Below are 57,671 nucleotides of genomic sequence, written 5' to 3'. Positions count from 1 at the left end.
ACGATATAAAGCGGCCGGTCCTTGGCTTCATCGTAGATTCGGCCGATATACTCCCCAATCATGCCTAACATAAAGAGGATGATCCCGCTAAAGAATAGCTGAATGACAATTAATGAACTCCAGCCGGTGATGGTGCTGTTTGTAAAAAGCTTTAAATATAAAACTAGAAACATCGAAATGAAGCCAATAGCTGAAAGGGCAATACCTGCCACGCTGGCTAGCTTTAAAGGTTTGTAAGAAAAAGATGTGATCCCATCCATCGAGAGCTTGAGCATCTTTTTGAGAGGATACTTTGTTTCTCCTGCCAACCGCTCATCTCGAACATATTCTACCGCAATCTGTTTGAAGCCAACCCAGCTCACTAATCCGCGGACAAATGGGTTTTTCTCGCGTATTTTTCTCATTTCATGACACACTTTACGATCCATCAATCTAAAGTCGCCGGTGTCAATAGGAATATCTACTTCGGTGATTTGACGTAGCACTCGGTAGAAAAGGGAAGCCGTGTACTTTTTGAAAGCTGTTTCACCTTTTCGTTGCGTGCGGACTGCGTATACGACCTCATAGCCTTCCTTCCATTTTTCAATCATGTCTAAAATCAATTCAGGTGGATCTTGTAAATCCGCATCAATCACTACGACAGCTTCTCCCTTTGCATAATCCATTCCCGCTGTAATGGCAATTTGATGCCCAAAGTTACGAGAAAAATCAATAAGTCTCACATGCGGATCGGTCTGGCAGTACCCTTTAATCAGTTCAGCTGTTCGATCTATACTGCCGTCATTGACGAAGAGAAGCTCATATGCTTCTCCCGTCGAATCCATGACGGTCTTGAGGCGCTGATACGATTCATGGATCACAAGTTCTTCATTATACACTGGGACTACAACAGAGTATTGTATGTTCTTTTCCATCAGTCATCGTTCCTCCCTTTTAATAGATGAATTAATCAACGGATAGTTCATAAAGAGTACCGCTCTCCATTCCGCCCATTCGTCCATTTGACTGATCATTTTGTTTTGATTGTTGGCTGTCTGTTTGCTGATTCGTTTTGGATGTAGAGCTGTTCTGCCATTTAGAAGCAGATACTTCTTTGCCATTTTTTTGAATCCAAGTGAGAATGTCAGAGCTGCCGCCTCTCATACCAGAAAGATAGAAGTATTTGATTTTACCGTCTTTAACGAGCTGTTTGAATTCATTAAGCGTGAGAATGTTATCAGATCCACTAAATCCACCTAATGCCATAACAGCTTTTCCTGTTTTAATAATGTAAGGCGAAGCAGTGGTTGCATCTGTTGTCCCGAATAGGAATTCTTCTCCCGTATTGTTTTTCTCAAGATAGCTGATCAGCTTTTCATTGACTTGTGAACTCATGCTGCCACTTGAAGTTGCAAGCTGAGGACCAGCCTCTGGCAGCATACTGTTTCCTCCGTAAAGAAGAGGTGTGCTTGCCCAGTATAGGGGTGCGATCAGCATCCCAAGGATGGCAATGAGAGACATGAATTGTTTTAGTTTTTCTTTCCCTTTTATCAAAAGAAGAGAAAGGATCGTTCCAATACCAATGATACCGACTGCAATGCTTAATCCAAGACCGATGGTGCTTGTAAATGTGGATAGGATAAAGATTTCAAATGCGGTTGTGACGAATATCGCAGTTGGCAGTAGCCATTTTTTAAAGCCAGTTCCCGTTTGAAACAATTGAGTCATAGACACCCATCCGGCTCCTGCTAATACAGCAATTGGCGGTGCCAGCATGATTAAATAATAGTGATGGAAAAATCCTGCTACACTGAAAAATGCAGCAACAGGTATAAGCCAAGCTAACCAAAATAGTGTTTCTTTTTGTTTTGTATTGAGCCGTCTTCTTTCAAAGGCTGTCGAGAAGAAGAGACCAATCGCACCAAAGAGCGCAAATGGAAGCAGCCAGCTGATTTGATCGGACAGTTCAGATTGGAACAGACGTAATGGCCCTTTTGTTCCTGTTCCAAACATGCCAGAACCATTTCCCATTTTTCCGCCCCCGCCATTTGGCGGTCCATCACCATTAGCGCCTGAAGGCATATCAGGTGGTGTTGTGCCGTTTGCATTGCTTGGTGGTCCTTGCATTGAAGGCTGTTCCTGACTGGATGATTGGTTTGAACTGTCTGAGTTGTTTTGAGTTCCATTTGATGGCGGCTGAGGCATGGTGGATGAATTATTGTCATTTTGCTGATCACCCTGCTGTGAAGGTGGCTGTCCCTCACCCTGATTTGTGCCGCCTCCTCCGCCAGACTGTTGACCAGTCAACCGCTGCAGACCATTGTAACCAAAGGCTAATTCTAGTGCTGAGTTCGATTGACTTGATCCCATATAAGGACGATTGTCTTTGGAAGTGAGATCAACCGCTATAGACCATGAAGCAGATACACCTAAAAGAACAATCATTGAAATCATCAGCGATAACAACTTTTTCTTCCATGTCGTTCGATAGGCAATGATGTAAAACAGGACGAGAGCCGGTACAATCATATACGCTTGTAGCATTTTTGTATTAAAACCGACACCGATCATTGCAAAAGAAGCAATCGCCCAAAGCACTTTCTGCTGTTTCACAGCCTTGAACATCATGGCTGTTGCGAGTAAAAGAATAAAGACGAGTAAGCTGTCAATGTTATTTGTACGAGATACAGCAACTGCGATTGGTGTACACGCCATAATAAGCGCTGACAGTCTTGCAGCAGCCTGGCCAAATGTAGGTTTAACTAGGCGGTAGATTAAATAAACAGATCCAATGCCAGCTAAAGCTTGGGGTAAGATCACACTCCAGCCATGCAGGCCGAAAATTTTGGCACTGATCGTTTGCAGCCAGAAGGCGAGCGGTGGTTTATCAACCGTGACATAACCTGAGGGATCGAACGAAGCAAAGAAGAAATTATGCCAGCTTTGCATCATACTTGTGACCGCCGCTGTATAATAAGCGTTCACCGTATCGTCGTTCCAAATGTTATAAATGTTTAAAATGGCAGATAAAATCAATATGAAAAATAAATAAAGATCAAATTTCTGAAAGCGTCTAATCAAAAGCTTGTCACTCCTTTTTCTTAACTTGAAAAAAGTGTAACAAGCAAATATGAATAAATTGTTAATAAAAAAAGGCCAATTCTTTATTTTTCTGTTGAATAAAAACAGCTCTAGAAAAGAGCTGTTTTGTTTAAGATGTCATCTTATTTTATGAGGAGACAGGCGGAGTTTCAGTGGTCTCTGCACTTGGTAATTGTATAATAGCGGTCGTACCTAGGCCTTGTTCAGATTGAAGAACGAACGTGCCACGATGTTTTTTTATAATTTGATAAACAATGGCTAGTCCAAGACCAGAGCCGCCATCTTTTCTTGTGCGGGCTTTATTCACTCGATAAAAACGCTCAGAAACATGAGGGAGATCTCCTTTTGGAATTCCGCTGCCTTCATCTGTAATTCTCAATTCAGCAGTTTGTTGGTGAACGAATAATTCAATCGAAATCGATTTTCCTGAAGGCGTGTAATGGATGGCATTGTCCAATAAATTACGAACGACTTGCTCAAGTCGATCGCTATCACCATAAATAATACAATCCTCTTCGAGTTCGCGGTTGAACGAGATTCTCTTTTGACTAGCAATGAATGTCATTTGATCAAGAACATCATGAATAAGCTGCGCAAAGACGATCGGCTCCATCGTTAGTGGGTAAGATTCCCCCTCTAACTGTGCGAGATCAAGAAGGTCATGTACGAGCCGGCTTAATCGTGTGGATTCGTCTTGAATAATCTGCATGCCTTTCTTTTGATCAATAATGCCTTCTTCAATTCCTTCAGCATAGCCTTTCATATAACTTAAAGGCGTTCTCAGTTCGTGGGAGACATTGGCAAGGAACTCTCTGCGATGCTGTTCAACTTTTTCTAAGGTAGAGGACAGTTTATTAAAGGAACGGCTCAGCTGATTTAACTCATCCCCTTTTTTGGTCACAGCCATGCGTTTTGAAAAATCACCAGATTCCATTTCCATTGCAATTTCTTTCATTTGATTGATCGTCCTTACGACTTTATTAGAACTTTTATATCCAATAAAGAAAATCAAAAGCAGGATAATTAAAATAGAGATGCCAAGTGTTAATCGAATTTGAACAAACGGTTCATACACATCAGATAAAGGCATAGAGAGGAAAATGGTTCCTGATAAATCATTTTTGTTTGAGAACACAGGGATGGCAATTCCGAGAATATCTTGATGAAACTGGGGGTGTTCTCTAATTAACACAACTGTTTTCCCCTGAAGAAGCTTTTGGCGTTCTTTAAACGTAATGAGGTTATCGTTTGTATTCGTATCGAAAGGAATACCGCTTGAAAGCTCCATAGGATCATCAGTAAAAATAACACTTGCCTGACTTGAGTCATTTGCCCACTTCATTCTGTCAGTAAAATATGTGTCTTTCCCGTGTTTGTGATAGATTTCTGCCAGCTTCTTTCCTTGTAAACTTAAAGAGTCAATCTGTTTATCTATATATAAGTGCTGGTATAAGTAATAAGTCAGGGCAAGAGCTGAGGCAGCAACGATGCCTATAACGGAAAGGATTAAGAAAAGCACTTTCCTTTTAATAGATAATGGCTTCATTTGTCCTCCTCAAACTTATAGCCGACACCCCAAACGGTCTTAATATACCGTTCCGCTTCCTTTAATTTCAGTCTTAGTGTTTTAATATGTGTATCGACTGTTCTTAAAGAGCCACTAGGTGAGTGTGATTCCCACAATTTTTGATAGAGCTGTTCACGGGAAAAGACTTGGCCTTGATTGAGCAGAAGAAACATAAGTAAATCAAATTCTCTTCTTGTTAAATTGATGGGCTCTTGCTTGAGATAGACTTGTCTGCCATCTTGATCGATCTCCAAGTCACCAATCATGATTCGACTGCGCTTTAAAGAAAGACCTCTAATTCGTCTTAATGTCGTTTCAATTCTAGCTGCAAGCTCACGTAGACTAAAAGGCTTCATGATGTAGTCGTCTGCTCCAATTTCCAGCCCCTTAATGCGATCCTCTTCATAACTTCTAGCTGTTAAAAATAAAATGGGGATTTGAGAGGTTTGCCTAATGCGCTGGCAGACTTCGAATCCATCCATATCTGGCATCATAATATCCAATACAACAAGGTCAATGGCCTCTTTTTCAAGCTGATGTAAGGCGCCCGTGCCATTATTTGCAGTTATCACGTGAAAGCCTTGTCTCTGCAAAAAGGATCCGATTAACTCAAGCATATCTAATTCATCATCTACTATTAAAATATTCATCTGTTCTTTCATTTCTTTTCCTCCAACATGATAGCATAAGGTCCTGCTGGGATGTTCAGTCGGTTCTTCAACATAAATGTATGTTTGTCGATGACGGATACTGAATTGTCATCTAAGTTACTGACATATATAGATGAGGAATCAGCAGTGATATAATTCGGATTTTGACCGGTCTCAACAGAGGAAAGCAGTTTGTTTTTCTCGGTATTTACTTTATATAGTGTATGGTCTCCATGACATAATACATATAAAGTAGAAGAGTTTTTTTCTGAAAAAAATGCGACTGGCATAACACCTAGTTTGATTTCTCGCTGTTTTTTACCTGTTTTAGGGTCGTAAGCAAAAATGCTCTTATTTAATGTGCCCGGTTTACCGTGTCCTCCAACCCAAATGGAATGCCCATCAAAATGAATGCCAGATGGCCGTTCTAGGACGGAAATCGTTCGTATCTTTTTTTTCTTTTCAATATCAATGACTGAAACAGAATGACTTTTTGCATTTAAAACAAACAACGTTCCAGAAGAAGACAACGCCATAGAAGAGGGTAATGTCCCGGTCTTCACAGTTGCTTTAATTTTCTTGTGCACTGTATCGATAAAATAAACGACATTTTTCTCTGAATCGGTCACAAGTAAAGTGTTGGTATCCGCATCATACGCAAGTGAAGTCAGACCTTTATTCACATTCATATAGTCCGCTGCTGTTCCTTTTTTTAAATTGATTTCTATAAGAGATTGTCCTTCCTTACTTGATGCAATGATCACGTCTTTGTTGATGTGAACAAGATCAGTGAGAGGATGTTTTAAATCAACGGAAGAGACAATTTTATTTTTTTGTAAATCAACGATTGAAAAGGAGGCTTTTTTTAGTTGAGAAATGACAGCAATTGATTGAGAGCTGCCAGGGGGCGTAAATTGCTGGTCTTTTCCGCAGCCTGCTAGGAAAAATAGTAGAGCTGGCAAGCATATTAAAAAATATTTCACTCGTTTCATCCTTCTGCTCCTTTGGTGCTCTATTTTCAAAAAGCATAACACAAAAATTGTGAAAAAAAATCGAAGTTATGAATGCTGGAAGATATGAAAAGAAGTTTTTAGGTGGGGAAGTAGAGGTAAATGAAAGCTGAAATTTCTTTTTCGTCTATTTATATGACATTTTTTCATGAGTAAAAGATCATTTTCACAGTTTGATCATTGTATCCATAATCGGTTACAGTAACAAATAATCATAGCTCCCCCGCCCTAAATAGAGCGAAGGGAGTCATTAAGCAGAGTGTTCAGATGAATGAGAAGTGGGTTTCGTTTTTAGACGATGAGAGAGGAGGAAACCAAGAATACCTGCGCCCATTAATATGATAAATAAAGATTGAAAACCACTTAATATACCAATTAAAGTAGATGAAATGATACTTCCGAAATATCTAAAGGTAGAAAAAATCCCAGATGCAGAGCCGGATAAACTCTGATCAACAGATGTTAAAGAAGCCATCTGCATGCTAGTCATGCCAATACCTGATGAGATCCCCCCAGCGACTAATGTGATGATAAGGAGTGGTAAATTTGGGTAGCTGCTTAGTGTGATCAGCATAACACCTGATAAAGTAAGACAGAGAAATGAAAATCGAATCATTTTTTTGGCACCTTTTATTGGATGGAGCTTTGCCCCGAGTAATCCACTAATAGACATACAGAGTGAAAAGATCGAAAGGAAAATCCCGCTTTGTGTATGAGAAAGCGCGAGTTTTTGCTCCATAAACAGCGGCATAATGAGAAGAATCGCGTACATCACAAAATTACTAAGCATGATAGAAAGGTTAGCGTTCGTAAAGGTACTGTTTTTAAATAATGTCAAATCAATGATGGGATTTGTAACTTTCCGTACGTGTTTGAAAAATAAAGGAATGGAAATGACCGCTAGAACGCCATAGATCATGTATTCGTTTAATAATTGGCTTTTAGTAAACAAAATGAGTGTGGCGATCCCGATTGTTAAGTATAACGAACCGATGATATCTACATTGGCTTGTAAACGCGTATGTTTCATCTTCGGAATCATAAAAACGCCTGTCACAAGTGTGAGAATCAAAAATGGTATATTCACTAGGAAAATGGAATGCCAGTCAAAGCTCTGAATGAGAATAGAGCCGATAAAAGGTCCAAGTGCGGCACCAATTCCCGCTCCAAAACCGAAAAAACCCATAGTTTTAGAAAGCTTTTCATGTGATACTGTTGCTCGAATTAAAGCAATGCTGTTCGGTGTTAATATAGCTCCGCCTGCCGCTTGAATTGATCGGAAGCTAATAAGAAAAGCAAGATTAGGTGCGAAAGCACATCCAATGGAGCCAATCAAAAAGAGTATCACACCGGCTAAATACATGCTGCGGTGGCCGTATATATCTCCCAGCTTACCCGCAATAGGTTGAGTGACTGCCATGACAATTAGATAAATCGTGACCACCCAAGTAATGTTTGATATGGATTGATCGTAATAAGTTGATATGGATGATAGAGCGACTGCGATCATGGTTGAATTGACTGGAACTAAAATAGCTCCAAGCAGCAAAGAATAAATGATCAAGTTCTCTTTTTTAAGATTCAATGTGTTTACCACCTTTGTAAAAAAGAAGAATTTCACCCAATTAAGTGGGGGAAATTCCTCTCATGAAAATGTGTGTGCATGTCTCAATAAAGTCTTCTTTTTGTGTTAAAACAAGCTGAATGTCTTGCTCTAGCTGTTGAATGAAAAAGCCAAAATACGTGCTAATAAATATATCAGCATAGATGTCTTCTTTTCCTTCTAATACACGATGCTGAGCACTCATTTTTTTGAAATAATGAATCAGCATGTCTCTCAATTCTTGAGGATAAATTTTTTCATGGTCTGTTAAATCTTTAAACATAGCGGGTTCTCTCATGCTGATATAGATAAATTCTTTTTTTGAAGTCAAATCTTCAAGGAAATAGCTACCGAGAAATTTTAAATCGGTGTATAAATCGTCTTTAAATTCAGCTTCAAGGGTTTTGGTCGGTGTTGATTTCATTTTCATAATGGCAGCAATCACGCCGCGTTTGTTTTTAAAGTTACGAAAAATTGTCGCTTCACTTACATTCGCTTTTGTCGCAATTTCTTTTGTCGTTGTTTTTTGATAGCCCTTTTCAGACAATAATTCCATTGTTGCGCGAATGATCCGCTGATTTGTTGATTTTAACAAGCATACTCACCTCAGGTTATGAATGTGTTTGCAACAAAGTAAGTATACCGATAAAATCTGTGACCGCCAATATGATCCAAACAGTGACGACTATGCCCGTGAATGCTGATTTAATAACTGGATACGCCCATTGGCTCCATCTACTGTCACGAGGTCACCAGATTTTAGTTTTTCAGTTGCGATCCGTGTACCTAAGACAGCAGGTATCATATATTCTCTAGCGATAATAGCGGAATGGGACAAAATGCCGCCAGAATCGGTGATGACTGCTTTTGCGTCTCTAAATAAGCTGGTCCATAAAGGTGTCGTTGTTTTACAAACTAAAATGTCATCTTTCTCAAATTGTGAAAATTCATCAGCAGATGTAATGACTCTGACTCTTCCGGAAGTAATGCCGCTAGATGCACCAATTCCATAGATTGCATCGTCTGTGTTGTTTTCATTTTCCCTTAGCGAACCGAGCATTCTTTCTACTTGCTGCAATTCAGCTTCAGAAGGCGTTCCTGTATAAGCTGGTGGTTGGATGGATTCATTTTCCTTCATTTCAATTTTTCTTTGCTGAATGATCGAATCGTATGTGGTCGAAGTTGTGAGCGCATTGAGTACTTCATCATCGTAAAGATACCAAAGGTCTTCTTGATGAGGGATCGCTCCTTTTTGAACAAGAAGTTCACCAATTTTTAAGAGATAGAGTCTCGCTTTTGCATCTAACATGGCATCAATGTAAAAGTGATGATCATCTCGAATATTGGCTGCATGGAGTGCAAAATGATAAAGTTCCTCAAATTTTGTTTTAAACGCTTCATCTGTCACTTGACTGATAAACTGTTCATACGTTTCTTGCCTTTTGATCACGGCTTGTGCAAATTCTTCATCAAAATCAGATTGATACCGAATGTTGTTTCTAATGATGTCCAAGACAAATTCAGGATTTTCCACCCATGTTTCCTCTGTGAAATCATGGCTTTTAACAGACCGCCAACCATAGACTTGGAGAAAAGCTTCTACGTCGGAAATGAAGTTTTTTCCTTTATCTGTGTGATTGAGGGCAAATAATAGTTCAGCATTCGTTGAATGATCTTTAAATGCCTGAAGAAGCTCGGAATCTTGAAGAACGTCTTTTGCCAAGTGAGATAGCTTTTGATCTGTTTCAAGAGACTTGTTCATCACACCTATCATCATTTCATGCAGCAGAACGACTTGTGTTTGATCCCCAGTATATGTGACAAGCATGTCTTCAATGATCGCTGATAGAATGACTTGAGGTATGACAATATCAAAATGGTCGTCATACGCTCTTAGATAAATCTCCTTTAATTCTTGAAAGCCATTAATGGCTTCCTCAATTGTTAGCGGTTGAGTGATTTGCTGATCAAGTTTTTCGTATAATGGGAACAAGTTTTGCTTTAAAATGCGATACATTCTTTCGCTTAAACGAGGAAACATTTCGAATAGGCTCTCGTCAAAAACTGGTTCCTCTGACGCTTCTGGCATAGACGGTGAAGAATACAAATGACCTCTATAAAGCTTGATATCTTTAATATTAAGGTCTGGTACTTGATACTTCTCTCCGTTTTTCTTCATCCCGTTTTTTAAAGCAGGTATGATCAAACTTGAAAAAAGAGGACTTGTGGGTCCAGGCATATGATCGTCCATTGAGATCCAGAAGTCTTGCAGCTCTTCAGGTTTCATTTGAAAGGCTGCACCTGAGGAGCCATTTGCTGTATTGGAAAAAGAAGCAGTAATCGGTCTTGCTTGAAGTAAATAAAAAGTACCATCTGACATGCCGAATTCGATATCTACTCCATGTCCATAAAGTTCTTCTACTTGTTTTGTCATTTTCGTGATTTGGATCAATTGATCATCTCGAAGACAAAATTGGCCAGCCATCTCCTCACCTACGGGTTGTTCAACGACGCCCTCTTGACAGGGGACAATTTGCACTTCTTTTGTTCCTAGTGATTTTTCAATAGAGTACGTTTCTTTGTTTACAATAAATGTATCTGGCGTCACAAGGCCGGAGACGATGGCTTCTCCTAGTCCATAGCTTGCAGTCATCATGACTTCGTTTGTTTTTCCTGATACAGGATTCTCACTAAAGATGACACCAGAGATGTCAGAATGGATCAATCCTTGTACAACAACAGCCATGAGCGGCATCTCTTCCTCGTTCTCAATCATTTCTTCCTTATATTCTGCGACTCTTGCTGCGAAGTAAGACGACCAACATTCTTTGACGGCTTGCAAGAATTCTTCATTTGTTTTGATATTTAAATAGGTCTCGTATTGACCTGCAAAGGAGGCGCCTTCGAGATCTTCCGCAACAGAAGAGGATCGCACTGCAACGGATGGATATGTTTTCAACAATGATTGAAAGGATGAAAGTAATTCTGTCTCCATTTGTGAAGGAAACGAAGCTTCTGTGATTTTTCGGGCAAGGTTTTGATCAGTTGGATGGAAATTGTGATATGAAAGAAAGCTTGCAAAGCTGTTCGTTTTAATAATAAATCCATCTGGAACTGGCAGTCCGTGATTGTTTAATTTAATTAAATTCACGCCTTTTGCCCCTGCGAGTGATGCGGATTCTTCAGCCGCATGAAATAATACTGAATACATGGGAATGCCCCCTTATCCAAATAGCCAATGGTTTCATTTGTCTCTTTTTATTTTTTAAAATGATAGTGCGCACTATCATTTTCATCATAGAATTTATTGGATGTAACTGTCAAAGACGTAAAGACCTATCTTTAGAAAGGGGACGTTTTCACTAATTTTCCTCCTCATCTATATCAAAAGTCTTCAACCGAGAAGAAAAAAGCTGAAATTGAAAACTGTGAATTGTTCATTATGCCAATCTTTACTATAATCAAGGGAGTAGACCATGTAGAGGGAGGGTTTTTGTGATTACAAAAGCCATATTTGCACTTGTTTTTCCTTTCTTGCTCGTTATTTTATTTTCAAAGGTTACTTATAATCATTACGTTGGCATTGCATTAACAGCAGCGCTTTTATTTGCTTCGTATATGAAAGGCTATACAGAAACCTACTTTATCGTAGGATTAGATATTATTTCTTTAGTGGCCGGGGCATTGTTTATGGCCAAAAAAGAAGTCGAAAAAAGAGAGAAGGCTGAAAAACATCATTGATGTGATCCCTCTTGATGAAAAGAAAATATTTTTGATTGCAGGAGCTGTGCTTACGATTCTAGTGAGTGCAGCTTTCTTTTTTGTGGTTTTTCTGCTGATCGAATATCTCGCTCCAAAATGTTCCATACTGAAAGGAAGGTTTCTTTAGAGGGTTATGAGCCACGGCAGAGAGGGTATGGTTGTATTGGAAATAAAAATCAAGTCAGACACGAACTTTAGTTCGTATTTTTGTGTTCTTTTATGATAATATATTCATTAGATAGATTTCGTAACGAAACGGAGGCTTTGATGTGAGTGACCGCTTTGAATTAGTTTCTAACTATCAGCCCCAAGGGGATCAGCCAAAAGCCATTGAAAAGCTTGTGGAGGGCATCCATCAGGGGAAACAGCATCAAACGCTGTTAGGTGCTACAGGTACGGGAAAGACCTTTACTGTATCCAACCTGATCAAAGAAGTGAACAAACCAACACTTGTCATTGCGCATAACAAGACACTTGCCGGACAATTATACAGCGAGTTTAAGGAATTCTTTCCGAATAATGCTGTTGAATATTTTGTGAGTTATTATGATTATTACCAGCCTGAGGCGTACGTGCCTCAAACTGATACATTTATTGAAAAGGATGCCAGCATTAATGATGAGATCGATAAGCTAAGGCACTCCGCCACATCCTCATTATTTGAGCGAAGAGATGTCATCATCATTGCCAGTGTGTCCTGTATTTATGGCTTAGGTTCTCCTGAAGAATACAGAGAGCTTGTGCTGTCTTTACGAACTGAAATGGAAATTGAACGCAATCAACTGCTGCGTAAGCTTGTGGATATTCAGTATTCTCGTAATGATATAGATTTTCAGCGCGGAACCTTCAGAGTTCGAGGAGACGTCGTTGAAATTTTTCCTGCTTCACGAGATGAGCATTGTATCAGAGTGGAGTTTTTCGGTGATGAAATTGAACGTATTCGTGAAGTAGATGCTCTCACTGGAGAAATTCTCGGTGATCGTGACCACGTTGCTATTTTCCCAGCATCTCACTTCGTCACAAGAGAAGAAAAGATGGAAAAAGCGATTATTAATATTGAAAAAGAGCTTGAGCAACAGTTGGAAAAGCTTCGTGAAAACGGAAAACTGCTTGAAGCACAGCGTCTTGAGCAGCGGACAAGGTATGACCTTGAGATGATGAGAGAGATGGGCTTTTGTTCAGGGATTGAGAACTACTCAAGACATCTCACCTTACGTCCGCCCGGTTCAACACCTTACACATTGCTTGATTATTTTCCGGATGATTTTATGATTGTTGTCGATGAGTCACACGTGACCATCCCGCAAATTCGCGCCATGTACAATGGGGACCAGGCAAGAAAACAAGTGCTTGTTGATCACGGATTCCGTCTGCCGTCAGCACTTGATAATAGACCACTCACATTTGATGAGTTTGAAAAGCACATTAACCATATTGTGCATGTATCCGCAACACCTGGCCCATACGAGCTTGAGAAAACGCCAGAGGTTGTGGAACAAATTATTCGTCCAACCGGTTTGCTTGACCCAATCATTGAAGTCCGTCCGATTGAAGGACAAATCGATGACTTAATTGGGGAAATTCATGCAAGGGTTGAGAAAAATGAGCGTGTGCTTGTGACGACTTTAACGAAGAAAATGTCTGAGGATCTGACAGATTATCTGAAAGAAATCGGAATCAAGGTCAATTATCTGCACTCAGAAATTAAGACACTAGAGCGGATTGAGATTATTCGTGATTTACGTCTAGGAAAATATGATGTGCTTGTTGGGATCAACCTTCTTCGAGAAGGTTTGGATATTCCAGAGGTGTCGCTCGTGGCGATTTTAGATGCGGATAAAGAAGGCTTTTTACGTTCAGAAAGATCCCTCATCCAGACGATTGGCCGTGCTGCAAGAAATGCAGAAGGCCGGGTTATTATGTATGCAGACAATATGACGAAATCAATGGACATTGCTATACAAGAAACAAAGCGGAGACGTGAGCAGCAAGAAGCGTATAATGAGAAATTTGGTATCACTCCGCAAACGATCCATAAGAAGATTCGAGATGTGATCAAGGCAACAAAAGTACATGAGGATTCAGAAGAATACGAAACAAAAGCAGCACCAAAGTTGTCAAAAATGAGCAAAAAAGAACGAGAAAAAGTGATCGAAAACGTCGAGATGGAAATGAAAGATGCAGCAAAAGCGCTTGATTTTGAAAAAGCAGCAGAATTAAGAGATCTATTGCTAGAGCTAAAAGCGGAAGGATGAATGCCAGATGGCTATGGAACGAATAGAGGTGAAAGGGGCAAGAGCCCACAACCTTAAAAATATTGATGTCAATATCCCGCGCGATCAGCTAGTGGTCATTACGGGTTTATCTGGTTCGGGAAAATCGTCGCTTGCCTTCGATACCATTTATGCAGAAGGTCAGCGCAGGTATGTTGAATCACTGTCAGCCTATGCACGTCAATTTCTCGGTCAAATGGACAAACCAGATGTAGATGCGATTGAAGGGCTTTCTCCAGCGATTAGTATTGACCAGAAAACGACAAGCAGAAACCCTCGATCAACCGTTGGGACTGTTACAGAAATTTATGATTACTTGCGTCTATTATATGCTCGAGTCGGAAAACCGATTTGTCCTATTCATGGGATCGAAATTACATCACAGACGATTGAGCAAATGACAGACCGTATTTTAGAGTATCCAGAACGAACGAAACTACAAGTGCTTGCGCCGATCGTATCTGGACGTAAGGGAACACACGTGAAAGTACTTGATCAAATTCGGAAGCAGGGCTACGTTCGAGTCAGAGTTGATGGCGAGATGGAGGACCTGTCAGAAGAGATCGAGCTTGAAAAGAATAAAAAGCATTCCATTGAAGTGGTGATTGATCGAATTGTCGTGAAAGAAGGCGTGGCTGCACGGTTGTCTGATTCTCTTGAAACGGCACTCCGACTTGGTGAAGGTCGTGTGATGATCGATGTGATTGGACAAGAGGAGCTGTTATTTAGTGAGCATCATGCTTGTCCGCACTGCGGATTCTCTATTGGGGAACTTGAGCCGAGAATGTTCTCGTTTAATAGCCCTTTCGGTGCCTGCTCAAGCTGTGATGGGCTTGGTTCTAAACTAGAAGTAGATCCAGAGCTTGTGATTCCGAATAAGGATTTGACTTTACGTCAGCATGCCATTGCCCCATGGGAGCCTCAAAGCTCACAATATTACCCGCAGCTTCTTGAGGCGGTATGTACACACTATGGAATTGACATGGATATTCCAGTAAAAGATATTCCGGCGCATTTATTTGATAAAATTTTATATGGCAGCGGCTCTGAGCTGATTTATTTTAAATATGAAAATGATTTTGGCCAGGTCCGTGAAAATGAAATCGAGTTTGAAGGTGTGCTTCGTAACATTGAACGGCGCTACAAGGAAACGAGCTCCGATTATATCCGGGAGCAAATGGAAAAATATATGGCCAATCAGCCATGTCCGACCTGTAAAGGATATCGCCTGAAAAAAGAAACACTTGCGGTTCTCATCAATGGCAAACATATCGGAGAAATGACCGATTTGTCTGTATCTGATGCCCTTGATTTCTATGAGAAAATTGAGTTATCTGAGAAAGATTTGCAGATTGCCCAGCTCATTTTACGTGAAATCAAAGAGCGCTTATCCTTCTTAAATAATGTCGGATTAGATTATTTGACATTAAGCCGGTCTGCTGGCACATTATCAGGCGGGGAGGCGCAGCGGATTCGTTTGGCGACACAAATTGGATCAAGACTGACAGGCGTTCTTTATATTTTAGATGAACCATCGATTGGTCTACACCAACGGGATAATGACCGGTTGATTGGGACATTGAAAAACATGCGTGATATCGGAAACACACTGATTGTCGTAGAACATGATGAAGATACGATGCTTGCCGCTGATTATCTCATTGATATTGGACCAGGTGCAGGGGTTCATGGAGGAGAAGTGATTTCAGCTGGAACACCAGAAGAAGTCATGAAAGACCCAAAATCGTTGACTGGACAATATTTATCTGGTGAGAAATTCATCCCGCTTCCGATTGAGAGACGAAAGCCTGACGGCCGATTCATTGAAATTAAAGGGGCAAAAGAAAACAATCTTAAAAACGTGAATGCGAAGTTTCCTTTAGGTGTCTTTACTGCTGTGACAGGTGTGTCAGGATCAGGGAAAAGTACACTTGTGAATGAAATTTTATTGAAATCCCTTGCCCAAAAACTGCACAGAGCAAAAGCGAAGCCAGGACAGCACAAAGAAATCAAAGGAATGGATCACTTAGACAAAGTCATTGATATTGATCAATCTCCAATTGGCCGTACACCAAGATCCAATCCTGCTACGTATACAGGTGTATTTGATGACGTGCGGGATGTCTTTGCGCAAACCAATGAAGCGAAGGTACGAGGCTATAAAAAAGGGCGATTCAGCTTTAACGTGAAAGGTGGACGCTGCGAAGCGTGTCGTGGAGATGGCATTATTAAAATTGAAATGCACTTTTTACCTGATGTATATGTGCCTTGTGAAGTGTGTCACGGGAAACGTTATAACCGCGAGACGTTAGAGGTCACGTATAAAGGGAAAAATATTTCCGATGTGCTTGAAATGACGGTAGAGGACGCACTTCAATTTTTCGAGAATATCCCGAAAATTAAGCGGAAGCTGCAAACGATCTTTGATGTTGGATTAGGATACATTACACTTGGGCAGCCTGCCACGACATTGTCTGGTGGAGAGGCGCAGCGTGTGAAATTGGCATCTGAGCTTCACCGCCGTTCAAACGGAAGATCTTTGTATATTTTAGACGAACCGACAACCGGTCTTCATGTGGATGATATTGCTAGGTTGTTAAAAGTGCTCCAGCGCTTGGTCGAAAACGGGGATACGGTATTGGTCATTGAGCACAACCTTGATATTATTAAGGCAGCCGATTACCTTGTTGATCTAGGACCAGAAGGCGGTGCTGGTGGAGGAACGATTATTGCTTCAGGAACACCTGAACACATTGCTAAAGAAGAAGCTTCTTACACCGGTCGATACCTAAAACCGATTTTAGAGCGTGATCGTGAGCGAATGAAACAGTTAGTCAAAGAAACAGAAAGTGTGACATCCTCATAAAGAAAAACCCCTCCGAAAGAGGGGTTTTCCTTTTATTGCACATCTTCCTTTGGCATTAAGTTACTGAGGTGCGTTAAATCCTTTAAAATATGAGTGCTGCTACTATCGAGCAGTACTTTTAAATAACGGATATCACCATACTTCGGATGAGACGGATGAATGGCCTCTAGCTCCTTGATCATATCGCTGTTCATGCTTTTCTGTTTCTGTATAAGGTCTAAAAGCGTTTGTGCCGTGTGGTTAGCATTATGATGATCTGTCAAAATAATTACCCCCTATAATGATAATCACCATCTTTTCAACATATTTTAAAGGGTAATCCATGAAGAATCTACACTTAGGTGCAAAAAGAAATAATTTGTGTCTAAGGTCATATGTAAATCGAATGAGTTTGAAACTTTTTATACGCCATAAACGTATGAGTTAGAAAGGAATTTTCATCATGAAGGAGCGAATATATATGAACAGAGATCAGTCGATCATTGCATCTATTTGTTATTTTAGTGTATTTTTCATGCCGTTTATTGTACCGATCGTGGCATATTTTGTAGTGAATCAAAAGGAAACGAAACGGCATTCGCTGCGTGCATTGTGGTCACATGTTTTGCCAGTCGCAGCGTGTGTGCTGCTGGTTTTTGGAGCTATCCCCTTTTTATTGACGACACAGGCAAGCGACTCACTCGTTCCAGTGTTCACCGTACTTATCTTGTCCTTTTTAGTCGCCATTGGCTTTTTGATCTCTGTCATTTGGAATATCATTCAAGGTATTAAAGTGCTTCAATCCATCAAATCGTAGGAGGGCTTTGTATGAATGAAAAAGAACGCATTTTAAAATTAGTAGAAGACGGGACATTATCTGCAAAAGAAGCGATTACGCTGCTTGAAAAACTAGAAGAAAATCAGTCCATTTCACTAGAAAAACCAACGGCTGATCATACCTTTCATGAAGAAAAAGCTGGCACAGAGAATAAAGGAACTGGTACTGAAAACCTCGGTGCAAAGCTGTTTGGATGGTTAGATTCGGCGGTGAAAAAGGTCAAAGATGTAGATCTTGATTTGAACTTTGGACAGTCCGTCGACGTTGAACACATTTTTCAATTCAAAGACGCGGCACTGTCTCATTTAGATATTCAATTGGCAAACGGCAGTCTCAATTTGATGCCTTGGGATGATGGGGATGTTCGGGCAGAGTGTCATGCGAAAATTTACCGTGCAGAGGATGGAGAGCAGGCAAGACAGCAATTTCTTCAACATCTGGATTGCGGGCTTGAAGGGGACAAATTTTTTATCCGAACTGAAAAGAAGACCATGAAGGTCAATGTCACCCTGTATGTACCACGTATTCAATACGATAAAATCAAAGTCAAACTGTTTAATGGACCGATTCGCGGGGAAAAGCTAAAGACAAAAGAACTGGCTGCAAAAACAACAAATGGCGTCGTCTCTTTTGCCTCTTTACAAGCAGAAAAAGTCGGAATTGAAACAGCAAATGGACAAATCAAACTGGCTGATCACGAGTGTGGTATGATTGAAGTAGAAACCATTAATGGGCTCATTGACCTGCGCGGGAAAAGTGAATCAATTGATGCACAGAGCTTCAATGGGAACATTGCTGTTCAGCTGTCAGATGAGAAATGCCGTTCGATCTATGCAAAAACGACAACAGGCAGTGTGGACGTTCAGATTCCGCGTGCTTGTGCAGTGACTGCGGAGCTGAAAAGCAATCTCGGATCAATCTCTCATGAGCTGCTTGATGCAAATATGATTAAAGAGAAAAATGAAACGTTGCAAAAAGAGAAAATGATCAAAGCCAATCAACAGGCGGAGCACAATATATCCATTTTTGCAGAAACAAAAACAGGCTCAATCCAAGTAAAGCACCAATCAGACAAGGAGTGATTCTACATGAAGAAGCTTTATCGTTCAGCGACAGATAAAAAAATAGCGGGTGTTGTCGGTGGACTTGCTGAATACTTAAGTGTCGATGCATCCCTGCTTCGTATTTTAACGGTGATCATCGGATTTATGACAGCATTTATGCCGATCTTCTTGATCTACTTCATCTGGTATTTTGTTGTTCCGGAAGAAGGCACTAACTAAATGCTTAGATGGATCGTTAGTATTTTCGTCAATGCATTACTTTTAATCGTCATTGCTGGATATTTTGATTCAGGCATTCTGCCAGGCCTTGGTAGTGTGTATATTGAAGGCTTTGGCGCAGCGATTGTAGCAAGTATTATTTTGTCCTTGCTCAATATTTTAGTGAAGCCGTTTTTGATCATTTTAACGCTGCCAGTGACAGTACTTTCACTAGGATTGTTCCTCTTTGTCATTAATGCCATCACACTGATGATGACCTCAAGCTTTATGGGAGATAGTTTTAACATTGATGGGTTTGGAACGGCCATTTGGATGGCTGTCATTTTATCCATTTTCCATCTGCTCATACAGAAAGGAATCGTGGAACCGTTAGCGAAAAAAAGCTAACGGTTTTTTTGTGTGAATTTATATCGTTTCCCCGTTCCATCTGTCATAAAAACCGTCTTCAGGAGACACAATATCCGAAGGGAGGCGGTGCACGATGGTGAATGTGAGCAGACAAATCATTCTTTTGCTTTTTTTGAGCATTCTTTTTTGTTTCAGTCAGCCTGCTTCAGCAGGATCTTTGACACAAACACAAGTGAACATACGAAATAAGCCCTTTTCACCTTTTATCTTTGATCAATTTCAAGTAGATGTCCGTCCGGTTCAAGGAAAAAAACGTGATCTTCAATTTCGGGCATCTATTAGTCAGTCAGAGCAAATTTTGTCTGCAAACTTGTACTATAAACAGAGTGATGAGCTAGGATATCGATTGATCCCAATGGAACGATTGCCGGGGATGAAACCAGAATTCACAGCGAAAATCCCGACAGATCAATTGTGGAATCCAACAGTTCATTACTATACAGAATTCCTGACGCAGAAGTCTGTCATCAAAACAACCGAACAAGCAGTTCACTTAAACGGATTTGAAGAGGATCTCTCACAAATTCCTGAGCTATTGATGACAGAAATCGTCGTGAATTCAAAAAACCGCAAAGGCAAGGATGCTTTTGAATTCATCGAGGTGTATAACACAACTCATGCACCCATTTCACTTCGACATTACCAGCTTCGCTATCGCAATCCATCACAAGGCGTGGAGATGGATGATATATATTCATTTCACACAAGTACTATCACCATTTCTCCTGGAAAGCCGTACGTATTTTGGCTTAGAAAAAAAGGGCAGGAGCATTTAACGGTAGCGGACTTTAATGCGATGTACAAAAGCCATTTAAAAGAGGGCGAGCAACTATCGGTCATTGAGAGTAAAGGATTGTCCAATTCTAAATCCCGCCTTGTTTCTATCACAACAAATATAGGAGAAGAGGTATCGTCGGCATCCTATCGTTTAAAGCCTTCATTGTTTAGCGAGCACAGATCGTTACTGTTCAAGTATCCAATGGATGGTACGACACAAATGAAGCTGATCTCGAAAGTGGAGGAAGAGCCAACACCCGGAAAAGTGTTAAAAGCACAAATTCCAACTGAAAAAAAAGAAATATCACAAGATGTTCATAAACCTGTGATCGAAGATATGACAGACAATCAACCGATAAAACCAACTGAAGGCATTGAAATGAGAGCAGATGTGCAGGATGATCAGTCCGTCAAAACGGTCAAATTGCGATATCGAACCAATCGTCATGAAGATTTTAAAGAGGTGCTGCTTCAAAAGGATCATAATGATCGGCTGTTTCACTATATTATTTATTCACCTGAGCTCATCGGTAAAGATCGATTGGAATATCAGATTGAAGCGTCTGACGGCGAAAATCAAGCAATGACAATGAAAAAAACAATTGATGTGGAACAAGTAAGCAAAGCTCACGGCCTTCGATTGAATGTAGAAGAAGGAGATACGGTTTCTGGCGTATTTCACTTAAAAGCAACAGCAGATCAGAAAAAAAGCATAAAATTAATGATAGATGGAAAACCGATTCGACAAGTATTCCCTGCACTTGAAGCAGATCCATATCTTGCATTTGATGTCAAAGGGACAAATTTATATTTTAAGAATGGTGTGTCTATAGGTAAGCACTTACTTTCCATTTTTGATGATTCGACAAAAGTGTATCGCACCTATACGATACCAATACCAGAAAAACACTTAGAAAAGGCAGGTCCACAAACGATATCATTCCATGCTGGGACGAAGTCATCGCCGTTTGACCGATTTCCTGGAGAAAATCACGATGATTTTGAATTGAAAAATGTCCAGATGATTTTATCGAATGGAACTCAAATTCTGCCTCTAAATGCGAGCCAGCATGAGGAATGGAAAATGGGCGACGGTGGCAGCGCTAAGAAGGTAAGAGCATTTCAGTTTCAAATCCCGAAGCAGGCATATGCTTCAAGCTATATTCAGTGGGATACAAGAAGGCTGAAAGAAGGAGTACATGTTGTTCAGGCTAAAACCGCAGACGAATCTCAATCTGTACGTGTGAAAGTCGATAACACGGGTCCGAAAATCAAGAGTAATATACAGGCAAATGACCAATATAAAGGCGTCTTTACGTTAAAGGCAAAGGTGACGGATCGTTGGAGTGACATAGCGGAGATGAAGGCGTTTTTAGATGGAAAACCGATCTCTTTGCCTTATCAAACGTCCTCTAGCGAATTAGAACCTGGAGAACACACATTGAAGATAAAAGCAAAAGATGCCGCTGGAAACAAATCAACTTTGAAAAAGGTTTTTAAGACGGTACATGAACACCCTGAAACGCCAGAGAGAGTGTCAGATAGGACAAAAAAGGAATCATCTAAGCAAACAGTGCTAACCAATGATCCTACTAATGATCAGTTAGATTACTCCTTTTACCGTGCCTATCAATATACATCGCTGCATCCGTCCATGAAGATTTTCAAATATGCAGCGGAAACAGAGCCGCCAAAACATTTAAATGAAACAGGGGAAATGATTTTTTCTAATCGAGAAAGAAATCGCATTGCATTTGCTGATGGTAAATCAGTGGAAACGAAAGATCTACAGCATTTTCCTTATCATCGCTTTCAAATCAAGGTTCATCACGATGTACGTGAAAAGGATGTTGTCGAGGCTGTATGGAAAGGAAGCTCATTATCAGGGAGAAAGGTAACGATGTACGCTTGGAATCATCAGCAAGAAAAGTGGGATAAAATCACTCATCACTTTGCCAAGGATGAAAAGGAATTTTACCTGAAAGGGCTGCTGTCAGTCAGACAGTATATGAAAAATCAAACGTTTGATTTGCTTGTACAAGATGAGATCAGTCAGACGTTAAAGCCTTATAAGATGGTGTGGATGTCTGATACTCAATATTATGCCAGAAGTTATCCTCATATCTTCAAAAAAATGGTCGAGTGGATCAGAGATCAAAGGGACCCATTGAATATTCAATATGTGTTCCATACAGGTGATATTGTGGATGATTCAAAGGATAAGCAATGGAATCGTGCCGATACATTTATGCGTGTGTTAGATCAGCATCAGATTCCTTACGGTGTATTAGCTGGTAATCATGATGTCAGACACAAAGACGGCCATTATAGGGAATATGGGAGATACTTTGGAGCGAAACGCTTTGAAGACAAGCCATATTACGGTGAATCCTATCAAAACAATCGAGGTCATTATGATCTTATCTCTGCTGGTGGCAATGATTATATGATGGTGTATATGGGCTGGGGGATCAAGCAAAATGAGATTGACTGGTTAAATCGAGTCATTTCTGAACATCCAGATCGCATTGTCATTTTAAATTTCCATGAGTATTTGTTAGTGAGCGGCAATCGAAGCCCAATTGGAGATTTGATCTTCCATCAAGTGGTAAAGCGTCACCCGAATATTGTCGCAGTATTTAGTGGCCACTACCACGGAGCCAGTCGAAAAGTAGATGAGATTGACGATGATCATGATGGAAAAGTGGACAGAAAAGTATATCAAATCCTTGCAGATTACCAGTCAGGTCCTGAAGGCGGTCAAGGTTTTATGCGGCTGATCACTGCGGATCAAGAAAAAAATAAGCTTCATTTCACCACATACTCACCTTACTTGAATCAAGAACATTTTTATGATCCAAAAACGTATGGAGATCAAGATGAATTTTCAATTGATGTCGATTTAACACCAAAAATGAAATCCGTTAAAACCAATTATTTTGAATTGAATGTCTACACAAACGTTCTTCTTGGAGAAGTCAAAGGTGTGAAAAGTGGTAAAAAAGCAACCTTTGAATGGAAAGGGTTAAAGCCAAATCAAGAATATTATTGGTACACTGTCGCAAAAGACCGTTTCGAAGGGAAAGCGATTTCGCCTATATGGAAAATCCATACAAAAAATGATGATCAATCAACATTTCTTAGGAAATAAAAAACTGTGCTTTCAGGAGCACAGTTTTATCTTTCCATTGTGTGAGTGAGCTTGTATCGATCCCCTCTATAAACGGACATGACATACTCGAATGGAAGGTCATTTTGAAAATAAGTTGTTCTTGCAATGGAGAGAACAGGGTCCCCTAATGAAATAGACAGCACGTTAGCTTCTTCCTTTGAAGCAACATTGGCTTCAAGCTCCTGCTTGGCATGGGCAATGGTTAGACCTGTGTTCGCTTCTATATATTCATATAAAGATCCAGTTAAATGGTCCTTTGTGAGCTCGCCAGCAAATTTTTCAGGAATATAACTCGTTTCAATAGCCATTGGTTCATCGTTTGCAAGGCGGATTCGTTTTAATTCATAGACATCTTCACTGTTCGACAGCTGTAATGATTGCAGCAAGTGCTCTGGGCATGCGACTTTTTTGAAATCAATCAACTGACTTGAAGCTTTGAGCCCACGTTGACGCATATCTTCTGTAAAGCTTGTTAAGCCTTGAAGCGGTTGTTCAAACTTCTTTCGGCTAACAAATGTTCCTTTTCCTTTTTGCCGGTATAAATATCCTTCGTTCACAAGGTTCGATAAGGCTTGTCTGACAGTCATTCGGCTAATACCAAAGCGTTCGGCATATTCTCTTTCAGAAGGAATGAGTGTATCAGGTGCTAACGTTCCATCCTCAATCTGCTTTTTTAAGTTCTCCATAATCTGATGGTACATGGGGATAGGTGACTGCTTATCAATAAACATGTGAAAATCCTCTCGTGTTTAGCGTAGTGAACCAGCTTCTCGATCAATAAAAATCGTCACATCTTCATGAAGTTTCAGAGCAGATGCAGGGAAGTCTGGGTGAATCTCTGTTCGTTCTAAATATTGTATCACGTCCGCTTTTGATTTTCCTGATGCGAGAAGGAGAATTTTTTTACTTGAAAGAATGCTTGCAATTCCCATTGTAATGGCATGTGTAGGTACCTCATCTATAGAAGAAAAGTACCTTGCATTGGCTTGGCGAGTGTGTTCATCTAATTGGACGACATGCGTCTTTGAGTCAAAGGGAGTACCAGGTTCATTAAAACCGATATGTCCATTTTGTCCGATACCAAGTAGCTGAAGATCAATGCCCCCTAAATCTTCAATGAGCTGATCATACCTTAAGCACTCTTCTTCCAAGTGAGAAGCAGCACCATTGGGGAGGAAATATTGATCTGATGGGAGATCAATATGGTCAAATAAATGACGCTTCATGTAAGTCATATAACTATTTTCATGATTTTGATCAATTCCCACGTACTCATCCAGATTCACTGTTCTTGCTTGTTTGAAAGACAATTGTTCTGTTTGATGCAACTGAATTAACTCTTTATAAGTGTCAATTGGTGTACCGCCAGTTGCCAGACCGAGAACCGCATCTGTTTTTGATTTAATGGTACGTGCAATGAAAGCAGCAGCTGCTTTTCCTAATTGATCTTTATCTGCAAATTCGATGATGTTCATCAGTGTGTGGCCTCCTTTTTTTCATAAACGATTTGTCCATGGCAGATCGTCATCATGAGTTCGCCAGCTTCATCCCAAATGACCAAGTCTGCCAGTTTTCCAACTTCGATCGAACCGAGCTGATGATCGATCCCGAGCTGAGTGGCTGCATTTGTTGAGGTCATTTGAGCAATTTCTGTCCATCCACATTGTGTGATCTGTCTCATACGTTTGACCCCATCTTTCATTTGTAAAATCGATCCTGCAAGTGTTCCATCTGCCAGCAATGCTTTTTCACCGCTGACTGTCACAGTCTGCCCACCAAATTCGTAGGTTCCCTCTCCAAGTCCTTTTGCACGCATTGAGTCTGTAATCATGATCAAACGTTCACTACCCTTTGCCAAATACGCAAGCTTTACGGAAAGAGGATGAGAATGAATGCCATCTGTAATCAGCTCAGTCAAAAGCTTTTCGTTTGTAAGCGCAGCCCCTGCAACATTTGGCTCACGATGCTGAAATGAACTCATCGCATTATAAAGATGCGTGACATGACGCGCGCCGTGCTTTGCTGCTAGTTCAATCATGTCATGAGGAGCATTTGTATGTCCAATAGAAGGAATGATATTTTTTTCTTTTAGCAGGGAAAGAAATGCAAATTCAGTATCTTCCTCAGGAGCAAAAGTCACAATTCGAATCAGCTGATCTGATGCACTCAGCCATTTCTCAAAAAGAGGAAGGTTAGCCTGTGTAATCCATTGAGCAGGCTGCGCTCCAGCTTTATCTTTAGAAATAAAAGGACCTTCTAGATGAATGCCTAAACATTGTGCCTGACTTCCAGCCTGCTTTTTATTATAGGGTCTCCACTGTGCGACATTTTTAAGTGCTTGCTCAATCTCTTGATGATTTTGTGTAATGGTTGTTGCTAAAAAGCTTGTCGTTCCTTCTGCGGGTAAGTGATCAGCAAGTGTATTCATGGCTTCTGGTGTCGCATCCATCATATCTGCACCATATCCCCCATGGATGTGAATATCAATCATTCCGGGGAGTAAATAAAAGTTTTCCCGGGAAATATATACTTTTTCATAATTTCCTGTCGGCGGTGATGTTGAAATATAGTCGATCTTGCCATCGCGTAAACCGACAAAACCGTTTTCAATGATTTCTGTCTTTGTCACAATATGAATATTGGAGAGCAATAAAGAACTGCTCATGATTGTGCCCCCTTATTCTCGTCGTTAGATTCAGTTTACCTTTTTTAAGTATAGTTGTCTATACCAGTAAATGTGATGAAACAGGATCAGGATAAAATACTATTTTGGGTTCATCATTGAAAGTGATAAAATAGAGCTGTATTTCTGAAACGCCTGCGATAAAAGGAGGAAGAAGCGTGCCGAAAGTTCGTACGAAGGACATAATGGAACAATTTCATCTTGAACTGGTAAGTGGGGAGGAAGGGATTAATCGTCCCATTACAATCAGTGATCTTTCCAGACCAGGTATTGAAATGGCTGGATATTTTACATATTACCCAAAAGAAAGAGTTCAACTTTTAGGGAAGACAGAGCTTTCTTTTTTTGAACAGCTCCCAGAACGCGAACGAAAGCAGAGAATGATGTCTCTTTGTACAGATATTACCCCTGCCATCATTTTGTCACGAGATCGTGAAGTACCAAAGGAATTGATCGAAGCTTCAAACGAAAATGGAGTGCCGGTTTTACGCTCAAGCTTAAAAACGACAAGACTTTCGAGTCGATTAACGAACTTCTTAGAAAGCAAGCTTGCACCAACGACTGCGATTCATGGCGTACTCGTAGATGTATATGGTGTAGGTGTGCTGTTAATTGGAAAAAGTGGCGTAGGTAAAAGTGAAACGGCTTTAGAATTAGTGAAGAGAGGACACAGGCTGGTTGCAGACGATTGCGTGGAAATTAGGCAAGAGGATCAGGATACGTTAGTTGGAAGCGCACCAGAGCTGATTGAGCACCTTCTAGAAATCCGTGGATTAGGCATTATTAATGTGATGACCTTATTTGGAGCGGGCGCTGTCAGAAGCTATAAGAGAATTACGATTGTTATGAACCTTGAGCTTTGGGAACAAGGCAAACAGTATGACCGTTTAGGACTTGAAGAAGAAAAAATGCGGATCATCGATACAGATGTACCAAAACTGACCATCCCTGTACGTCCGGGACGAAATTTAGCGGTCATCATCGAGGTAGCTGCAATGAACTTCAGATTGAAACGAATGGGACATAATGCAGCGGAACAATTTACAAGTAAACTTGCCGATGTCATTGAAGACAATGGCCAGGATGAATAGGAGCTGTCTATATGAATGAAGCAATTCAACCAATTAATCCGATTGCTTTTCAGCTCGGACCTATTTCGGTTCATTGGTATGGTGTGATTATTGGGGTCGGAGCCCTGCTTGGACTCTGGCTCGCATTAAGGGAGTGTGAAAAAAGAGGCATCAATAAAGATATGTTTATTGATCTCATCTTATTTGCCATTCCTATCGCCATTATTTGTGCACGAATTTATTATGTATCCTTTGAATGGGATTATTATCAGCAGCACCCAAGTGAAATCATCAAGATTTGGAATGGCGGAATTGCCATACATGGTGGACTGATAGGAGCAGTGCTGACAGCGATTGTCTTTACTAAAGTGAGAAAGGTGTCCTTTTGGAAAATCGCCGATGTCGCAGCGCCTAGTATTTTACTAGGGCAAGCCATCGGGCGCTGGGGGAACTTTATTAATCAGGAAGCGCATGGTGAGGCTGTTTCAAGAGCCTTTTTAGAAAATTTGCACCTGCCTGAGTTTATTATTAATCAGATGTACATTGACGGGACCTACTATCACCCTACGTTCTTATATGAATCATTATGGAATATCGCAGGCGTTTTGATATTAATCTTATTACGTAGAACATCATTGCGTCGAGGCGAAATGTTCTTGTCTTATTTAATCTGGTATTCAATCGGTCGTTTCTTCATTGAAGGAATGAGAACAGACAGCTTAATGCTGACTGAGCATCTTCGAATTGCACAGATGATTTCAATTGCCATATTTGCAGTGGCTGTTTTGCTGATTGTGTTTAGAAGAATCAAGGGATATGCATCTATACCGTATAAAGAGAACAACTCATCAAATTAAGCAAGGGGGATAAGAGATGGGGGAGACATGGAAAAACGGCTTGAAAGCAGGGTTATCGACAACTTGGACACTTGGAAAAGTCATTTTTCCGGTTACCATTCTCGTTAGTATCTTGCAGCATACACCTGTGATGGATTGGATTATACAATTCATCCGTCCATTTATGGGTCTGTTTGGTCTTTCAGGGGAAGCGGCCATTCCGCTTGTTTTAGGAAATATGCTGAACTTGTATGCGGGTATTGCAGCCATCTTGACATTAGAGCTGCCTGTGAAGGAAGTGTTCATTTTAGCGGTCATGCTCTCCTTTTGTCACAACTTGATCATCGAATCAACAGTGGCGGCGAAGGTTGGGCTGCGGGTGTCTGTCATTTTGCTAGTCAGAATCAGTCTTGCCGTCGTGTCAGCAATTGTCATTCACCTCGTTTGGCAGGGAGGCGAGGAACCGGCGCAATATGGTTTGCTGACAGCTGCTCAGTCGGCTGATGTGCCTTCTAGCTGGTTTATGATCGTACTTCTTGCTTTACAGAAAGCTGTTCTTGGTGTGCTGCAGCTGGCTTGTATTGTCATTCCTCTCATGATCATCATTCAATTCATGAGAGACTTAGGGTGGCTCCATACGCTGTCTAAATGGCTGTCTCCTTTTACGAGAATGCTTGGAATGAAAGAAAATACGTCTATGACGATGGTGGCTGGTTTGACCATTGGTCTTGCCTACGGGGCAGGCGTCATGATGAAAGCAGTGGAAGAGGACGGTGTCAGCAAAAAGGATTTAACGCTTGCTTTCATTTTCCTTGTGGCGTGTCATGCGGTGGTTGAAGATACACTCATTTTCATTCCTTTAGGTATTCCAGTCTGGCCGCTTCTTCTTATTCGCCTTATTTCTGCTATTTTATTGACAGCTGCCATCAGCTATATTTGGCGGAGGCGGGAACATGCAGCTGTTAGAAAGGAAGCTATATGAACCAATCAACTATTAACACAGTGCTATTTGATTTAGATGGCACATTAATCAATACAAATGAATTAATTATTGCTTCATTTCAGCATACGCTTGATCATTATTACCCTGGTCAATACAGCCGTGAGGATATCCTTCATTTCATTGGTCCATCATTATTTGATACATTCTCTGCAATGGATCCGAATCTGACAGATGACATGATCCAGATGTATCGAACGTTTAATCATGAACAGCATGACCTGCTTGTGACGGAGTACGAGACGGTGTTAGACACGTTGAAAATCCTCCAGGATCGAGGGTTTAAGCTTGGTATTGTGACAACAAAAATACGTGATACGGTCTTAATGGGATTAAAGCTGACTGGATTGGAGCCATTTTTTGAGGTCATTGTCACACTTGATGATGTACAAAATGAAAAGCCGCATCCAGAACCAGTTCAACTGGCATTATCCAAGCTCGGCAGTGATCCGCATGAGGCGATCATGGTTGGTGATAATTATCACGACATTTTATCTGGTCAAGCGGCAGGGACGAAAACAGCAGGTGTTGCTTGGTCTATTAAGGGAGAAGAAGCCCTGTTAAAGCATCGCCCAGATTATATGCTGCAGAAAATGAGTGATCTCTTGGCGATTGTTGGAGCTGATTAAGTTGAGAAAAACAGATCGTTATCCTGTCAAAGGGGTCAATTCGCTTAGACAAGTCTATCGAACGGTCCCCTTTCTCAAGGTTGTGAAAAACTTTATCTTTATTCAACTGGCGCGTTATACGCCTTTTATGGGAATGAAAAATTGGATTTATCGCACCTTCCTTCGAATGAAAGTCGGGGAGGATACGGCGTTTGCTTTAATGGTGATGGTCGATCTCATGTTTCCTGAGAAAATCACTGTCGGCCGAAATAGTGTGATTGGTTATAACACAACCATTCTGTCCCATGAGTATTTGATTAAAGAGTATAGGCTTGGGGAAGTCTATATTGGTGATGAAGTGTTAATTGGAGCAAATTCAACGATTCTACCTGGAGTGACAATTGGTGATGGTGCGATTGTATCGGCGGGAACTCTTGTGAACAAAGATGTTCCGGCAGGCTCCTTTGTTGGAGGAAATCCAATGCGGATGATTTATACGAAAGAGGAAATGGAAGCACGTCAATCTTCGTCTGCTGAGTAGCTCGGCAGACTTTTTTGTTGACATTCTAACTTGGTGTAACTATAATGATTACAACAGAGGTGAGAAAACATGAAAATCAGCAGCAGATTTACTGTCGCTGTCCATATTCTGGCCTTGCTATCACTTGAAAAAGGTTCTTTACAGACATCGGAGGATATCGCAGGAAGTGTCAATACAAATCCAGTGGTGATTCGCCGTATCATGAGTAAGCTCAAAAAAGCAGGCCTAATCTCAACGAGTCTTGGCAAAGGCGGTTCTCAATTGAATCGCAGTGAAGATGACATGACACTGCTCGATGTGTATAAAGCGGTTGAAGTTGTGGATGAGGGAGAGTTGTTTCAAATTCATGAAAGCCCAAACCCTGACTGTCCGATCGGTGCAAATATTCAAGCTGTACTAGAATTAATTTTGTGCCGTGCTCAAAGTGCGATGGAACAAGTGCTTGCTGAGATCAAATTAAGTGAACTAACGCAGGTTTTAATCAAAAAAATTGGATGATCTATTCAATTTTTTTTACCTCTATTGTAACTATCGTGGTTACATCTTAAGTGATCAAAATAACAATATATTGTAGGAGGAATTTACATGAACATTGGAATCATTGGCGCAACAGGTAAAGCAGGACAACACATTTTAAAAGAAGCTCAATCGAGAGGGCACGAAGTAACGGCAATCGTTCGAGATGCACAAAAAGTGACCAATTCATCAGCAGCTGTTTTAGAAAAGGATGTTTTTCACTTAGAGGCAGGAGACGTCAAAGGTTTTGATGTGATCGTAAACGCATTTGGTGCGCCAGCAGGACAAGAGCACCTTCATGTAGAAGCAGGGAAAAAACTCATTCATCTCTTGAAAGAGACACCAGAAACGCGTTTAATCGTTGTGGGAGGTGCTGGAAGTTTATTTGTAGATGAGGCCAAAACAACTAGACTGATGGACACACCGGAGTTTCCAAAGGAATACTTTGCTACTGCTTCACACCAAGGAGAAAATTTAATAGATCTTCAAAAGACCGAAGGATTAAAATGGACATTTCTTAGTCCAGCTGCATTCTTTGATCCAGCAGGCAAACGTACAGGTGCTTATGTGAAAGGCAAAGACCATCTTATCGTCAATTCAAAGGGTGACAGCTATGTGAGTTATGCTGACTACGCCGTTGCGCTTGTCGATGAGATAGAACAAGCTGCTCATGTTGGAGAACGTTTTACTGTGGTTTCTGAAGCAGAATAAGAAAATAAAAACCCCGCTATTTAGCGGGGTTTTATGCTTTAATGATAATCGCCTGGCTGCCCATCTGTTTCCAAGAATCCTCAAACTGTTCACGATCTACTTTTTGATTCTTCTCTCCGTAAGGGTTATTTAAGTAGACATGATCTTTGTCATAGCCAGTGATGACGACGCTATGCATATTAAAGCTGATATCTATTTTCCCATTTGGTGTATTCCATGTTTCAATGTTATCTGTTTTGGCAAAGGTCGAAGTGGTAATGACCCAGACAGGATAACCTTTTTCAAGTGATTGATAGATGGCCTTTTTGACTGGCTTGCCGGTCAAGTCCACCGCTTGATTACCTGCATATTTTTTCGCAAGCTGATAAATGGGTTCGTGGTACACACCAAGACCTGGCCCATTCTCCATATCGCCTACAAACCCGTCATGAGGGTCTCCTTTTAAGCCATTCTCATAATTGAGCGGGACACGCTTAATCTCGTTTGCCAATGCGTTTTTCGTTATATGCTCATAGCCGCTGTAATGAAGAAGCATGGCTAAGCTCGTGACTTCGCATCCGTTATAAAGCTTTGGTGCATCCATTTGATTAAAGAGGATGACGTCCATGGCTTTTTTATTTCCTTTTAAACTAGAATGTGTTGTTTCTGTTTTTTTCGTAGAACGTGTTTCTTCTGCTGCTAGTGCGGTATCATTTTCTTTTTCTTTGGCTTCTTGCGGTGACGTTGTTTTCTTGACTTGGTCGAATTGTGAAATGTAAATAAAGCCGAAATAAACAAGACATGCGCACAACAAAGTTAAGATTAATGTCTGGATGAATTTCACTGTAATCTCCTGTGTTATTCAATATTTTTAAGTATTATAGCATGTTCCTAAAGCAAAGAGATCAAAAAGGATTAGGTGTCATTTGAATGTAATATATGAACAAATGATTAAGGAAAAAAAGGGGAAAATAAAAATGATTGATTTAATCACTTTATTTTGTTAGCATATTATCATATTAGCGAACTAAAGGATTCGGAATTTTTTGTTTTAATGTGTTGGAGGTGCGGAACATGTTCATGTTTGAAAAACCATATGGTATGCGAGATTCATTACCAGGATTGTATGAGACGAAGAAAAGAGTTAGGCATTCTTTAACAGAGGTCATGAATGGTTGGGGTTATCGTTTAATGGAAACGCCAACGCTTGAATTTTACGATACAGTCGGTGTTCAATCGGCGATTACAGATACGCAGCTGTTTAAGCTTCTTGATCAAAATGGTCAAACCCTTGTGCTTAGACCTGATATGACGGGACCAATTGCGAGAGTGGCGGCTTCAAAGCTTCACGAACAGGCGTATCCGCTTCGAGTCGGTTATGCAGCAAACGTGTTTCGGGCACAGGAAAGAGAAGGAGGAAGACCTTCTGAATTTGAGCAGGTTGGTATTGAATTGATCGGTGATGGTTCGATTAGTGCAGATGCTGAAGTCATAGCGCTTGTCGTGTTTGCATTAAAAAATGCTGGACTTCAATCCTTCAAAATTGCGATCGGGCATGTGGCTTTGGCTGAGACCTTGTTTTTAGATGTACTAGGGAATACAGAGCGGGCGAACGTATTGCGCCGATTTTTATATGAAAAGAATTATGTGGGATACAGGCAGCATGTTAAACAATTGCCGCTCTCATCCATCGATAAAACAAGGCTGCTCCAGCTTTTAGAGCTGCGCGGCGGTCAAGAAGTGACCCAGCAGGCTGAAGAAATTGTGGTGTCACAAGAGGGCAAAGAAGTGCTTGCGGAGTTAAAGGCGCTGTGGGAGACACTTGAAGATTACGGCTGTACAGAATATATCCGTTTGGATTTAAGCATGGTCAGTCATATGAGCTACTATACGGGGATTTTGTTTGAAGTATTTGCAGATCATGTTGGGTCTGTGATCGGAAGTGGAGGAAGGTATGATCAATTGCTTGCTCACTTTGATGCACCCGCACCCGCTACAGGCTTTGGACTTCGATTAGACCGTCTTCTTGAGGCGCTCGACGCAAAAGAAATAAATGAGCCCCAAGAGGCTGTGATTTTTAGTAAAGAACAGCGGCTTGAAGCATTTGATTTTGCAGAAAAAGAGCGGACAAAGGGCAAAAGGATTGTTCTCCAAGACTTAGCAGGTATTGAAAATATCGATGCCATGACCAAGGCATTTGAGCAAGTGACTTATTTTATCGGCGCTAGAAAGGAAGAGCAAAATGGGTAAAGTGTTGACAATGGCAATGCCAAAGGGGCGGATATTTGAAGAAGCAGCAGGGCTATTAAGACAGGCTGGATATCAGCTGCCGGAGGAATTCGAAGATTCAAGAAAATTAATCATTGATGTACCGGAAGAAAATCTCCGCTTTATTTTAGCGAAGCCAATGGATGTGACGACATATGTAGAGCACGGTGTAGCAGATGTGGGCATTGCAGGGAAAGACGTCATGCTTGAAGAAGCACGGGATGTGTACGAAGTGCTCGATTTAAACATTAGCAAATGTCATTTAGCTGTAGCGGGCTTGCCGGGAGCCAGCTGGGGCGGTGTCGCACCGCGTGTGGCCACAAAGTACCCAAATGTCGCTTCTTCTTATTTTAGAGAACAAGGTGAGCAGGTGGAGATCATTAAGCTAAATGGTTCCATTGAATTAGCACCGCTCATCGGACTTGCCGATCGAATTGTTGACATTGTCTCCACCGGTCAAACACTTAAGGAAAATGGACTTGTCGAAACGGAACATATTTGTGACATTACGTCACGTTTTATTGTCAATCCTGTGAGCTATCGAATGAAGGATGCGGTAATCGATGAAATGGCGCAGCGTCTGGCAAGAATCATCGAAGGAGAAGGGGAGGAAACATCATGAACATCACCTACATACAAGAAGGTGAGACAGACACTCTCTCACTCAAGCGTTCTCTAGATACAGGAACGGAAGAGCAGCGATTGGCTGTTCAGCGAATAATCGAAGAAGTGAGAAAAAATGGTGACGAAGCGGTACGGACTTTCACGAAGCAATTTGATGGTGTCTCTATTGAACAGCCACTTGTGACGGAGGATGAAAAGACAAAAGCCTACGAACGTTTGGACCCGGAGATGATCAAAATCATCCAAACGGCGATCCGGAATATTCGAACATACCACGAGCGTCAGCTAACCTCCTCTTGGTTTTATCACCAAAAGGACGGCTCAATTCTAGGTCAGAAAGTAACACCGCTCGATGCGGTCGGTGTATATGTCCCAGGCGGAACAGCCGCCTATCCATCATCTGTTTTAATGAATGTGATCCCGGCACTTGTAGCCGGCGTTGAGCGAATTGTTCTTGTGACACCGCCAGGAAAAGACGGTCGTCTGTCTGACGCTGTACTAGTAGCAGCGAAGGAGCTGGGCATTTCAGAAATGTACAAAATGGGTGGTGCTCAGGCGATAGCTGCTCTTGCATATGGAACGGACAGTATCCAGCCTGTTGATAAAATCACCGGTCCAGGAAACATTTATGTAGCACTTGCCAAACGGGAAGTATTTGGTCAAGTAGACATTGATATGATTGCGGGCCCAAGTGAAATTGCTGTTTTAGCAGATGAAACGGCAACCGCACATGAGGTGGCAGCTGATTTGCTTTCACAGGCAGAGCATGATGCATTGGCATCTAGTATTTTGGTGACACCATCTAAAGGATTGGCTGAAGCTGTGCAAGCAGAGGTGCAAGCGCAGCTGGACACTTTGCCAAGGAAATCAATAGCAGCACAATCTATTCAAGACTATGGCCATATTTACGTGACAGAATCCTTGGATCGTGCAGTTGATATCGTGAACCAGTTAGCCCCAGAGCATTTAGAAGTGCTGACGGCGTATCCAGCATCACTACTTGGTCAAATCAAGCATGCTGGAGCAATTTTCTTAGGGCGTTACAGCCCAGAGCCGGTAGGGGATTACTTCGCAGGACCGAACCATGTGCTGCCAACAAACGGGACAGCAAGATTCTCCAGTCCGCTTGGCGTCACGGATTTCCAAAAGAAAACGAGCATCATTTCATATAGCAAAGAAGCCTTTGAAACACATAGGGAAAGCATTGCGGCTTTTGCAAGATTAGAAGGGCTTGAAGCACATGCAAGATCGATTGAAGCGAGAAAGCGGGAGGAATCAGAATGAGACAGGCGGAAACAGCGAGACAGACAAATGAAACGAACATTTCGTTAGCGCTAGAGATTGATGGTGAAGGAAAAGCAGATATTCAAACAGATGTCCCTTTTATGACGCATATGCTCGACTTATTCACAAAGCATGGGCACTTTAACTTATCTGTAAATGCAAAAGGAGACACAGATGTCGATGATCACCACACAACAGAAGATATTGGCATCGTGCTTGGACAGATGTTTAAAGAAGCGCTCGGGGATAAAAAAGGAATTAAGCGCTACGGCTCTAGTTTTGTTCCAATGGATGAAACACTTGCCCAAGTCGTCGTTGATTTAAGCAATCGTCCTCATTTGGAAATGAGAGCTGATTTCCCGAGTCAGAAGGTCGGCACCTTTGATACGGAGCTGGTTCATGAGTTTCTTTGGAAATTTGCCCTTGAAGCACGAATCAATCTTCATGTGATCGTTCACTATGGAACCAATACCCACCATATGATTGAAGCCATTTTTAAAGCGATGGCACGCGCCTTAGATGAAGCAACAACCATTGATCCGCGTGTGAAAGGGATTCCGTCGACAAAGGGGATGCTCTAATGATTGGCGTCATTGACTATGGAATGGGAAATTTGTTTAGCGTATCAAAAGCACTGGAACGAGCAGGAGCGTCTTATATCGTGTCTTCTGAAGTAGAGGAGCTGAAAAAGGCAGATGCGTACATTTTGCCAGGCGTCGGTTCGTTTCGTGATGCGATGCAGCTGTTAAGACAGACAGGACTTGAGGCGTTTATCCACCAAGTCGTGCAGGAAGGAAAGCTGTTATTTGGCATTTGCCTTGGCATGCAGTTGTTGTTTGAAGAAAGTGAAGAAGCAGGTAAAACAAAAGGGTTAGGCCTTTTAAAAGGACGTGTCGTTCTTTTGAAGGATCGTGATCAGGATGGACAAAGGCTGAAGGTGCCTCATATGGGCTGGAATGAGCTCACATTTCATCAGCCGTCACCATTATTTGACGGTGTGCCGGAAGGGTTTGCATACTTTGTTCACTCTTATTATGTGAGCGGCATGAATCCAGAAGATCTATTGGCAAGTGCGCCCTATGGCGTTCAAGTACCTGCCATTGTTGGAAAGGGGAATGTGTTTGGAACGCAGTTTCACCCTGAAAAAAGCAGTACAACAGGAATGGCACTGCTGAAACAGTTTATTCAATTAGCAAACGAACAGAGGGTGAGCAAATGAGTGATTTTACATTATATCCAGCAATTGATATGAGAAATGGCAAATGTGTACGACTTGTGCAAGGAGACTATGACCAAGAAACCATTTATGGAGATTCACCGTTAGACATGGCGAGACGGTTTGCAAATGAAGGAGCGAAATGGATACATCTTGTTGATTTAGATGGCGCAAAAGCAGGAAAACGCGTGAATCACGAGCATGTGCTGGCGATTGCTTCCTCATTAGATGTGAATGTCCAAATTGGCGGCGGCATTCGTACAGAAGAAGATGTTGCATTTTATTTAAACAATGGCGTATCGAGAGTCATTCTTGGCAGTTCAGCGGTGTCAAACCCGGTTTTTGTGAAAAAAATGCTGGCGCAATATGGAGAGAAAATCGCCATTGGCATTGATGCACGAAACGGTTTTGTATCGACTGAAGGGTGGCTTGAAACATCGGAAGTGAAGGCGGAGGAACTCGGTAAGGAACTGGCAAAGGAAGGCGCAGAGGTCTTTATTTTCACTGATATTCAAATGGATGGCATGCTGTCTGGTCCAAATGTGGAAAGTACGGTTCGATTAGCAGAAGCAACTGGCAAACAAGTCATTGCCTCAGGTGGTGTCAGTGCAGTGAGTGATCTGCAAAAGCTGTCAGCACAAAAGCAGACAGGTGTGTCTGGTGCAATCATTGGCAAGGCGCTGTACACAAAGCAATTTACTTTAGCAGAAGCGTTTGAAGGGCTTGACAGCATATGATGACAAAACGAATCATTCCATGTCTTGATGTAAAGGAAGGGCGTGTGGTCAAAGGGATCCAATTTCTAGGGTTGAAGGATGCTGGTGATCCGGTCGAATTAGCGCAGATCTATGACGAGGAAGGTGCGGATGAACTCGTCTTTCTTGATATATCTGCCTCTCATGAAGGCCGAAAAACAATGGTGGATGTGGTGAAACAAGTGGCATCCACTCTCGCTATCCCGTTCACGGTGGGCGGTGGGATTAACCACCTTGATGATATGAAGCGTATATTAAGAGCGGGGGCAGACAAGGTGTCTGTGAACACAGCGGCTGTTTTAAGACCGGAGCTAATAACAGAAGGAGCCGACTTTTTTGGTTCACAGTGCATAGTTGTTGCGATTGACGCGAAATACGATGAAGAGAAACAAGCATACATGGTCTATACGCACGGAGGACGCCGTCAAACGGATTTAGAAGTGAGTGACTGGGCGAAAGAAGCCGTGCGAAGAGGAGCAGGCGAGATCTTGCTGACTAGCATGGATGCCGATGGTGAGAAAACGGGCTTTGAGCATCGTTTGACGAGGCTTGTATCAGAAGCAGTCACAGTGCCAGTTATTGCTTCAGGAGGTGCTGGCAATGCGCAGCATATGCTGGAGGCTTTTACAAAAGGTGAAGCTGATGCCGCACTCGCAGCCTCTATTTTCCATTATAAAGAAACTTCCATTCAAGAAGTGAAGACATATTTGAGAGAACACGGGGTGAAGGTAAGATGAAACAGGCAAACGAATTAACCTTTAATGATGCAGGTCTCATTCCTGCCATTGTACAGGATGCTCAAAGCAAGGAAGTTCTTACTTTGGCGTATATGAATCAAGAATCCTATGAAAAAACATTAGAGACAGGGGAAACATGGTTTTTTAGCAGATCGAGAAATGAGCTTTGGCACAAAGGAGCTACATCTGGACACACCCAGCGTGTTACATCTATTCGCTATGACTGTGATCAAGATGCCCTGCTTGTTCTAGTGACACCAAGCGGCCCAGCCTGCCATACAGGCAGCTATAGCTGTTTTTCAGAAGATGGAGTGAAACAGCCAAGGGGAGAACAAGACCGCTTTGCCATTTTAAATGAACTGGAACAGGTCATTGCGAAACGGCAGATGGAAATGCCAGAAGGAGCTTATACGACCTATCTTTTTGAAAAAGGAGTCGACAAAATCCTGAAAAAGGTAGGGGAAGAAGCTTCTGAAGTGATCATTGCGGCGAAGAACCGTGATCAAGAAGAATTGAAATGGGAAACAGCAGATCTCCTGTATCACCTTCTTGTGTTATTACGTGAACAGCAGCTGCCTCTTGATGATGTATTAAAGGTATTGAAAAAGCGCCATCAAGGGGAATGAAAAGCTGGGGGTATCCCCGGCTTTTTGCTTTTAAATGAAAAACAAATCCTTCCTTTCCTTTTGTTCTATGTGACGACTCATGAAGTATGTTATACTACACACGGTACACTGTTCGAAATGGAGGGTATCGGTGAGTAAATACACTTCTCAAAATAATCACACACAAGTCGTCCAGCTATTCCAAGATGGGCATTACTTTTTTCATAAAGGTCTAAAAGCATATAGAGAAAGAAATCTGTCTAGGGCAAGTAAGCTGATACAGCGGGCCATCGTACTTGAGCCTGAAAATGTAGAAATGCTGTCGCAGCTTGCCATTATTTATACTGAAATGGGTCATTACCAACAATCTAATGAACTGCTTGATTTTATCCTTGAACACTTGGATGAGAATATGTCAGAGTGTCACTACTTTAAAGCCAATAATTATGCGAATCTCGGTTTGTTTCAAGAGGCATATAGATGCGCCACTGCTTATGCTGCGCTGGAAGAAGACGGGGAATTTGCAGATGAAAATGACGATCTCCTCGATCTGCTTGATATGAGTGACGATGTTGATGAAGATTTTCCTTATGATCAGGATGATCTGATTGTAAAGCAGGATCAAGCCAACCATTTGCTAGAAAGCGGCAGGCTGGATGAAGCAATCGAGATGCTGGAACAGATGATTGTTGAGTATCCAGAGTTTTGGTCAGCGTATAATAATCTCGCTTTGGCCTATTTTTATTCTGGCCAAATCGATCAGGCAAAAGAAATGTTGAACCGGGTCCTTCATGAAAATCCCGGTAATCTGCATGCCCTTTGTAATCAGCTTGTTTTCTATCATTATGAAAAAGAAGAAGAAAAGGTCAATCTGTTAGCGAAGCAATTAACGCACGTGTATCCAATATTAAGTGAACAGCGTTATAAGCTTGGCGCGACATTTGCCCTTGTTGGAGAATTTGAATGGGCATTTAAATGGCTTTATTCTTTGTATAAAACAGGTTTCCAAGGTGATAGTACGTTTTTATACTGGCTGGCAAGTGCAGCCTATTATACGGGCCACAAAACGCTGGCGCAAACCGTCTGGGATAAGATGGTGGAAGAAGATATTGATGCAGATGAAATCAAGCCGTGGCAAGATAAACCAGAGGAGTCTGAGCCAATGGTTTCAATTGAGGAACGACTCACTGCCTACTATGTTAGCAAACAAAAAGGTGAACGTGACGTCTTGCAATCTGTTCTTGATTCCCGCGCTGCGAAAACGGCCTTTGAACAGCAGTTTATTGAGTTACTTTTATTTGAAGATCAAATGGAAGAACGATCGTTTTCAGAAGATGCGGTCTTCGCAAAACAGGCGGCATCTGCTTTGGAAGAAGCGGTGCAGCCTGATAGCCACATGCCATATTTTTGGTTATTCCATATTATTCAGCAAGCACGCGCTTCAGGCGTAGAGAAGAAAAATGCCATTGCATGGGCAGCAGCTTCTTATTATCTATGGATGAATGAACAAGAAGAATCAGCTGTCAGCAAAAAAGAGATCTCAGCTTCTTTTCAGATCAGCGTTCAAACGCTGTCAAAATATGAGGATATTATTTGTGCGTTCATGGTTTGAATAGGTAAATAGATTCAGATAACAGCAGCATGGCCGAAAAGGTCATGCTTTTTTCTTGGATAAAAAGGTGGGATTTGCTAGGATTTGGCGAAGTATGACAATCTCGACATCTATTTGAAACATAAATGTAATAAAAATATTAGCTCATTTTGTCGATGTGTCATGTATAATGAAACTCGTGGATTAAAACAAAGACATATATTTAAATATTTTACTATACATAATGCAACACCTAGTGATAGAAACAATCTGGTCAACATCTGACTGAATCATCAGGAAGAAAGACACAGGAAGCACAGATTGGTCGCAGAGAATTTGCTGCTTTCTCATGTCGCTTGGGAAATTGTCAAAGGAGGAACTATACGTGAAAAAGTTTATTACTTTCGGTTTAGCTTCGGTGATTGGAGCGAGCGGTTTATTTATTCCATTTACTCATGAAGCAAATGCACAGAACTTTGAACAAAAGAAACAAGAACTAGACAGCAAGCAGTCAGAGGTAAACAAGAATCTTCAAAAGAAAAAAGAAGAGCTTTCAAAGCTTGAGGCAAAACAAGAGGCACTTGCGCTAAAGCTAAAAGAAATTGACGAAAAAGCTTTAAAAACAAGTGATCAAATCGAAGAAAAACAAAAAGAAAACGAAAAAACAAAAAAAGAAATCAAAGCACTGAAAAAAGAAATTGCTGATACAGAAAAACGTATCGAAGAAAGAAACGAATTCTTGAAAAAGCGTGTACGTGCGCTTCAAGAAAGCGGTGGTTCTACGAAATACATAGATGTATTACTAGGAGCAAAAAGCTTTAGCGATTTCATCAGCCGTGCAGGTGCTGTATCTACATTAATCAACGCAGACAGCGAAATCATTAAAGAACAAGAAAGAGACAAAGCAGAATTACAAAAGTCTGAAAACGAATTAAATACAAAGCTTGAAGATGTTCAAAAGACGCTTGCAAAGCTTGAAACACTTCAAACAGACTTAAATAAACAGCTTGATGAGAAAGACAAGCTATTCAAGCAAGTGAAAAAGCAAAAAGGAAGTGCTTCTTCTCAAATCAGCGAGTTAAACACTGAGGCAAACAGCATTGCATCTGAAAAAGACGCAACAATCGCTGCTCAAAAACAAGCTGAAAAAGAAGCAAGAGAAGCTGCTCAAAAAGCAAAAGAAGAAAAAGCACAAAAACAACAGCAGCGTCAAGCTAGTGTTCAAGCAGAAGACAACAGCTCTAATAACGACAGCGGTTCTTCTTCAAATAACAGTGGATCTTCAAATAACAATAGCAGCAGTTCACCAAGCAAAAAGCCATCTTCTGGCGGTGGATCACCTGTCAGCAATAACGTAGGCGGTATCGAAGGTGCAATCAGCACAGGTTCTACGATTGTAGGACAATCTCCATATAAATGGGGCGGCGGCAGATCACAAGCCGATATTGACGCACGTCGTTTTGACTGTTCTTCATTCGTTCGCTGGGCATTTGCTTCAGCAGGCATCAACCTTGGACCAGTTGGCGGTACAACAACAGATACGCTTGTAGGTAAAGGAAGAGCTGTAAGTGCATCTGACATGAAACGCGGAGACCTTGTGTTCTTTGATACGTATAAAGTAAATGGACACGTTGGTATTTACTTAGGAAACGGTACATTCTTGAACGATAATAGCTCTCGCGGTGTTTCAGTTGACTCTATGAGCAACGTTTACTGGAAAAAAGCATTCAATGGCGTTGTAAGAAGAGTCGTTGAATAAATCATTACTTACTATATAACCGTAAACAGGCTTCCTTAAACAGCAGTTTAAGGAAGCTTTTTCTTTTTTTGAAGATATGAGCAAATGATTCGCTTATTACCCGCAGATTTAATAGGATATGGGTAAGGAATAAAAGCTAAGAGTGGAAATGATGCTCTCTGTCATGAATGGAAGCATCACCCAAGGGCATTCTAATAAGAAATGCTAGCAGCAATTGAAGAGGGAGTGACAGTTGTGTCAGAAGAAAAAATCTACGATACGATCATCATTGGAGCGGGTCCTGCCGGAATGACAGCCGCTGTTTATACATCACGGGGAAATCTTTCAACACTGATGATTGAAAGAGGAATTCCAGGCGGCCAAATGGCGAATACGGAAGATGTCGAGAACTATCCGGGCTTTGAAAGCATCTTAGGGCCGGAACTTTCAAATAAAATGTTTGAGCATGCAAAGAAATTCGGTGCCGAGTATGCGTATGGCGATATTAAAGAAATTGTAGATGGTGAAGAGTACAAAATCGTCAAAGCTGGTTCCAAAGAATACAAAGGACGCTCTGTCATTATTGCGGCAGGTGCTGAATACAAAAAAATCGGTGCACCAGGCGAAAAAGAACTTGGCGGCCGCGGCGTATCATACTGCGCGGTATGTGATGGAGCCTTCTTTAAAAACAAAGAGCTTGTCGTGATTGGCGGAGGAGACTCAGCAGTAGAAGAGGGTGTTTACCTCACTCGCTTTGCATCTAAAGTCACTATTGTCCATAGACGCGACAAACTGCGTGCCCAAAGCATCTTACAAGCACGTGCATTTGATAATGAAAAAATCGACTTTATGTGGAACAAAACCGTCAAAGAAATCAATGAAGAGAACGGGAAAGTCGGCAGTGTGACATTAATTGATACCGTGACAGGTGAGGAAGAAGACTTCAAAACAGATGGCGTCTTTATCTACATCGGTATGCTGCCGCTGTCTAAACCATTTGAAAATCTAGGGATTACAAATGCAGAGGGCTACATTGAGACGAACGAAAGAATGGAAACAAAAGTTGAAGGAATCTTCGCAGCTGGTGACATTCGTGAGAAAACCCTTCGTCAAATCGTCACAGCAACAGGTGATGGAAGTATTGCAGCACAGAGTGCACAGCATTATGTAGAAGAGCTTGCTGAAAAGCTAAAAGCAATGAAATAAACAGCTGTCGTAAATCCTTAATATTGCGTCACGGGCTTTTAACTGGAATGTAACACGGGTGAAACAATTATCCGTTATGATGAAACTAGTAATTGACCCCCTTTTATAAGGAATACATGTTTGGCACGGATGTGAATCCGTGTCCTTTTTTTTGCTTAAAATCAGAAATTCACGAGATGTTCACAAATGACGCATGGAGAACCGTTAGATGTTGTAAAATAAAGAATAGAGAAAGTGCCCGTCACCATATTCATACGAAAACCTGTCTGTTTTCAGTGAAGAACGGGCATGTTCATTGTGGGAGTCATGATGAACCTGTATAATAAGAAAAAGACATAAAAGAGTAGGTGACAGCTGATGCAACGAGTAACCAATTGTGTGCTGCATCACGATGATCAAGTTCTCTTGCTGCAAAAGCCAAGACGAGGCTGGTGGGTAGCACCTGGCGGCAAAATGGAGAGCGGAGAATCGGTCAAGGATTCAGTCGTTCGAGAATTTAGAGAAGAAACAGGCATTTATATTTTAAATCCGCAGCTAAAAGGCGTGTTTACCTTTATCATAAAAGAAGGCGATCAAATCGTTCAAGAGTGGATGATGTTCACCTTTATGGCAGATTCCTTTACAGGAAAAAACGTATCAGAGTCGGAGGAAGGCATTTTAAAATGGCATGATGTAAAAGATGTGCCTAGCTTGCCGATGGCTCCAGGAGATTCCCATATTCTTGACTTCATGTTGAAAGGGAAAGGACTTCTCCACGGCACTTTTACGTATACACCAGATTTTGAGCTGATTGCTTATCGATTAGATCCTCAAGGAGACTAATAAATGAACCGTTTTCATAAAGAAGGAGAGGGAGCAGGCATGAATACGCACAAACAAGATGATATTCAGCTTGTGATTATTACAGGAATGTCAGGTGCGGGGAAAACCGTTGCCATCCAAAGCTTTGAAGACTTAGGTTACTTTTGTGTGGATAACTTACCGCCATCACTTTTACCGAAGTTTCTAGAGCTCATGAAGGAATCCAATTCAAAGATGAGCAAGGTGGCCCTTGTGATGGATTTGCGCGGACGCGAATTCTTTGATAGCTTAATTGCTGCCTTAGATGAGATGAGTGATATCGGCTGGATCACACCAAGGATTCTATTTTTAGATGCAAACGATAAGGTGCTTGTCTCAAGATATAAAGAAACGAGACGTTCTCATCCCCTTGCGACAACAGGTTTGCCGCTCGAAGGAATTGAGATGGAACGCGATCTGTTAGAAGAGTTAAAAGGCCGGGCTCAAATGATTTTTGATACATCGGATTTAAAACCCAAACAGCTTCGAGAAAAAATTGTCGCACACTTTGCCACGAGCCAAGGGCAGGTGTTTACAGTGAATGTGATGTCCTTCGGTTTTAAATACGGTCTGCCGATTGATGCTGATCTTGTATTTGATGTGAGATTTCTGCCGAATCCTTACTATATTGAGAGCATGCGTCCACAGACCGGAAATGATGAAGAAGTACGCTCCTATGTCATGAAGTGGAGTGAAACGCAAAAGTTCACAGAGAAATTAATCGACCTTCTCAGCTTTATGCTACCGTCCTATAAACGAGAAGGAAAAAGCCAACTTGTTATTGCCATTGGCTGTACAGGTGGACAGCATCGATCTGTGACGCTAGCGAACTATTTAGCAGAGCATTTCAAAAATGATTACTATACACATGTCACTCACCGGGACATTGAAAAGAGAAGCAGAAAATAGATGACGACACTACCAAAGGTGGTCATTCTTGGCGGAGGCACTGGCTTATCTGTTTTACTTAGAGGATTAAAGACAAAGCCAGTGGACATTACCGCCATTGTGACGGTAGCTGATGATGGAGGCAGCTCAGGCAGACTGCGGCATGATTTGAATATTCCGCCTCCAGGCGATATTCGGAATGTCCTTGCAGCTCTCTCTGATGTTGAACCGCTTGTAGAAGACTTATTTCAGCACCGTTTTAATAAAGGGAATGACTTAACAGGCCACTCTCTCGGCAATCTCATTCTTGCGGCTATGACGAATATAACCGGTGATTTTTTTCATGCCGTCACAGAAATGAGCAAGGTCTTAAATGTGAGAGGAAAAGTATTGCCAGCAGCGAATTCAAGTGTTGTTCTTCATGCGGAATTAGAAAACGGGCAAGTGGTAACGGGAGAATCAAAAATCCCAACCTATGGTGAGCGAATTAAACGAGTGTTTCTCACACCCGATACGATTGAGCCGCTCCCAGAATCGATTCAAGTCATTCGTGAAGCCGACTTGATCGTCCTTGGACCTGGCAGCTTGTATACAAGTATCTTGCCAAACTTGCTTGTACCGCATATTGGCGAAGAAGTCATTCGTTCTAAGGCGAAAAAAGTCTATATTTGCAATGTCATGACACAGCCAGGGGAAACGCTTTCCTACAGTGCAGCTGATCATGTGCAGGCATTAAACGATCATATGGACCGACCATTTATCGATACGATATTTGTGAACAATAAAGAAATTCCAGAAGAAATCAAAGCAAAATATGCAGAAGAACAGGCGCAGCCTGTACAATTCGACACAGATGTACTCAAAGCCATGGGACTAGAAGTCATCCCTGGGGAAATCATTACATATGACCAGCATGTGATTCGTCATGATACGCTGAAAGTAGCCGCGCTGCTTGTCGATCTGCTGCATCAGAAAAAATAGGAATGGGGGTGGCAAGGATGTCATTTGCATCCGAAACAAAAAAAGAGCTGACTAATCTGGAAGTGAAGGACTGCTGCACAAAAGCAGAGCTTTCTGCCCTCATCCGTATGAACGGTTCATTATCTTTTTCTAATCGAAAATTGATTTTAGATATACAGACAGAGAACGCAGCCATTGCAAGACGTATTTATACCCTTTTGAAAAAGAAATACGATGTGACTGTCGAGCTGCTCGTTCGTAAAAAAATGAGATTAAAAAAGAATAATGTGTATATTGTCAGACTGGTAGAACGAGCGAAAACCATTTTAGAGGACCTAAAGATATTAGGTGAACAATTTGTATTTGAACGCAACATTTCAGAAGAACTTGTGAAGAAAAGATGCTGCAAGCGTTCCTATATGAGAGGTGCTTTTTTAGCAGGAGGTTCTGTGAATAATCCAGAAACCTCTTCGTATCACCTTGAGATTTTTTCACTATACAAAGAACATAATGATGCCCTATGTGAGCTCATGAATCAATTCCATCTTAACAGTAAAACACTTGAACGCAAAAAAGGCTTTATCACATACATGAAGGAAGCGGAGAAAATTACGGAATTCTTAAGTGTTGTGGGTGCTCATAACTCATTGCTTCGTTTTGAAGACGTGCGCATCGTCCGAGATATGAGGAATTCAGTGAACCGGCTCGTCAATTGTGAAACAGCAAACTTGAATAAAACGATCGGTGCCTCACTGCGCCAGGTTGAAAATATTCAATTCATTGACGAAAAGATTGGACTAGACGCCCTGCCAGATAAGCTGCGTGAAATTGCGCAACTGCGTATTGACTACCAAGAAGTCACATTAAAGGAACTTGGCGAAATGGTGGAAAGCGGCAAGATCAGCAAATCAGGCATTAATCACCGTTTAAGAAAGCTAGATCAAATTGCAGAACAATTAAGAAACGGACAAGCTGTTACACTCAAATAGGGAAATAAAAAAGGGAGGCAGATCATATGGTGGAAAAAACGGTCACAATTCAGCTGAAAACGGGTTTGCAGGCACGTCCGGCTGCTTTGTTCGTTCAAGAAGCCAATCGTTTTGGTGCTGATATTTTTCTAGAGAAAGATGGGAAAAAGGTCAATGCGAAGAGTATTATGGGACTGATGAGTCTTGCGATCAGCTCTGGGGTCACCGTCAAACTAATAGCTGATGGAGCAGATGAACAAGAAGCCATCGATGCGTTAACGGATTTTATCAATCAAGAAAACTGAGTCTCTTTCAAGGGCTCAGTTTTTTTAGGAGGGAAAGTTGTGATTCAATCAGCCTTTTTACAGAAAATTGGATACGAAGCCGCGTCCATTACGTTTGATCAATTACCGGATTTACTAAGGAAGATGGCTTATACCTTTCCTTTTGAAAATAGATCTGTGGTGGATAAACACGCCTATGCTTTGGATCAAGAAGGTTTGAAGCATCATCTTCTGGAAGGCAGCAGAGGTGGGCTTTGCTATGACCTCAATCCGCTCTTATATTATGTCTTAAAAGAGGCAGGTCTCGCCGTAAAGCTCGTTCAAGGGACCGTATATAACAAAGAAGCAGAGAAGTGGGCACTGGATGGGACGCATGTAGCCATCGTCCTTCAACATCACCATGAGCGCTACCTCATTGATGCAGGATTTGGTGTGAATTTACCCCTTCAGCCCGTCCCTTTTACAGGTGAATGGGTGGAAGCACAGTCCCTTCGTTTTCGCGTGAACGCAGAGGAAACAGAAAAAGGAACCCATCTACTCCAATTGGATAGGGGAGCAGGTGCTGAAACAGGTTATGCTTTCACATTAAAAGAAGTCGGTGAAGATACACTTGTGCAATTGCGGCATGAGATTTATGAAAATGAAGCCTCTCCTTTTAACAAAAGGCTGCTTGCATCCAAACTGACACCAACAGGTCGTGTGATCGTGACAGAGGATCATGTCACGATACATGAACAGGACGAAGTATCGAAGAAACCACTCTCACAACCGTTTGAAGAGTACGTACAAAAACTGCTTCCGTAAACAGTATGAAAAAAGACAGCCCTTTTGACTTAGGGCTGTCTTTTTCATTGATTAACGAATCCTCGTAAATGTCGCATAGTGATCGGTTGTTTTATAAATGAGCCAGTCACTTGAGTATACTAGGCGGTCAGCATTACGGAAACCGGAGACGTAGTTGATGTCGGCTTCACGCCATGTACGGCCACTAGCGGATGGAAGGCGTCCCTCCCGATTAGAGAATACGTCTCCACCGATGCTTTTGCCCGGCGCGACTTCAGCTAAATTTCCTTTTGATGCCACCCATCCGAGGGCGCTCGCTTGTGATTTGGTGATGTAATTATCAGGTAGTCGTTTATAGCGGATTAAGTAATCTGCTACACCATCAAAGGTATTAATGACGGCAAGGGTACGAAGGTCTGGTGCAAGCTGTACGGAAGCAGTCTCATTTGTGGCTGTTGGTGTAAGTGGTGTTTCTGCATGGACTTGCTGCGGGATAAATCCAGAAAACAGAATGGCAGCAATCAGAGCGAACAGAGTAAAAATCGAACTTATTTTTTTCATCTTGATCCTCCTCAAAAGGAAATGGGATGCCGTCCTCTTGATGCTTGTCTACCTCATATTATAGCACCGGCATATGAAGAGAATGTAAAGAATCAGGAGATTGGAAAAAATGAGGCTTTTTGACCTACTGTCTCTAGATGACGTAAACAAAAAGACGCAGTTCCCTGCGCCTTTTTTCAATTAAGATGAGGCAAGCTCCTTCACAATATCAACAGGGGCTTTGCCATCAATTCCATGAAGTACATTATGAATGGCTCGTTTCAGCATAAGGTCTCTTGTCGTTTCAGTAGCGGAACCGATATGCGGGGCAAGCGTGACATTGTCCATCTCCTTGAAAGGATGATCTTCCTGAAGCGGTTCTTGCTCATACACATCCAGACCAGCTCCTTTAATCCACCCTTCCTGCAGTGCTTGAATGAGACTTTTCTCATCGACGGTTTTTCCGCGGGAGATGTTCACGAATAAAGCTGTCGGCTTCATTAATTTCAATTCCCGCTCTCCTATCATATGGTACGTCTCATCCGTCAGTGGTGTGATTAACACAATGATATCAGCTTGCTTCAGCAAGTCATCCAGTGCGCAATATACAGCGCCATATGCCGATTCGGCTTTCTCGTTCCGGCTCCGGTTGTGATAGAGGACGTTCATATCAAAACCATGAGCGGCTCGTTTGGCTACTTGCTCACCGATTCGTCCCATCCCAATGATCCCAAGCGTTTGATGATGGACATCAATGCCGAATATGTCTTCTTCTTGAACAAATTTTGTCCATTTTCCCTCGCGGATAAAACGATCAAGCTCGGCAATTCTCCTCGCAGAAGAGAGAATGAGAGAAAAGGCAAGATCAGCAACGGTATGATCGAGTGTATAAGGCGTGTGCGTACCAATCACGCCTCTTTGTCTCATGGCTTCTAGATCAAAATTGTCATAGCCGACTGAATTATTGCTCACCACCTTGAGTTGGGGTGCATGATCTAATAAATCTTGATCAATTTTCGTACCAGATGTTAAAAGGCCATCAGCCTTCTGCAGCTTCTCAAATAATAGATCTCTTGGGATCGGGTCCTTTGACTGCCATACCTCGTATGTACAATGTTCCTTTAGCATGTCTTCAAAAGCGGCAGGTAAGGGTTTGGCGACAAAAATATGTGGTTTCATCATCAACTCGCTCCTTTCACATGGTCATCTTTCTCTTTTTATTATAAAGCAACCATTTTGGCAGTACACGTTTGAATATGAGCTACTCAATATTTAATATACTGAAATAACGGAAAAGGAGAGATTTTTATAGTGAAAGAGTAAATGACATGGCCCTCTGATGTCTTTTTACGATGTAGAAAAACGAGTGATTAGTAGATGAGTCATAGAAAAACGCTAGATGTTTCGAGAGATAATCTGACAAATTGGAAAAAAGATCGAGACTTTTTGATAGAAAATTTATTATATTTGCAGTGTATTAAACGGGATGGTCATTTTCTACTAAACCATTTCATCGTCTTTTGTTGAAATGAAAGCCATTGTTTGAAAGCAAAAGCCGCCTCTCCCCTGTGCTGAAGCGGAACAAAGAGCAAAATAGAGAAAATGCTTACATATTCTCTCATCGTTTTCTCATTTTTTTCTTTTTTTTCTATCATTTTTCTTCTCTATGCTTGAGAACACACAAGGGAAAAGGAGGCCAGGTAAGGTGTTACAATCACTTAAAAAAGATAGGAGATGACAGGATGGGATCAACATTAGAACAGATTCTTCAGCACAATGAAGACTTTGTGAAAGAGAGACAGTATGAGCCTTTCAAGGCGGGAAAATTTCCTGAGAAGAAATTGGTTATATTAACTTGCATGGACACACGCCTGTTGGAATTATTACCCCAATCCATGGGGCTTCGTAACGGTGATGCGAAGATCATTAAAAATGCAGGAGCCATCGTCACACATCTATTTGGCAGTGTCATGCGGAGTATTTTACTAGCCATTTATGAGCTGAAAGCAGAGGAAGTATGCATTGTCGGACATCATGAATGCGGAATGGCAGGCCTTGCGGCAGACCCTTTACTTGAAAAGGCAAAAGCACGGGGAATTGAGGAAAAGTGTTTGAGCATTGTGAAAAGCGCAGGTGTCGATTTAAAGGGCTGGCTGACAGGCTTTGATTCAGTGGAAGAGAGCGTAACTCAAAGTGTGAAATTAGTCAAAGAGCACCCGCTCATGCCAAGTGATGTAGCTGTTCATGGACTAGTGATTCATCCGGCAACAGGAAAGCTGGATGTCGTTATAAAAGATAAACAGATCGACCCGCAATATACCTAAATCATCTACACATACTTGAAGGAGGCCAACACATACCATGCGTTTTTATGGAAGATTTGAAGGTTATGATTCATCAAAGTTTAGACGCGATTTAATCGCTGGGCTTGTCGTGGGCGTTGTGGCAATTCCTTTAGGCATGGCTTTTGCCATTGCATCTGGTGTCGGACCAGAATATGGATTATACACAGTCATCGTTGCCGGCATTTTGATTTCATTGTTTGGTGGTTCAAAGTATCAGATCGGCGGACCGACCGGGGCATTTGTTCCAATTTTATTCGGGATCGTCAGCCAGTACGGTATCGAAAACTTACTCATTGCTGGTTTTATGGCAGGCTGTATGCTTGTATTATTCGGAATATTCAAACTAGGAAAGCTCATGAAATTTATTCCTCGTCCGGTTATCATCGGCTTTACTGCTGGCATTGCTGTCATTATTTTTTCAGGACAGATTGCCAACTTCCTCGGATTAAAGGGGGTTGAAAAGCATGAAAGCTTTTTCCTCAATATGAGAGAGATCGTGGTCCATCTCGGTACCGCAAACAGTCTCGCCATTCTCACAGCGATTGTTGGGCTCATCGTGATTTTGGCGGCGCAAAAATACATTCCCAAAATACCTGGTGCTCTATTAGGTCTACTCGTTTCAACATTTATAGCTGTTCTCTTTTTTCAAGGACAAGTTGAAACCATCGGCTCTGCATATGGCGAAATCCCTCGTCAGCTGCCAACTTTCGCTTTTCCTGAATTGACGATTGAAAAAATGATTTATTTGCTGCCGCCGGCTATTGTCATTGCACTTTTGGGCGGCGTGGAGTCCATCTTGTCCGCGATGGTTGCTGATAATATGAAAGGCTCAAAGCATGACAGCAACAAGGAGCTTGTCGGGCAAGGAATTGCCAATATGGCGGCACCGCTTTTCGGAGGGATCCCAGCGACTGGAGCGATTGCTCGTACGGCAACAAACATTAAAAATGGTGGAGCAAGCCCCATTTCAGGAGTCGTGCATGGTGTCGTCGTCTTGCTCATCTTAATGTTATTTGCACCATATGCATCGATGATTCCGCTTGCTGCCATGGCACCGATTTTGATGTTTGTGGCGTGGAATATGAGTGAGAAAAAAGAGTTTATCAATATTGTCAAAGTCAAAAATGCGGATTCCCTTGTGCTTGTCGTGACCTTCCTGCTAACGGTCATCGGTGATTTGATTATTGGGGTGACTGCAGGTCTCACTTTAGCGTTTATCGCCTTTATCAAAAAAATGAGCCAGACAACAAATATCCACACAAATGTCGCTGTTCCTCAAATCGAAACGGCGGCTGCCTTAGAAAGGGAGACCGATCAGAAAGGGATTAGTATGTATTCGATTGAAGGGCCACTCTTTTTCGGTACAACCGATTCATTGGAAAATTCGATTTTGGATCATGTTCAGACAAAGCCGAAAACACTCATTTTGCTTATGAACAAAGTGAATTATATGGACACCTCAGCAGAAGCGGTTCTGATGAACATTTCCAATCGATTAAAGCATCACAATGGAAAATTGATGATTGTAGGGCTTCAATCACAGCCAAAAGAGCTTTTGCATCGTACCGGTCTTTTCCATCACATTGGAAAGCAGCATTTCTTTGAACGAACGGATGATATTTCACCACAGCAGCTATAAAAGGGTAAAAAAAGCACGTGACATGTCGGTCACGTGCTTTTTACCTGCTCTTTTTCACTAGAAAACCGTTGTGTGAGTTTCTGTTGATGGGAAGAGAAGACCTCTTCTACTGTTACATCATAGAGATCAGCTAGAACAAGTAGATTTCCTAAGACATCTCCCATTTCTTCAATAAGGTCCTTTCTTAACGCGGCGTCCTCCTGTGTTTTCTCATCAGGTCGATCGCGTCCAATTTCGACTGCCCTGACTGCACGAGCGAGTTCTCCTGTTTCTTCCATCAGGAAACCTAACCTGATAAACGGCCCGTATTCTGTCCAATTTCTCATTTTGTAGAAATCTTTGATCCATTTTTCCATTTCAGTTGTTTGCATTCTCTTTATACAGCTCCTTATATGGTGTTCACCTTCTGATTTTACACTATATATAGATGGAGCGGCTGTTTCTTTACAATGAATTATAGTAGAATGAGTGGGTGAAGAAATCATAGAGAGAGATGGAGCTGTTTTGATGAAAACGATTTGTGTGTTTGCTGGTTCGAATCCAGGTGTGAATGACATCTACAAACAAAAAGCTGTCGAGTTAGGGGCTTATATGGCAGAGCAAGGGATCCGTCTTGTATACGGTGGCTCACGAATTGGCTTAATGGGCGCTATAGCGGATGAGGTATTAAAAAACGGCGGGCAAGTGATCGGAGTCATGCCAAAAGGGCTTTTTAGAGGAGAGGTTGTGCATCAAGAGCTCACTGAACTCATTGAAGTCAAAGGAATGCATGAACGAAAAGCGAAAATGAGCGAGCTGGCCGATGGGTTTATTGCCATGCCAGGTGGTTTTGGTACATATGAAGAATTATTTGAGGTGCTATGCTGGGCGCAAATTGGCATCCATCAAAAGCCAATCGGATTGTATCAAGTGAATCAGTATTTCAAACCGCTCCTCGACATGGTGACGTTCAGTGTACAGGAAGGTTTTTCGAATGAATCACACCTTCAATTGCTGCATGCCTCTGGAGAACCAGAAGAATTGATTTCACAGATGGCTTCCTATCAAATGCCGTCTCTTCAGCAGAAATGGACGGAGCTGTCTTAAAACAGATGCATAACAAAAAACCGCCTGTTCAAAGAGCAGACGGTTTGTTTTGTGATTATTTTTGTTCTTCTGAATTACGGGTCAAGACTTTGTCAATGAGTCCGTATTGAAGTGCTTCTTCCGCTGTTTTGAAGTTGTCACGATCTGTATCGCGCTCAATGACTTCAATTGGCTGACCAGTACGTTCAGCAAGTACTTGGTTCAGTTTATCGCGTAAAGAAAGGATTCGTTTTGCCGCAATTTCAATTTCTGTTGCTTGACCTTGCGCACCACCTAGTGGTTGGTGAATCATCACTTCACTATTTGGAAGGGCATAACGCTTACCTTTTTCACCAGCAGCAAGCAGGAACGCACCCATAGATGCAGCCATACCAATACAAATAGTTGATACCTTTGGTTTAATAAATTGCATCGTATCGTAAATGGCCATACCAGCTGTGATCGAACCGCCAGGGCTGTTAATGTAGATAGAAATATCTTTTTCTGGATCCTCGGCTTCTAAGAAGAGAAGCTGTGATACGATGGAGTTGGCAACATTGTCATCGATCGCAGAACCAAGCATGATAATACGGTCTTTTAAAAGACGAGAATAAATGTCGTAAGCTCTTTCCCCACGATTTGTTTGCTCAATGACTGTAGGTATTAAATTCATAATGTTCCTCCTTCAACTTTTAGGTAAGTATGTAATTCAATGATACATTTTTGGTCAATAAAGGTCAAACAAAACGCTGACCTAAAATCAAATACCCCTATCCATTTTCCCCAAAACTCTTCCACTTCAAACCATCATATGAGTATATGTATGGGAATGAAGAAAATGCATCGACAGGGATAGCGATTAATCATTGCTTTCTTGCAGCATTTCCCTTATAATTTGATATGCTGACGTTCAAAAAACATATCGTGCGCTCGTAGCTCAGTTGGATAGAGCGGTGGTTTCCGGTACCACGTCTGCCGGGGGTTCGAATCCCTCCGAGCGCGTCTATAGTATCCGATGGATCATTTATGAAAGAACTTGAAAACCCTTTGAAATAAAGGGTTTTTTTGTTTTTTTATGAGTGGTATTGTGTGAGTGAATTGAGAGAAACTTCACTATTTATTAGAGAGTTCATTTTGTATCGAAAAACACAGATTAATATTGTTAAAAAGACAAATTTTCTTGATGATAGGTAATCAAGTAAACTTAATCTATTATTGGAGTATAAAGTCAGTTCATCAATATTCTAAAAGCTTGTTCAACGAAAAGGGCAAAATTCATTCATAAGGAGGCACTAATGAATTGTGAAAGTGTTTTACATCAAATTGAAGTAGCTGTTAAAACATTGATAAAAATAGTAAGTCAATTAGAAGAAGCTGATTTACAAAAAAGACCAACACCTCATAAGCAGTCTATCGGAGAGTTGCTGGAACACATTGCGATCATTTGTGAAGCTGACTGGCGTATTGCAAATGAGGCGACCCAAGAAGAGATGGAAACATTTTATGCTAATGTATCATATAAAACTGTAAAGTCGATAGAAAAAGGCTTAATGACTAATTTCCATTCATTAAAAAATAATTATATGAAATTATCGGACACAGAACTACTGTCTCGTACCACTTCCTATTGGGGTGTGACATATACAAGGTATGAATGGTTGTTAGAGATATTAGCACATGTTTATCATCATAGGGGACAATTACATGCTATGCTTGTTCACTGTTACAATCAAGACCCCAAAATTTTAATGTTTGAATGATGTTTTTCGACTAAAGGGTGTTTTTTTGTAAGAAGCACCGAATCCTGATATCACAGGCAGTGGTGTATGGAAGAAAAATAAAGCAGTAAAACAAGGACATGTTCTAACCTATTCAATCAAAGAATTTATCTATGCTGATCCAATCTCAATTGAAAAACAGTCTGCTGCGTTTAAACAAATGCTGCTCAAAAATTAATAGAAAAAAGACAAAGCACTTAAAAAGGAGGCTTTGTCTTTTTTTCTGCTATCCTCTTAAAAATACTAGCCCTAAGACTCATTTATCCCCTTTTCAGGCGTATTTGTTGAGCCCGATCACTGTATAAGATTAACATGGAAGGGAATTGACAATAAGGAGGGGATTCTTGTGGCGAAGGTTTTAATGATTACGTTCCCAGCTGAAGGACATGTGAACCCAATGTTAGGGATGATTAGAGCATTTGTTGATCGAGGTGATGAAGTGCATGTGGTCACAACTGAACATTATCAAAAACGGATCAAACGCTTAGGCGCTCACATACATATACATCCAGATTATATTCGGACATTAAGTGTGGAGGAAGACGATTTGGAGTCCATGCAGCCATTTTTTCATGCCATGCTACAAACGTCATTAGACATTTTAGAAGTGGTGGAAACTCTTTCTCAACAGCATTCATTTGATTTGGTCTATTTTGATATGTTTGGAGCAGGTGAGCTTGTGCGGGATTACTTACAGATTCCAGGCATCGGTTCGAATCCTTCTTTTGTGCTGCAGGAGGCGCATTTTGATACACCTCTATACAGAAAAGATGAGAAGGCGGCTCATCTGTTAGAAGAAATACATGAACGTTTTGGCGTTCAGCCAAAGCATTTGATGCAATTCATGAAAAACCGCGGAGAACTGAATATGGTGTATACAAGTGAATATTTTCAGCCGTCTGTTGATGCATTGGATGATTCGTTTGTTTTCATTGGACCGAGTTTTCTAAAACGTGCTGACCAGCACGATTTCCCTTTAGAAGCGCTTGAGCGGGAGAAGGTTGTCTTTATTTCAATGGGAACGGTTCTTGGAGATACTGAAGCATTCTTTAATATGTGTATTGATGCCTTTGCCGACTTTGATGGAAAAGTGATTCTCGCAACTGGTGAAAAAATCGACATGTCTCTCCTAAAAGAAGCGCCATCTCATTTTCTCATCGAGCCTTATGTGCCGCAGCTTGAAGTCCTTGAACTGACAGATGTGTTTGTGACCCACGGCGGGATGAACAGTGTCAATGAAGGTATTCATTATCATGTTCCAATGGTTGTCATCCCGGTTGACAAAGATCAGCCGATGGTGGCAAAAAGACTGACGGATCTCTCTGCTGCTCGTGCACTCGATAAAGACCAACTGACAGCAAGGCAGTTGAGAGATACTGTAGAGAGTGTACTCGGAAGTGACACCTACCGTGCTGGGATTGAAAAGATTGAAGAAAGTTTTCAAACAGCAGGTGGAACAGAAAAAGCATTACGTGTCATTGATCAGTTTATGCAAGCGAAACAGATGCAATAGGTAAGGTGTTTACCCAAGTTGGCCAGCCTGTCTTAATAGGAAACCTACTTGACAAAAAATAACCAATCTTTTATCGTATACGTAATAAACGACGGAAGGGTGACCCAATGCAATGAAGTACTAATCCTATGACCTGTAAGCAAAATGAAAGAACGAAGGCAGTGAGCAAACGATATGTGTTGCTATGTTTGCTGCGTTTTCATTTTTTAGCTTCGGAATAGGATGGTACAGCTTGGGAATCAAAGATTGAAGTGATGGATACGGGGGATATGTGTGCTCATTTGATGAACCGCATGTCATTCTGTATCGATACGCTTATTTTTGTACACCATTTTGCCTCCTATTCTGAGAATGGGAGGCTTTTTCATGTCTCCTGATACGAAAGGAGAGGGTTGGATGTTACTGAGAGCCCACCAATTAAAAGTATTTCGAAAGGATCGTTTGTTATTTGATATAGAGGAGCTTGCCATTCATCAAGGGGACCGAATCGGCCTTGTAGGGACAAATGGCAGTGGGAAAACGACATTGCTCCATGTACTAGCGGGGAGGGAAAAACCAGACAGCGGCACATTTGCACACACTACAACTTGTACGCTGCTTCCTCAACTAAAGACAGGAGATGGCAGACAAAGTGGCGGAGAGATGACACAAGCTTATATTGAAAGAGCTTTAAGCCGGCCTTCTGCCCTTTTATTAGCCGATGAACCCACGACTCATTTAGATACGGAGCATATTGAGTGGCTAGAAGAAAAGCTTCGTCATCATCAAGGTGCTCTGATTGTCGTCTCGCATGACCGTGCTTTTTTAGATGCGTTATGTACAGACATTTGG

Annotated in this window: 54 protein-coding genes, 1 tRNA gene and 1 pseudogene (2 of these 56 cut by a window edge); 39 read left to right on the top strand and 17 right to left on the bottom strand. The window is 41.5% G+C overall.

Annotated elements, in window-relative coordinates; genetic code table 11:
- The 8 genes from MKY11_RS16860 to MKY11_RS16825 form a co-directional block, all read right to left on the bottom strand.
- A protein-coding gene (locus MKY11_RS16860) for a glycosyltransferase family 2 protein (protein WP_024719910.1) crosses the window boundary here: on the bottom strand, positions 1-914 show its 5' portion. The gene continues 79 nt to the left of window position 1, outside the view; 914 of the gene's 993 nt are visible here — the first part of the coding sequence; its start codon is at positions 912-914; the stop codon falls past the left edge of the window.
- A 31-nt stretch (positions 915-945) separates the two neighbouring features.
- Positions 946-3,060, bottom strand: a complete 2,115-nt coding sequence (locus tag MKY11_RS16855) for a glycosyltransferase family 39 protein (protein WP_342501626.1) — start codon at positions 3,058-3,060, stop codon at positions 946-948.
- Positions 3,061-3,208: 148 nt separating this feature from the next.
- Complete coding sequence (locus tag MKY11_RS16850) at positions 3,209-4,627, bottom strand: ATP-binding protein (protein WP_047945637.1); 1,419 nt, start codon at positions 4,625-4,627, stop codon at positions 3,209-3,211.
- Positions 4,624-5,310: a response regulator transcription factor gene (locus MKY11_RS16845; protein ID WP_025208049.1), complete on the bottom strand. Its 687-nt coding sequence runs from the start codon at positions 5,308-5,310 to the stop codon at positions 4,624-4,626. Before MKY11_RS16845 ends, MKY11_RS16850 begins: the two co-directional genes overlap by 4 nt.
- Complete coding sequence (locus MKY11_RS16840) at positions 5,307-6,290, bottom strand: YncE family protein (protein ID WP_144679143.1); 984 nt, start codon at positions 6,288-6,290, stop codon at positions 5,307-5,309. Before MKY11_RS16840 ends, MKY11_RS16845 begins: the two co-directional genes overlap by 4 nt.
- Positions 6,291-6,558: 268 nt before the next feature.
- Complete coding sequence (locus tag MKY11_RS16835; RefSeq protein WP_017357883.1) at positions 6,559-7,893, bottom strand: MFS transporter; 1,335 nt, start codon at positions 7,891-7,893, stop codon at positions 6,559-6,561.
- A 40-nt stretch (positions 7,894-7,933) separates the two neighbouring features.
- Positions 7,934-8,506: a TetR/AcrR family transcriptional regulator gene (locus MKY11_RS16830; RefSeq protein ID WP_008348201.1), complete on the bottom strand. Its 573-nt coding sequence runs from the start codon at positions 8,504-8,506 to the stop codon at positions 7,934-7,936.
- 90 nt (positions 8,507-8,596) lie between these two features.
- Entirely contained in the window at positions 8,597-11,122 is a 2,526-nt protein-coding gene (locus MKY11_RS16825; protein ID WP_144666190.1) for a PEP/pyruvate-binding domain-containing protein, read from the bottom strand.
- 284 nt (positions 11,123-11,406) lie between these two features.
- Between MKY11_RS16825 and MKY11_RS16820 the strand changes: the two genes are divergently transcribed.
- The 3 genes from MKY11_RS16820 (at position 11,407) to uvrA (ending at position 16,812) form a co-directional block, all read left to right on the top strand.
- A complete protein-coding gene (locus MKY11_RS16820) occupies positions 11,407-11,652 on the top strand; it encodes a CsbA family protein (RefSeq protein ID WP_008348197.1) in 246 nt (81 codons plus the stop codon).
- A 290-nt stretch (positions 11,653-11,942) separates the two neighbouring features.
- A complete protein-coding gene (uvrB, locus tag MKY11_RS16815; protein WP_274660544.1) occupies positions 11,943-13,928 on the top strand; it encodes an excinuclease ABC subunit UvrB in 1,986 nt (661 codons plus the stop codon).
- A gap of 7 nt (positions 13,929-13,935) precedes the next feature.
- Entirely contained in the window at positions 13,936-16,812 is a 2,877-nt protein-coding gene (gene uvrA, locus MKY11_RS16810) for an excinuclease ABC subunit UvrA (RefSeq protein ID WP_017357887.1), read from the top strand.
- Between the two features lie 32 nt (positions 16,813-16,844).
- On the opposite strand, the gene MKY11_RS16805 is transcribed toward uvrA, so the two are convergent.
- Complete coding sequence (locus MKY11_RS16805; RefSeq protein ID WP_008348188.1) at positions 16,845-17,075, bottom strand: hypothetical protein; 231 nt, start codon at positions 17,073-17,075, stop codon at positions 16,845-16,847.
- 197 nt (positions 17,076-17,272) lie between these two features.
- Between MKY11_RS16805 and MKY11_RS16800 the strand changes: the two genes are divergently transcribed.
- The 5 genes from MKY11_RS16800 to MKY11_RS16780 all read left to right on the top strand — a co-directional run bounded on the left by MKY11_RS16800 (position 17,273) and on the right by MKY11_RS16780 (position 23,248).
- Entirely contained in the window at positions 17,273-17,608 is a 336-nt protein-coding gene (locus MKY11_RS16800) for a hypothetical protein (RefSeq protein ID WP_342501625.1), read from the top strand.
- Between the two features lie 11 nt (positions 17,609-17,619).
- Complete coding sequence (locus tag MKY11_RS16795; RefSeq protein WP_039169067.1) at positions 17,620-18,711, top strand: DUF4097 domain-containing protein; 1,092 nt, start codon at positions 17,620-17,622, stop codon at positions 18,709-18,711.
- Between the two features lie 6 nt (positions 18,712-18,717).
- Positions 18,718-18,912 (top strand): PspC domain-containing protein, encoded by a 195-nt coding sequence (locus MKY11_RS16790; RefSeq protein ID WP_008348183.1) that lies wholly within the window; start codon positions 18,718-18,720, stop codon positions 18,910-18,912.
- Positions 18,913-19,299 carry a phage holin family protein gene (locus tag MKY11_RS16785; RefSeq protein WP_007500042.1) on the top strand — a complete coding sequence of 129 codons (387 nt, stop codon included), beginning with the start codon at positions 18,913-18,915 and terminating at the stop codon, positions 19,297-19,299.
- A gap of 94 nt (positions 19,300-19,393) precedes the next feature.
- Entirely contained in the window at positions 19,394-23,248 is a 3,855-nt protein-coding gene (locus MKY11_RS16780) for a metallophosphoesterase (protein ID WP_274660545.1), read from the top strand.
- A 26-nt stretch (positions 23,249-23,274) separates the two neighbouring features.
- Here the strand turns inward: MKY11_RS16780 and MKY11_RS16775 are convergent, their stop codons facing one another.
- From MKY11_RS16775 to nagA, 3 genes are read right to left on the bottom strand one after another with little or no spacing between them, the layout of a single operon-like run.
- Entirely contained in the window at positions 23,275-24,000 is a 726-nt protein-coding gene (locus tag MKY11_RS16775; protein ID WP_041507821.1) for a GntR family transcriptional regulator, read from the bottom strand.
- Positions 24,001-24,018: 18 nt separating this feature from the next.
- The gene (nagB, locus tag MKY11_RS16770; protein ID WP_058336964.1) at positions 24,019-24,744 is read right to left on the bottom strand and encodes a glucosamine-6-phosphate deaminase; all 726 of its coding nucleotides are present in this window, start codon (positions 24,742-24,744) and stop codon (positions 24,019-24,021) included.
- Positions 24,744-25,934 (bottom strand): N-acetylglucosamine-6-phosphate deacetylase, encoded by a 1,191-nt coding sequence (gene nagA, locus MKY11_RS16765; protein WP_160757977.1) that lies wholly within the window; start codon positions 25,932-25,934, stop codon positions 24,744-24,746. The genes nagB and nagA overlap by 1 nt, the downstream gene beginning before the upstream one ends.
- Before the next feature lie 176 nt (positions 25,935-26,110).
- On the opposite strand from nagA, the gene hprK reads away from it, so the two are divergent.
- The 7 genes from hprK (at position 26,111) to MKY11_RS16730 (ending at position 31,234) form a co-directional block, all read left to right on the top strand.
- The gene (hprK, locus tag MKY11_RS16760) at positions 26,111-27,043 is read left to right on the top strand and encodes an HPr(Ser) kinase/phosphatase (protein WP_003212943.1); all 933 of its coding nucleotides are present in this window, start codon (positions 26,111-26,113) and stop codon (positions 27,041-27,043) included.
- A gap of 11 nt (positions 27,044-27,054) precedes the next feature.
- On the top strand, positions 27,055-27,879 hold the full coding sequence (gene lgt, locus MKY11_RS16755; protein WP_178929854.1) for a prolipoprotein diacylglyceryl transferase: 825 nt from the start codon (positions 27,055-27,057) through the stop codon (positions 27,877-27,879).
- A gap of 16 nt (positions 27,880-27,895) precedes the next feature.
- Entirely contained in the window at positions 27,896-28,840 is a 945-nt protein-coding gene (locus MKY11_RS16750) for a nucleoside recognition domain-containing protein (RefSeq protein WP_113746945.1), read from the top strand.
- On the top strand, positions 28,837-29,487 hold the full coding sequence (gene ppaX / locus MKY11_RS16745; protein WP_017357895.1) for a pyrophosphatase PpaX: 651 nt from the start codon (positions 28,837-28,839) through the stop codon (positions 29,485-29,487). The genes MKY11_RS16750 and ppaX overlap by 4 nt, the downstream gene beginning before the upstream one ends.
- 1 nt (position 29,488) lies before the next feature.
- Complete coding sequence (locus tag MKY11_RS16740) at positions 29,489-30,007, top strand: acyltransferase (protein WP_035701530.1); 519 nt, start codon at positions 29,489-29,491, stop codon at positions 30,005-30,007.
- Positions 30,008-30,076: 69 nt separating this feature from the next.
- Positions 30,077-30,505 carry an Rrf2 family transcriptional regulator gene (locus MKY11_RS16735; protein ID WP_024719891.1) on the top strand — a complete coding sequence of 143 codons (429 nt, stop codon included), beginning with the start codon at positions 30,077-30,079 and terminating at the stop codon, positions 30,503-30,505.
- 87 nt (positions 30,506-30,592) lie between these two features.
- Positions 30,593-31,234 carry an NAD(P)-dependent oxidoreductase gene (locus MKY11_RS16730; RefSeq protein WP_249855570.1) on the top strand — a complete coding sequence of 214 codons (642 nt, stop codon included), beginning with the start codon at positions 30,593-30,595 and terminating at the stop codon, positions 31,232-31,234.
- Between the two features lie 31 nt (positions 31,235-31,265).
- On the opposite strand, the gene MKY11_RS16725 is transcribed toward MKY11_RS16730, so the two are convergent.
- Positions 31,266-32,057: a C39 family peptidase gene (locus tag MKY11_RS16725; RefSeq protein WP_178897353.1), complete on the bottom strand. Its 792-nt coding sequence runs from the start codon at positions 32,055-32,057 to the stop codon at positions 31,266-31,268.
- 230 nt (positions 32,058-32,287) lie between these two features.
- Here MKY11_RS16725 and MKY11_RS16720 point away from each other — a divergent pair, with 230 nt between their 5' ends.
- From MKY11_RS16720 to MKY11_RS16640, 17 genes are all read left to right on the top strand, one after another.
- Positions 32,288-33,463, top strand: coding sequence for an ATP phosphoribosyltransferase regulatory subunit (locus MKY11_RS16720; RefSeq protein WP_017368113.1), 1,176 nt, complete (start codon positions 32,288-32,290; stop codon positions 33,461-33,463).
- Complete coding sequence (gene hisG, locus MKY11_RS16715; RefSeq protein WP_007500071.1) at positions 33,456-34,103, top strand: ATP phosphoribosyltransferase; 648 nt, start codon at positions 33,456-33,458, stop codon at positions 34,101-34,103. The genes MKY11_RS16720 and hisG overlap by 8 nt, the downstream gene beginning before the upstream one ends.
- Positions 34,100-35,389: a histidinol dehydrogenase gene (hisD, locus tag MKY11_RS16710; RefSeq protein WP_342501624.1), complete on the top strand. Its 1,290-nt coding sequence runs from the start codon at positions 34,100-34,102 to the stop codon at positions 35,387-35,389. The genes hisG and hisD overlap by 4 nt, the downstream gene beginning before the upstream one ends.
- On the top strand, positions 35,386-35,970 hold the full coding sequence (gene hisB / locus MKY11_RS16705) for an imidazoleglycerol-phosphate dehydratase HisB (RefSeq protein WP_045033998.1): 585 nt from the start codon (positions 35,386-35,388) through the stop codon (positions 35,968-35,970). Before hisD ends, hisB begins: the two co-directional genes overlap by 4 nt.
- Positions 35,970-36,608, top strand: coding sequence for an imidazole glycerol phosphate synthase subunit HisH (gene hisH, locus MKY11_RS16700; RefSeq protein WP_041091643.1), 639 nt, complete (start codon positions 35,970-35,972; stop codon positions 36,606-36,608). The genes hisB and hisH overlap by 1 nt, the downstream gene beginning before the upstream one ends.
- Positions 36,605-37,342, top strand: coding sequence for a 1-(5-phosphoribosyl)-5-[(5-phosphoribosylamino)methylideneamino]imidazole-4-carboxamide isomerase (hisA, locus tag MKY11_RS16695; protein ID WP_268417790.1), 738 nt, complete (start codon positions 36,605-36,607; stop codon positions 37,340-37,342). Before hisH ends, hisA begins: the two co-directional genes overlap by 4 nt.
- Positions 37,339-38,097, top strand: coding sequence for an imidazole glycerol phosphate synthase subunit HisF (gene hisF, locus MKY11_RS16690; RefSeq protein WP_035389615.1), 759 nt, complete (start codon positions 37,339-37,341; stop codon positions 38,095-38,097). The genes hisA and hisF overlap by 4 nt, the downstream gene beginning before the upstream one ends.
- Entirely contained in the window at positions 38,094-38,723 is a 630-nt protein-coding gene (gene hisIE, locus MKY11_RS16685) for a bifunctional phosphoribosyl-AMP cyclohydrolase/phosphoribosyl-ATP diphosphatase HisIE (protein WP_079919149.1), read from the top strand. The genes hisF and hisIE overlap by 4 nt, the downstream gene beginning before the upstream one ends.
- Positions 38,724-38,853: 130 nt before the next feature.
- Positions 38,854-40,314, top strand: coding sequence for a tetratricopeptide repeat protein (locus tag MKY11_RS16680; RefSeq protein WP_277519033.1), 1,461 nt, complete (start codon positions 38,854-38,856; stop codon positions 40,312-40,314).
- A gap of 364 nt (positions 40,315-40,678) precedes the next feature.
- Positions 40,679-42,052 carry an NlpC/P60 family protein gene (locus tag MKY11_RS16675; RefSeq protein WP_041091649.1) on the top strand — a complete coding sequence of 458 codons (1,374 nt, stop codon included), beginning with the start codon at positions 40,679-40,681 and terminating at the stop codon, positions 42,050-42,052.
- A 234-nt stretch (positions 42,053-42,286) separates the two neighbouring features.
- Positions 42,287-43,237, top strand: coding sequence for a thioredoxin-disulfide reductase (trxB, locus tag MKY11_RS16670; RefSeq protein ID WP_024719880.1), 951 nt, complete (start codon positions 42,287-42,289; stop codon positions 43,235-43,237).
- Between the two features lie 357 nt (positions 43,238-43,594).
- Positions 43,595-44,059 carry an 8-oxo-dGTP diphosphatase gene (locus MKY11_RS16665; protein WP_058336954.1) on the top strand — a complete coding sequence of 155 codons (465 nt, stop codon included), beginning with the start codon at positions 43,595-43,597 and terminating at the stop codon, positions 44,057-44,059.
- Positions 44,060-44,098: 39 nt separating this feature from the next.
- Positions 44,099-44,986, top strand: coding sequence for an RNase adapter RapZ (gene rapZ, locus MKY11_RS16660; protein WP_205474768.1), 888 nt, complete (start codon positions 44,099-44,101; stop codon positions 44,984-44,986).
- The gene (locus MKY11_RS16655; protein WP_008348128.1) at positions 44,987-45,946 is read left to right on the top strand and encodes a YvcK family protein; all 960 of its coding nucleotides are present in this window, start codon (positions 44,987-44,989) and stop codon (positions 45,944-45,946) included.
- A gap of 17 nt (positions 45,947-45,963) precedes the next feature.
- Positions 45,964-46,914: a DNA-binding protein WhiA gene (whiA, locus tag MKY11_RS16650; RefSeq protein ID WP_008348125.1), complete on the top strand. Its 951-nt coding sequence runs from the start codon at positions 45,964-45,966 to the stop codon at positions 46,912-46,914.
- A gap of 26 nt (positions 46,915-46,940) precedes the next feature.
- A complete protein-coding gene (locus tag MKY11_RS16645) occupies positions 46,941-47,198 on the top strand; it encodes an HPr family phosphocarrier protein (protein WP_008348124.1) in 258 nt (85 codons plus the stop codon).
- 39 nt (positions 47,199-47,237) lie between these two features.
- Positions 47,238-47,981 (top strand): arylamine N-acetyltransferase, encoded by a 744-nt coding sequence (locus MKY11_RS16640; protein WP_342501623.1) that lies wholly within the window; start codon positions 47,238-47,240, stop codon positions 47,979-47,981.
- A 51-nt stretch (positions 47,982-48,032) separates the two neighbouring features.
- Here the strand turns inward: MKY11_RS16640 and MKY11_RS16635 are convergent.
- Positions 48,033-48,359 (bottom strand): annotated as a pseudogene (locus tag MKY11_RS16635) (ribonuclease); the annotation flags it as partial.
- Between the two features lie 342 nt (positions 48,360-48,701).
- Positions 48,702-49,679 (bottom strand): D-glycerate dehydrogenase, encoded by a 978-nt coding sequence (locus MKY11_RS16630; protein ID WP_041508114.1) that lies wholly within the window; start codon positions 49,677-49,679, stop codon positions 48,702-48,704.
- Between the two features lie 563 nt (positions 49,680-50,242).
- Here MKY11_RS16630 and MKY11_RS16625 point away from each other — a divergent pair.
- Together MKY11_RS16625 and MKY11_RS16620 are read left to right on the top strand one after the other, a co-directional pair.
- A complete protein-coding gene (locus MKY11_RS16625; RefSeq protein ID WP_342501622.1) occupies positions 50,243-50,824 on the top strand; it encodes a carbonic anhydrase in 582 nt (193 codons plus the stop codon).
- A gap of 37 nt (positions 50,825-50,861) precedes the next feature.
- Positions 50,862-52,484 (top strand): SulP family inorganic anion transporter, encoded by a 1,623-nt coding sequence (locus tag MKY11_RS16620; protein WP_342501621.1) that lies wholly within the window; start codon positions 50,862-50,864, stop codon positions 52,482-52,484.
- A gap of 29 nt (positions 52,485-52,513) precedes the next feature.
- On the opposite strand, the gene MKY11_RS16615 is transcribed toward MKY11_RS16620, so the two are convergent.
- Positions 52,514-52,855 carry a MazG-like family protein gene (locus MKY11_RS16615; RefSeq protein WP_017368102.1) on the bottom strand — a complete coding sequence of 114 codons (342 nt, stop codon included), beginning with the start codon at positions 52,853-52,855 and terminating at the stop codon, positions 52,514-52,516.
- A gap of 136 nt (positions 52,856-52,991) precedes the next feature.
- Between MKY11_RS16615 and MKY11_RS16610 the strand changes: the two genes are divergently transcribed.
- A complete protein-coding gene (locus MKY11_RS16610) occupies positions 52,992-53,570 on the top strand; it encodes a TIGR00730 family Rossman fold protein (protein WP_342501620.1) in 579 nt (192 codons plus the stop codon).
- A gap of 55 nt (positions 53,571-53,625) precedes the next feature.
- Here MKY11_RS16610 and clpP read toward each other — a convergent pair whose 3' ends face one another.
- Positions 53,626-54,222: an ATP-dependent Clp endopeptidase proteolytic subunit ClpP gene (gene clpP, locus MKY11_RS16605; RefSeq protein ID WP_024719872.1), complete on the bottom strand. Its 597-nt coding sequence runs from the start codon at positions 54,220-54,222 to the stop codon at positions 53,626-53,628.
- A gap of 253 nt (positions 54,223-54,475) precedes the next feature.
- Here clpP and MKY11_RS16600 point away from each other — a divergent pair.
- From MKY11_RS16600 to abc-f, 4 genes are all read left to right on the top strand, one after another.
- Positions 54,476-54,551, top strand: a tRNA-Arg gene (locus MKY11_RS16600).
- A gap of 293 nt (positions 54,552-54,844) precedes the next feature.
- The gene (locus tag MKY11_RS16595; RefSeq protein WP_058336952.1) at positions 54,845-55,309 is read left to right on the top strand and encodes a DinB family protein; all 465 of its coding nucleotides are present in this window, start codon (positions 54,845-54,847) and stop codon (positions 55,307-55,309) included.
- A 364-nt stretch (positions 55,310-55,673) separates the two neighbouring features.
- On the top strand, positions 55,674-56,840 hold the full coding sequence (locus tag MKY11_RS16590; RefSeq protein ID WP_160757986.1) for a macrolide family glycosyltransferase: 1,167 nt from the start codon (positions 55,674-55,676) through the stop codon (positions 56,838-56,840).
- A 396-nt stretch (positions 56,841-57,236) separates the two neighbouring features.
- On the top strand, positions 57,237-57,671 hold the 5' portion of the coding sequence (gene abc-f / locus MKY11_RS16585; protein WP_342501619.1) for an ABC-F type ribosomal protection protein. 1,125 nt of this gene lie beyond the right edge of the window; the window shows 435 of its 1,560 coding nt (coding positions 1-435); its start codon is at positions 57,237-57,239; its stop codon lies beyond the right edge, outside the window.

The sequence above is a fragment of the Bacillus sp. FSL W7-1085 genome (genome assembly GCF_038595035.1).
Lineage (GTDB): Bacteria > Bacillota > Bacilli > Bacillales > Bacillaceae > Bacillus > Bacillus altitudinis.
The sequence above is the reverse complement of the archived record's forward strand: the minus strand, read 5'-3'. Positions and strand labels throughout refer to the sequence as shown.

What these genes read in the sequence shown, in the direction of transcription:
- MKY11_RS16850 (WP_047945637.1), bottom strand. Translation starts at nt 4,627, where the DNA reads ATGAAGCCATTATCTATTAAAAGGAAAGTGCTTTTCTTAATCCTTTCC.
- MKY11_RS16845 (WP_025208049.1), bottom strand. Translation starts at nt 5,310, where the DNA reads ATGAAAGAACAGATGAATATTTTAATAGTAGATGATGAATTAGATATG.
- MKY11_RS16840 (WP_144679143.1), bottom strand. Translation starts at nt 6,290, where the DNA reads ATGAAACGAGTGAAATATTTTTTAATATGCTTGCCAGCTCTACTATTT.
- MKY11_RS16825 (WP_144666190.1), bottom strand. Translation starts at nt 11,122, where the DNA reads ATGTATTCAGTATTATTTCATGCGGCTGAAGAATCCGCATCACTCGCA.
- uvrA (WP_017357887.1), top strand. Translation starts at nt 13,936, where the DNA reads ATGGCTATGGAACGAATAGAGGTGAAAGGGGCAAGAGCCCACAACCTT.
- MKY11_RS16800 (WP_342501625.1), top strand. Translation starts at nt 17,273, where the DNA reads ATGAACAGAGATCAGTCGATCATTGCATCTATTTGTTATTTTAGTGTA.
- MKY11_RS16795 (WP_039169067.1), top strand. Translation starts at nt 17,620, where the DNA reads ATGAATGAAAAAGAACGCATTTTAAAATTAGTAGAAGACGGGACATTA.
- MKY11_RS16790 (WP_008348183.1), top strand. Translation starts at nt 18,718, where the DNA reads ATGAAGAAGCTTTATCGTTCAGCGACAGATAAAAAAATAGCGGGTGTT.
- MKY11_RS16785 (WP_007500042.1), top strand. Translation starts at nt 18,913, where the DNA reads ATGCTTAGATGGATCGTTAGTATTTTCGTCAATGCATTACTTTTAATC.
- MKY11_RS16780 (WP_274660545.1), top strand. Translation starts at nt 19,394, where the DNA reads ATGGTGAATGTGAGCAGACAAATCATTCTTTTGCTTTTTTTGAGCATT.
- MKY11_RS16775 (WP_041507821.1), bottom strand. Translation starts at nt 24,000, where the DNA reads ATGTTTATTGATAAGCAGTCACCTATCCCCATGTACCATCAGATTATG.
- nagB (WP_058336964.1), bottom strand. Translation starts at nt 24,744, where the DNA reads ATGAACATCATCGAATTTGCAGATAAAGATCAATTAGGAAAAGCAGCT.
- nagA (WP_160757977.1), bottom strand. Translation starts at nt 25,934, where the DNA reads ATGAGCAGTTCTTTATTGCTCTCCAATATTCATATTGTGACAAAGACA.
- lgt (WP_178929854.1), top strand. Translation starts at nt 27,055, where the DNA reads ATGAATGAAGCAATTCAACCAATTAATCCGATTGCTTTTCAGCTCGGA.
- MKY11_RS16750 (WP_113746945.1), top strand. Translation starts at nt 27,896, where the DNA reads ATGGGGGAGACATGGAAAAACGGCTTGAAAGCAGGGTTATCGACAACT.
- ppaX (WP_017357895.1), top strand. Translation starts at nt 28,837, where the DNA reads ATGAACCAATCAACTATTAACACAGTGCTATTTGATTTAGATGGCACA.
- MKY11_RS16735 (WP_024719891.1), top strand. Translation starts at nt 30,077, where the DNA reads ATGAAAATCAGCAGCAGATTTACTGTCGCTGTCCATATTCTGGCCTTG.
- MKY11_RS16730 (WP_249855570.1), top strand. Translation starts at nt 30,593, where the DNA reads ATGAACATTGGAATCATTGGCGCAACAGGTAAAGCAGGACAACACATT.
- MKY11_RS16720 (WP_017368113.1), top strand. Translation starts at nt 32,288, where the DNA reads ATGTTCATGTTTGAAAAACCATATGGTATGCGAGATTCATTACCAGGA.
- hisG (WP_007500071.1), top strand. Translation starts at nt 33,456, where the DNA reads ATGGGTAAAGTGTTGACAATGGCAATGCCAAAGGGGCGGATATTTGAA.
- hisD (WP_342501624.1), top strand. Translation starts at nt 34,100, where the DNA reads ATGAACATCACCTACATACAAGAAGGTGAGACAGACACTCTCTCACTC.
- hisB (WP_045033998.1), top strand. Translation starts at nt 35,386, where the DNA reads ATGAGACAGGCGGAAACAGCGAGACAGACAAATGAAACGAACATTTCG.
- hisH (WP_041091643.1), top strand. Translation starts at nt 35,970, where the DNA reads ATGATTGGCGTCATTGACTATGGAATGGGAAATTTGTTTAGCGTATCA.
- hisA (WP_268417790.1), top strand. Translation starts at nt 36,605, where the DNA reads ATGAGTGATTTTACATTATATCCAGCAATTGATATGAGAAATGGCAAA.
- hisF (WP_035389615.1), top strand. Translation starts at nt 37,339, where the DNA reads ATGATGACAAAACGAATCATTCCATGTCTTGATGTAAAGGAAGGGCGT.
- hisIE (WP_079919149.1), top strand. Translation starts at nt 38,094, where the DNA reads ATGAAACAGGCAAACGAATTAACCTTTAATGATGCAGGTCTCATTCCT.
- MKY11_RS16665 (WP_058336954.1), top strand. Translation starts at nt 43,595, where the DNA reads ATGCAACGAGTAACCAATTGTGTGCTGCATCACGATGATCAAGTTCTC.
- rapZ (WP_205474768.1), top strand. Translation starts at nt 44,099, where the DNA reads ATGAATACGCACAAACAAGATGATATTCAGCTTGTGATTATTACAGGA.
- MKY11_RS16655 (WP_008348128.1), top strand. Translation starts at nt 44,987, where the DNA reads ATGACGACACTACCAAAGGTGGTCATTCTTGGCGGAGGCACTGGCTTA.
- whiA (WP_008348125.1), top strand. Translation starts at nt 45,964, where the DNA reads ATGTCATTTGCATCCGAAACAAAAAAAGAGCTGACTAATCTGGAAGTG.
- MKY11_RS16645 (WP_008348124.1), top strand. Translation starts at nt 46,941, where the DNA reads ATGGTGGAAAAAACGGTCACAATTCAGCTGAAAACGGGTTTGCAGGCA.
- MKY11_RS16630 (WP_041508114.1), bottom strand. Translation starts at nt 49,679, where the DNA reads ATGAAACCACATATTTTTGTCGCCAAACCCTTACCTGCCGCTTTTGAA.
- MKY11_RS16625 (WP_342501622.1), top strand. Translation starts at nt 50,243, where the DNA reads ATGGGATCAACATTAGAACAGATTCTTCAGCACAATGAAGACTTTGTG.
- MKY11_RS16620 (WP_342501621.1), top strand. Translation starts at nt 50,862, where the DNA reads ATGCGTTTTTATGGAAGATTTGAAGGTTATGATTCATCAAAGTTTAGA.
- MKY11_RS16615 (WP_017368102.1), bottom strand. Translation starts at nt 52,855, where the DNA reads ATGCAAACAACTGAAATGGAAAAATGGATCAAAGATTTCTACAAAATG.
- MKY11_RS16610 (WP_342501620.1), top strand. Translation starts at nt 52,992, where the DNA reads ATGAAAACGATTTGTGTGTTTGCTGGTTCGAATCCAGGTGTGAATGAC.
- clpP (WP_024719872.1), bottom strand. Translation starts at nt 54,222, where the DNA reads ATGAATTTAATACCTACAGTCATTGAGCAAACAAATCGTGGGGAAAGA.
- MKY11_RS16595 (WP_058336952.1), top strand. Translation starts at nt 54,845, where the DNA reads ATGAATTGTGAAAGTGTTTTACATCAAATTGAAGTAGCTGTTAAAACA.